Below are 57,492 nucleotides of genomic sequence, written 5' to 3'. Positions count from 1 at the left end.
CGGCCAGCGTGAGGTGGATCAGCGCCGCCGCCGCCGCACCCTGACCCATCCGGCTGAAGGCGCGCGGCGACCCCATCTCGTCGGTGATCAGATCGGCCATCTCGTCGACGTGGCCGGCATAGATCGCGGCGAGCTCTTCGACCTTGGCCATCCGTTCGGCGTGGGCCATGCGTGGCCACGGGCCGTGATCGAAAGCCTGTCGCGCGGCGGCCACCGCGGCGTCGAGGTCCTCGGGTCCCGCCACCTGTACGTGCCCGACCGGCTCCTCGGTATGCGGCGAAATCACGGCGAGCTGTTGCGGATTGGCGGGCTTGCGCCACTGCCCTCCGATGAACAGTTCGGCGTAGGTCCGATGGTCGGATTTTTCTGTCATCGGGGCACTTCCTTGGGCCGGGGATGAGGTCGTGGCCGTAACTTCGCTATTGACGCTAACATAGCAAAGAATAAGGATAGCGCCGTGGCAAGGAAGCCGAAATGAACACCGATTGGCGCCGTTACCCGTATCAGTTGGTGCCCGGTGACAGCCAGCTGGATTTCCCCGAGGCCGAGGGTGAACATCCCGACCAGGAGTCCGACACGTGGTTCATCGCCGGGCAACTGCAGGCCGTCGAGACTGACCGGTCGTTCGCGTTCCTGACCATCTTCAACAAGAACCAACCCGGGGGAACGGTCGTCGCCGACTTCTACACGATGGCGCTGTTCGACCTGGATACCGGTGACTACGGCACTTACACCGATTACGACATGCCGCCGAAAAACATGGAACCGGGCGCGCAGCGCAAAATGACCATGGCCGCAGGCTATCTCGACATCAGCTATCAGAGCAGTGCCGGTACCGCGTCGTGGATGACGTGCCGCGACGGCGACGGTGGGTTGCTGCCGTACACGTATCGCGTCAGCCTGGTGGGGCAGGATCACCAGGGCCGGTCCATGCGGCTGGATTTGGTCGTCACCCCGACGCGCGCGCCGACACCGGTCGGGGCGTCCACCTACAACGGCAAGATCGTCTGTTTCGGCCAGGACGACACGTACTCGTATTTCCAGACCGGCATGTCGATGACCGGAACGTTGCGCTGGGGGGAGACGGTCGAGGAGGTCTCCGGTAGCGCCGGACATGTCGACCGGCAGTGGTTCCCCAAGTACGCGGGCGGCGGCGGATCCGGGGGAGACCCGCGGGCCCGCTCGCACGAATGGCGCACGATCAATTTCGACAACGGCGTCGACCTGAGTATATGGCGGCAGTTCGACCGCACGAACGGCAATGCGCTGCAACCATTTACCGGTGTGACGACGAGTCACCCCGACCCTGCCATCGCGCCGGAGTGTGCCGAGGACGTGGAGGTTACCGTCAGCAGCTACGTGCGATGGCCGGAAACCGTGCGGCCGTTGGTGCGTCCGCCGGCCCTGGCCCGGTACCTGCCCGATCGGCACCGAATTACTTGTGCCACTTTGCAACTCGATCTCATCGGCGAGCCGCTGGTGCCGGCTCCGGCGCACGGTTTGCCGATCGAATACATGGAAGGCCCGTACCGTTACCAGGGCACGCTGTGGGGTAAGCCGGTAAGCGGCTTCGCGTTCAACGAGCGTTCGTTCGCGCTGTACCGGGACTGGGAGCTGGTCGAGGTGCTGGCCACCACCGTCGCCGCCGTCGATCCGGGCTTGCAGTCGATGGTCGACGAGCTGGTGCCGTTGGTTGCGGCGGGCCGTCGCGTCGCGGCGGCCGAACTGCTGGCCGGTGCTCTTCCTGCCCAAAACGACATGCTTGCAACGCTTCTCGATGATCTGATCGCGGTGTTGTCCGAGGTCCAGTCAGCCGAGGGCAGCTGATGCGGCTTCGAGGGCTTTGGCCCACGCGATGTGGCGATGCTGCAGTCCCGGCTCGTTGCGGCCGAACACCAAGTGGTCGCGTGCGCCCGAGTTGAGATTGGCCTGCAACCCCTCAACCAGCTTGTAGTCCTCGTCGCGCACCGTCGCGTGCGCGTACTCGAACACGGCTTGAGCGCCGGCCGCCACGGATTCTTCGGAAATGTCCAGCGGCGTTGAGTTTTGGTGCACGGTGATCGACCTGTCGGGCTCGTCGCCCGGGTAGATCCGGAAGAGCTCGCCGTTGGCGATCGTCACCGAGATCACGATGTTGGGGAACAACGCATAGATCACCACCATGTTGTGGAACGGGTCCCATTGCTCCTCGGGAACATTCTCCAGCTCCAGAATCGCGTTGAGCGGGAAGATCAACCGGTGGTGCGGCCCATACGAATCGAACACCGTGCAGTTGCTGCGCGCGATTGTGGCGAAGGTGTCCCGGTGCACGGTGGCGAAGTGGTAGTTCTCCGCGAAGGTGTCGACGGCCAACTTCCAGTTGATCGGCGCGTCGAGGACCTTCTCGCCCAACGGAGACCACCGGCCGATGCCCCACGAGTCGAGCTCGTCGGCCAGCGGTCCCAGGTGCGCGGCGACGTCCAGGGTGGCGTCTTTTTCCAGCGCCACCCAGAGGAACCCGGCGAATTCGGCGGCGGGGAGTTCGGTCAGCGAATCGGACTTGACCGTCGTATCCGGGAAACCCTCGCGGCCCGGCACGCCGACCAGCTTGCCGGTGTTGTCGTAAGTCCAGGCGTGGTAGGGACAGCTGAACCGCTTCGCGGCGCCACACCCCGTCACGACCGGTGATTGGCGGTGCAGGCAGACATTCTCGAAGGCGCGGACCGACCCGTCGGACGTCCGCGTCAGCAGGATCGATCTGCCCATCACGGTCTTGGTGCAGTAGGCGCCGGGTGCGGGCAGCTCGCTGATGTAGCCGACCAGCTGCGGGCTGGCCAGTAGCAACGCCCGTTCACTGAGGTGTCGCTCATGTGATGTGTAATCGCCGGCGTCGACGGTATGTGGCCGCGGGGCCAGGTCGGTGGTCTTGTCGCGGGCCAACTTCAAAGCCCGTCGGGTCAGGTCGATGAGCTGGTCACGGTCCATCGGTTGCCCCCTGTGATTGCTGCACTCTCCGACGTTAACTTTATAAACTTAGTATTGACAACAACGATTGGGCCTGGGCCTGGATTGCCGCGGACTAAACCCGCGACGCACAGAAGTGACACTAATGTTATGTATGTGGCTGATGTGTCTGATGGGGTTTGTCACGTACCCTGTCCGATGTGTCGATTTCGCGTCGTGACGTGCTCAAATTCGCTGCCGCGACCCCGGCCTTGGTGGGCATGGGTGTTGCGGCGTCGTCGTTGAGCACGCCGACGGCTTCGGCATCGCTGGGCACTTTGCTCGACTACGCCGCGGGTGTGATCCCGGCCAGTGAGATCCGCGCGGCCGGCGCCGTGGGGTCGATCCGCTACGTCTCGGACCGGCGGCCGGGTGGCAACTGGATGCTGGGCAAGCCGATCCAGCTCTCCGAAGCGCGTGACCTGCACAGCAGCGGGCTCAAGATTGTCTCCTGCTATCAGTACGGCAAGGGCAGCTCCGCCGACTGGTTGGGCGGCGCCAATGCCGGGCTGCAGCACGCCAAGCGGGGGATGGAGCTACACGAAGCGGCCGGCGGACCCCCCGACGCGCCGATTTACGCATCGATCGACGACGACCCGTCCTATGAGCAGTACAAAAGCCAGATCGCTCCGTACCTGCGCTCCTGGGAGTCGGTGATCGGACACCAGCGGACGGGCGTTTACGCCAACTCCAAGACCATCGACTGGGCGCTGCATGACGGCCTGGGCTGCTGCTTCTGGCAGCACAACTGGGGCTCGCCCAAGGGCTATGCCCATCCGGCGGCCAATTTGCACCAGGTCGAGATCGATAAGCGCAGCGTGGGCGGCGTCGGGGTGGACGTCAACGAGATCCTCAAGCCGCAATTCGGGCAGTGGGCCTAGCAATCGCTCGGCGTCGCGAATACTTCTGACCCTTTAGCCCATCCGGCCGCGCTTTCGCAACTCGACTCCAGCAAACACTTGTTCGCCGTTCGTCGTGTCGTGCGAACGCCGCCGAGTGCGAGACGCCGCGGCCGTGGCGGCGCGAAGGGCGGCACGCACTGCGAATTCTTAACATAACGATTTGGTAACAATGACGCCTTGAACAGCGCAGTTATAGCTACTCGACCGTAACCACCTGCATGCAGGACGTTTGTTCTGGATACCCGGAAGGCCGGTTAATCCGGGTGTTACCCACGACACGGTTACCCGTGCGTAGAACTCATCAGTAACCGATCAGCGCAGAAAAACGACCCGAATCCTTATGACACTCTTAGTACAGCCGATGCAGTCCGCCGCGCCGCTAGGTCGACATCAGTGGCCCGCCGACAACACACCGGTCAGCCGCTATTAGGGCTGCGATTCAAAGCGGAATCGACCTAGAGCCGGCTGGGGCCCGGCCCGCCGGGACTATCAGCAGGCCGAACGAACCGATACGTGAAGACGCATACAGGGAGATATACAAGGTGACGATCCACGAGCACGACCGGGTGTCCGCTGACCGCGACGGGAATGGCCCGCACAACACCCATGCTCTGGTCGACCGTCTCGCGGCCGGCGAGCCGTACGCTGTTGCGTTCGGTGGGCAGGGCAGCGCCTGGCTCGAAACCCTGGAAGAGCTGGTGTCGTCGGCGGGCATCGAGACCGATATCGCCACGCTGGTCGGCGAAGCGGAGCTGCTGCTCGAGCCGGTGGCCAAGGAGCTGGTCGTGGTGCGTCCGATCGGCTTCGAGCCGCTGCAGTGGGTGCGTGCGCTGGCGGCCGAGGACCCGACGCCGGCGGACAAGCACCTGACGTCGGCCGCGGTGTCGATGCCCGGCGTGCTGCTCAGCCAGATCGCCGCCGGGCGTGCCCTGGCGCGACAGGGCATGGACTGGACCGCGACCCCGCCGGTCGCCGTAGCCGGCCACTCGCAGGGCGTACTCGCCGTCGAGGCGTTCAAGGCCGAGGGAGCTCGCGACGTCGAGCTGCTGGCGCTGGCCCAGCTGATCGGCGCGGCCGGAACGCTGGTGGCCCGTCGCCGCGGCATCTCCGTGCTCGGCGACCGCCCGCCGATGGTGTCGGTCACGAACGCCGACCCGGAGCGCATCGTCGCGCTGCTCGACGAGTTCTCGCAAGACGTTCGCACCGTGTTGCCCCCGGTGCTGTCCATCCGCAACGGCCGGCGCTCGGTCGTCATCACCGGCACGCCGGAGCAACTCTCCCGCTTCGAGCTGTACTGCCAGCAGATCTCCGAGAAAGAAGAAGCCGACCGCAAGAACAAGCTGCGTGGCGGCGACGTCTTCGCGCCGACCTTCGACCCGGTTCAGGTCGAGGTGGGCTTCCACACCCCACGGCTGGCCGACGGCATCGACATCGTCGGCGGCTGGGCCGAGAAGGTCGGCCTGGACGTCGAGCTGGCCCGGCGCCTGACCGATGCCATCCTGGTGAGCGGCGTCGACTGGGTGGAAGAGATCACCGCGGTGCACAACGCGGGCGCGCGCTGGATTCTCGACCTGGGTCCCGGCGACATCCTGACCCGACTCACCGCACCGGTGATCCGCGGCCTCGGCGTCGGCATCGTGCCCGCCGCCACCCGCGGCGGGCAGCGCAACCTGTTCACCGTCGGCGCCACCCCCGAGGTGGCACGGCCCTGGTCGAGCTACGCGCCGACCGTCGTGACCCTGCCTGACGGCCGCGTCAAGCTCTCGACGAAGTTCACCCGGCTGACCGGGCGCTCGCCGATCCTGCTGGCCGGCATGACCCCGACCACGGTCGACGCCAAGATCGTCGCCGCCGCGGCCAACGCCGGACACTGGGCCGAGCTGGCCGGTGGTGGGCAGGTCACCGAGGAGATCTTCGCCGCGCGCATCGAGGAACTGTCCGGCTTGCTCGACACCGGCCGCACCTACCAGTTCAACACCCTCTTCCTCGACCCCTACCTGTGGAAGCTTCAGGTCGGCGGTAAGCGCTTGGTGCAGAAGGCCCGTCAGGCCGGCGCCGCGATCGACGGCCTGGTGATCAGCGCCGGCATCCCGGACCTGGAGGAAGCCGTCGCACTGATCGACGAGCTCAACGACGTCGGCATCAGCCACGTCGTGTTCAAGCCGGGCACCATCGAGCAGATTCGCTCGGTCATCCGCATCGCGACCGAGGCGCCCACCAAATCGGTGATCGTGCACATCGAGGGCGGGCGCGCCGGCGGCCACCATTCGTGGGAAGACCTCGACGACCTGCTGCTGGCGACCTACTCGGAGCTGCGTTCGCGCTCCAACATCACCGTGTGCGTCGGCGGCGGCATCGGCACGCCCGAGCGGGCCGCCGAGTACCTGTCCGGGCGGTGGTCGCAGTCGTACGGTTTCCCGTCGATGCCGATCGACGGCATCCTGGTCGGCACCGCGGCGATGGCCACCCTCGAGGCGACCACGTCACCGTCGGTCAAGCAGATGCTGGTCGAGACCACCGGCACCGACCAGTGGATCGGCGCCGGAAAAGCGCAGGGCGGCATGGCTTCCAGCCGCAGCCAGCTCGGCGCGGACATCCACGAGATCGACAACTCCGCCTCGCGGTGCGGCCGGCTACTCGACGAGGTCGCCGGTGACGCGGACGCCGTCGCGCAGCGCCGCGACGAGATCATCGCCGCGATGGCCGGCACCGCCAAGCCGTACTTCGGCGATGTCCGGGAAATGACCTACCTGCAGTGGCTGCAGCGCTACGTCGAGCTCGCCATCGGTGCGGGCAACTCGACCGCCGACACCGCTACACCCGGCAGCCCGTGGCTGGCCGACACCTGGCGCGACCGTTTCCAGCAGATGCTGCAGCGCGCCGAGGCCCGGTTGCACTCCCAGGACCACGGCCCCATCACGACGCTGTTCGAATCGGACGAACGGGGGGCGGCGCTGCTGGAGAACCCGCAGGCGGCGATCGCCGCGCTGCTCGCGAGCTACCCCGACGCCGAAACCGTGCTGCTGCACCCGGCCGACGTGCCGTTCTTCGTCACGCTGTGCAAGACGCTGGGCAAGCCGGTCAACTTCGTGCCGGTCATCGACAAGGACGTGCGGCGCTGGTGGCGCAGCGACTCGCTGTGGCAGGCGCACGACGCCCGCTACGACGCCGACCAGGTGTGCATCATCCCCGGCACCGCCGCCGTCGCCGGCATCACCCGGGTCGACGAGCCCGTCGGCGAACTGCTCGACCGTTTCGAGCAGGCCGCGATCGACGACGTGCTGGCCGCCGGCGGCGAGGCGAAACCCGTCCGCTCGCGCCGGCTGGGCCGCCCGGATGTGACCGGGGCGCTGGCCGTCGTGCTCGACGCCCCCGACGTGCTGTGGGCGGGGCGCACCGCCACCAACCCGGTCCACCGCATCGCCGATCCGGCCGACTGGCTGGTCCACGAAGGTCAGCGCGCCACGCACTCGTCGACCGGGGCTCGCCTGCAGGTCCAGTCCGAGGAGCGCGTCGTCCTGAGCGTCCCGGTGTCCGGCGTCTGGATCGACATCCCATTCACGTTGCACGCCAACACCATTGACGGCGGTGCACCGGTGGTCTCCGCCGACGACGCCACCGCCGCGATGCGCGCCGTCCTGGCGATCGCCGCCGGTGTTGACGGGCCGGAATTCCTCCCGACGGTCACCGAGGGGACCGCGACCGTGACGGTGGATTGGGACCCCGAGCGCGTCGCCGACCACACCGGGGTCACGGCCACCTTCGGCGAGCGCCTGGCACCCAGCCTCACCACCGTGCCCGACGCGCTGGTCGGCCTGTGCTGGCCCGCGGTCTTCGCCACGATCGGTTCCGCGGTCACCGGGGCCGGCGTGCCGGTCGTCGAGGGCCTGCTGAGCCTGGTCCACCTCGACCACGCCGCTCATGTGGTCGGCAAGCTGCCCGCGCAACCGGCCCAATTGACCGTTACCGCAACGGCTTCGGCGGCAATCGACACCGACATGGGCCGAGTTGTCCCGGTTTCGGTGACGGTGGCCGCCCCCGACGGTACGACGATCGCGACCCTGCAGGAGCGATTCGCGATTCTCGGGCGTACCGGTCCGGCCGAACTCACCGACCCGTCCCGGGCCGGTGGTGCGGTGTCGAAGAACACCACCGACACCCCGCGCCGTCGCCGCCGCGACGTCACCATGACCGCACCGGTCGATATGCGTCCGTTCGCCGTGGTGTCCGGTGACCACAACCCGATCCACACCGACCGGGCCGCCGCACTGCTGGCCGGCCTGGAATCGCCCATCGTGCACGGCATGTGGCTGTCGGCCGCCGCGCAGCACACGGTGACCGCCACCGACGGCCAAGCCCGCCCGCCGGCCCGCCTGATCGGCTGGACCGCGCGCTTCCTGGGCATGGTGCGTCCGGGCGACGAGGTCGACTTCCGGGTCGATCGCGTCGGAATCGACCAGGGCGCAGAGGTTTTGGAGGTCACGGCCAAGGTCGGAACCGACCTGGTGATGTCGGCGACCGCGCGACTGGCCGCACCGAAGACCGTCTACGCGTTCCCCGGCCAGGGCATCCAGCACAAGGGCATGGGCATGGAGGTCCGCGCCCGGTCCAAGGCCGCGCGCAAGGTCTGGGACGACGCGGACAAGTTCACCCGCGACACCCTGGGCTTCTCGGTGCTGCACGTGGTGCGCGACAACCCGACCAGCCTGATCGCCAGCGGCGTGCACTACCACCACCCCGACGGCGTGCTGTACCTGACGCAGTTCACTCAGGTCGCGATGGCGACGGTGGCGGCCGCCCAGGTCGCGGAGATGCGCGAGCAGGGCGCATTCGTCGAGGGTGCCATCGCCTGCGGTCACTCGGTCGGTGAATACACCGCGCTGGCCTGCGTTTTGGGCGTCTACGAGCTGGAAGCCTTGCTGGAGACCGTGTTCCACCGCGGGTCGAACATGCACGACATCGTGCCGCGCGACGAGATGGGCCGCTCCAACTACCGGTTGGCCGCGATCCGCCCCTCGCAGATCGACTTGCCCGACGACCAGGTCACCGACTTCGTCGCCGAAATCGCCGAGCGCACCGGGGAATTCCTGGAGATCGTGAACTTCAACCTGCGCGGCTCGCAGTACGCGATCGCCGGCACGGTCCGCGGCCTCGAGGCACTCGAGGAAGCCGTGGAGAAGCGTCGCGAGATCAGCGGCGGCAAGCGGTCTTTCATCTTGGTGCCGGGCATCGACGTGCCGTTCCACTCGCGGGTGCTGCGGGTCGGCGTTGCCGACTTCCGCCGCTCGCTGGAGCGGGTCATGCCCCGTGACCAGGACCCCGAGCTGGTCATCGGGCGCTACATCCCGAACCTGGTGCCGCGGCCGTTCACGCTGGATCGCGACTTCATCCAGGAGATCCGGGACCTGGTGCCGGCCGAACCGCTCGATGAGATCCTGGCCGACTACGACACCTGGCTGGCCGAGCGGCCGCGTGAGATGGCCCGCACGGTGTTCATCGAGCTGTTGGCGTGGCAGTTCGCCAGCCCGGTGCGCTGGATCGAAACCCAGGACCTGCTCTTCATCGAGGAGGCCGCCGGCGGCTTGGGCGTGGAGCGGTTCGTCGAGATCGGCGTGAAATCCGCGCCGACCGTCGCCGGACTGGCCACCAACACCCTCAAGTTGCCCGAATATGCCCACAGCACGGTCGAAGTGCTCAACGCCGAGCGCGACGCCGCGGTGCTGTTCGCCAACGACACCGACCCCGAGCCGGAGGCCGAGGCTGAAGAAGCCGTTGATTCCGGCGCTGCCGCGTCGGACGGCGCGCCGCAAGTGGCGGCACCGGCAGCCGCGCCCACCGCGCCCTCGGGTGCTCCGCGACCGGACGACATCACGTTCGACGCGGCCGACGCCACTTTGGCGCTGATCGCGCTGTCGGCGAAGATGCGCATCGACCAGATCGAGCAGCTGGACTCCATCGAGTCCATCACCGACGGTGCGTCGTCGCGACGCAACCAGCTGCTGGTCGACCTTGGTTCGGAGTTGAACCTCGGGGCCATCGACGGTGCCGCCGAGGCCGACCTGGCCGGGCTGCGGTCGCAGGTCACCAAGCTGGCGCGTACCTACAAGCCGTACGGCCCAGTGCTTTCCGACGCGATCAACGACCAGCTGCGCACGATTCTCGGGCCGTCCGGCAAGCGGCCGGCCGCGATCATCGAGCGGGTCACCAAGACCTGGGAGCTCGGCGAGGGCTGGGCCAAGCACGTCGTCGTCGAGGTCGCGCTGGGAACCCGCGAGGGCACCAGCGTCCGCGGCGGAGCCATGGGGCACCTGCACGAGGGTGCGCTGGCCGACGCTGCTGCTGTCGACAAGGTCATCGACGCCGCGGTCGCTGCGGTCGCTGCGCGCCAAGGTGTTTCGGTGTCGCTGCCCTCGGCGGGCGGTGGCGGGGGAGCGACGATCGACGCCGCCGCACTGTCGGAGTTCACCGACCAGATCACCGGCCGCGACGGCGTACTCGCTTCGGCGGCCCGCCTGGTGCTGGGCCAGCTGGGTCTCGACGACACCGTCAGCGCTTCCCCGGTGGCCACCGACGCCGAGCTGATCGACCTGGTCACCGCCGAATTGGGTTCGGAATGGCCACGTTTGGTGGCGCCGGCGTTCGAGGCCAAGAAGGCCGTCGTGTTCGACGACCGCTGGGCCAGTGCCCGCGAGGACCTGGTCAAGCTATGGCTGACCGACGAGGGTGACATCGATGCCGATTGGGTGAACCTCTCGCAGCGGTTCGAGGGCGCCGGCCATGTCGTCGCCACCCAGGCGACGTGGTGGCAGGGCAAGGCCCTGGCGGCGGGCCGCGCAATCCACGCCTCACTGTTCGGCCGCATCGCCGCGGGTGCCGAGAACCCGGACCCCGGTCACTACAGCAGCGAAGTCGCGGTCGTCACCGGTGCGTCGAAGGGTTCGATCGCCGCGTCGGTCGTGGCGCGTCTGCTCGACGGCGGTGCCACCGTGATCGCGACGACGTCCAAGCTGGACGATGACCGGCTCGCGTTCTATCGCAACCTCTACCGCGACCACGCCCGGTTCGGCGCGACGCTGTGGGTGGTCGCGGCCAACATGGCCTCCTACTCCGACATCGACGCCCTGGTTGAATGGGTCGGTACCGAGCAGAGTGAAAGCCTTGGGCCGCAGTCGATCCACATCAAGGACGCCCAGACCCCGACGCTGCTGTTCCCGTTCGCGGCACCGCGGGTGGCCGGCGACCTGTCGGAGGCCGGTTCGCGGTCCGAGATGGAGATGAAGGTGCTGCTGTGGGCCGTACAGCGGCTGATCGCCGGCCTGTCCAAGATCGGCGCCGAGCGCGACATCGCGTCACGGCTGCATGTCGTGCTGCCGGGCTCGCCCAACCGCGGAATGTTCGGCGGTGACGGCGCCTACGGCGAGGCCAAGTCCGCGCTGGACGCCCTGGTGAGCCGCTGGCACGCGGAATCCTCGTGGGCCGCGCGAGTCAGCTTGGCGCACGCGCTGATTGGCTGGACCCGCGGCACCGGGCTGATGGGTCACAACGACGCCATCGTCACCGCCGTCGAGGAGGCCGGTGTCACCACCTACTCCACCGACGAGATGGCCGGGATGTTGCTGGCGCTGTGCGATGTGGAGTCGAAGGTGGCCGCGGCCGGCAAGCCGATCGAGGCGGACCTGACCGGCGGTCTCGGCGACGTCGAAATCGACATGGCGGAGTTGGCCGCCAAGGCCCGCGAGGAGATGTCCTCGGAGGCAGTCGAAGACGACCAGCCGGCAGCGGGCACCATCGCCGCGCTGCCGTCCCCGCCGCGCGGATTCACCCCGGCGCCGCCGCCGGAATGGGCCGACCTTGATCTCGACCCGGCCGACCTCGTGGTGATCGTCGGCGGCGCCGAACTCGGCCCGTACGGATCGTCGCGCACCCGCTTCGAGATGGAGGTCGACAACGAGCTGTCGGCCGCGGGTGTCCTCGAGCTGGCCTGGACCACCGGGTTGATCCGCTGGGAGGACGACCCCCAACCGGGTTGGTATGACACGGCTTCCGGTGACCTGATCGACGAGGCCGACCTGATCGAGCGCTACCACGACATCGTCGTCGAGCGCTGCGGCATCCGGGAGTTCGTCGACGACGGCTCGATCGACCCGGACCACGCGTCGCCGCTGCTGGTGTCGGTGTTCCTGGACAAGGACTTCGCGTTCGTCGTCTCGTCGGAGGCCGACGCCCGCGCGTTCGCCGAATTCGACCCCGAGCACACGGTGATCCGGCCGGTGCCCGAGTCGAGCGACTGGCAGGTTATCCGCAAGGCCGGCACCGAGATTCGGGTGCCGCGCAAGAACAAGCTGTCGCGCGTCGTCGGCGGCCAGGTCCCGACGGGCTTCGACCCGACCGTGTGGGGCATCAGCGCGGACATGGCCAGTTCCATCGACCGCCTTGCGGTGTGGAACATCGTCGCCACCGTCGACGCGTTCCTGTCCGCCGGATTCAGTCCGGCCGAAGTGATGCGCTATGTGCACCCGAGCCTGGTGGCCAACACCATGGGCACCGGCATGGGTGGCGGCAGCTCGATGCAGACGATGTACCACGGAAACCTGTTGGGCCGTAACAAGCCGAACGACATCTTCCAGGAAGTGCTGCCGAACATCGTTGCCGCGCACGTGGTTCAGTCCTACATCGGCAGTTACGGCTCGATGATTCACCCGGTCGCCGCGTGCGCGACGGCCGCGGTGTCGGTCGAGGAGGGCGTCGACAAGATCAAGCTGGGCAAGGCCGAGATGGTCGTGGCCGGCGGTATCGACGACCTGACGCTGGAAGGCATCATCGGCTTCGGAGACATGGCGGCCACCGCCAGCACCGAGATGATGCGCGACCGCGGCATCACGGACTCGAAGTTCTCGCGGCCCAACGACCGTCGGCGGCTCGGCTTCGTCGAGGCCCAGGGTGGCGGCACCATCCTGCTGGCGCGCGGTGACCTGGCGCTGAAGATGGGTCTGCCGGTGCTCGCGGTGGTGGGCTTCGCGCAGTCCTTCGGCGACGGCGTGCACACCTCCATCCCGGCCCCCGGCCTGGGTGCGCTCGGTGCGGGCCGCGGCGGCAAGGAGTCGCCGCTGGCACGAGAACTGGCCAAGTTGGGTGTTGGCGCCGACGACATCGCGGTGATCTCCAAGCACGACACGTCGACGCTGGCCAACGATCCCAACGAGACCGAGCTGCACGAGCGCCTCGCCGACTCGCTGGGACGCTCGCAGGGTGCTCCGCTGTTCGTCGTGTCGCAGAAGAGCCTCACCGGGCACGCCAAGGGTGGTGCCGCGGTCTTCCAGATGATGGGGCTGTGCCAGATGCTGCGCGACGGAGTGATCCCACCGAACCGCAGCCTGGACTGCGTCGACGACGAGCTGTCCGGATCGGCCCACTTCGTCTGGGTGCGCGACACCTTGCGCCTCGGCGGGAAGTTCCCGCTCAAGGCCGGCATGCTGACCAGCCTCGGGTTCGGTCACGTGTCCGGGCTGGTCGCGCTGGTGCACCCGCAGGCGTTCATCGCGACGCTGGACCCCAGCGAACGCGAGGACTACCAGCGGCGGGCGGACGCGCGCCTGCTGGCCGGTCAGCGCCGGTTGGTGTCGGCCATCGCCGGCGGCGAACCGATGTACCAGCGGCCGCCGGACCGTCGTTTCGACCACAGCGCGCCGGAGAAGCGCCAGGAGGCATCGATGCTGCTGAACCCGGTCGCGCGACTGGGCGATGACGAGGCCTATGAGGTGCCTGCCGGATGACTTTGGCGATCGGTTAACCTGGCCAGCCATGGGCATTGTCGGTGTGGGGATCGATCTCGTCTCCATTCCGGATTTCGCCGACCAGGTTGACCAACCGGGAACGGTGTTCTCCGAGACATTTACGCCGGGTGAGCGTCGCGACGCCTCCGACAAGAGTTCGTCGGCGGCGCGTCACCTGGCGGCACGATGGGCCGCGAAGGAAGCCGTGATCAAGGCGTGGTCCGGTTCGCGGTTCTCCCAGCGGCCGATCCTGCGCGAGGACATCCACCGCGACATCGAAGTCGTCACCGACATGTGGGGACGGCCGCGGGTGCGGTTGACCGGAGACATCGCCACGCATCTGGCCGACGTCACGATCCATGTGTCGCTGACTCACGAAGGGGATACCGCGGCCGCGGTCGCGATTCTCGAAACGCAGTGACTAGCCTCGAAACCATGAGCGATCTGGTTGAGCGCGTCCGTGACGTCCTACCGTCGGTGCGCCGCGATCTCGAGGACCTGGTCCGGATCGAATCGGTATGGGCCGATCCGGGCCGTCGCGACGAGGTGCATCGCAGCGCGCAGGCAGTGGCGGATCTGTTGTCCCAGGCCGGTTTTGGCGACGTGCGCATCGTCAGCGAGGGCGGCGCCCCGGCCGTCATCGCCCAGCATCCCGCACCCGTCGGCGCGCCTACCGTGCTGCTGTACGCCCACCACGACGTGCAGCCCGAGGGCGACCGCGACCAGTGGGCGTCGCCACCGTTCGAGCCCACCGAGCGCGACGGACGGTTGTATGGGCGCGGCAGCGCCGACGACAAGGCCGGTATCGCAACGCATTTGGCCGCATTCCGGGCGCACGGCGGTCAACCGCCGGTCGGCGTGACGGTCTTCGTCGAAGGCGAAGAGGAATCCGGCTCGCCGTCGTTGGGGCGCCTGCTCGCCGCGCACAAGGACGCGTTGGCCGCCGACGTGATCGTCATCGCCGACTCGGACAACTGGAGCACCGAAACCCCGGCGCTGACAGTCACGCTCCGCGGCCTGGTCGACTGCGTGGTCGAGGTCGCGACCCTCGACCACGGCCTGCACTCGGGTATTTGGGGCGGCGTGGTGCCCGACGCGCTGAGCGTGCTGGTCCGACTGCTGGCCAGCCTGCACGACGACGACGGAAACGTGGCCGTCGCGGGCTTGCACGAAAGCACCGCCGCAGCGGTGGATTACCCGCCCGAGCGGGTGCGCGCCGACTCCGGTCTGCTGGAGGGGGTTTCCGAGATCGGCTCGGGTTCGGCGCCGCAGCGGCTATGGGCCAAGCCCGCGATCAGCGTGATCGGCATCGACACCACGCCGATCGACAAGGCGTCGAACACGCTGATCCCGCGGGCGCGCGCCAAGATCAGCATGCGGGTCGCCCCCGGCGGCGACGCGGCCGCACATCTGGACGCGTTGATCGCGCACCTGCAACAGCACACCCCGTGGGGCGCCCAGCTCAGCGTCACCCGCGGCGACATCGGTGAGCCGTACGCCATCGATGCCAGCGGCAGCGTCTACGACGCGGCGCGAGCAGCGTTCCGGCAGGCGTGGGGTGTCGACGCGATCGACATGGGCATGGGCGGCTCGATCCCGTTCATCGCCGAGTTCGCCGAGGCTTTCCCACAGGCGAAAATCCTGGTGACCGGGGTGGAAGACCCAGCGACGCAGGCTCATAGCATCAACGAGAGCCTGCACTTGGGCGTGCTGGAACGCGCGGCCATCGCCGAGGCCCTGCTGTTGGCGAATCTGGCTTAGCTCGACGCCACTGTTAGTCGTCGGCGATCCCCGGTGCGCTGAGCGCCGCGACGGTGTCTTCCCGTTGCAGCACCGAGCGCGCGGCGACCGCGAATTGGTTGAGTTTGGCGATGACGGTTTGCCCTTCCGGCTGGTGCCCCCAGATGCTGATGCCCTGGTGCGTGGTGGGGTTCCAGGTGGACTCGTCGACGACGATCGGGTTCCAACCGACCTCCCACTCGAATCCCGACGGCGTCACCGCGTAGTAGGACAGCTCCTTGTCGTTGGTGTGCTGGCCGACCGACAGCGCGATGCCGAAGCCCAGTTCCTTGACGCGCCGATAGGAAGCGACCATGTCGTCGAGTGTGGCGACCTGGATGTTGACGTGCTGGACTCGGGTGCGAATCGGGTTGAGCGGCAAAGCGTTTACCGCCGCGATTGCCACGGAATGGTGTCGTTCGTTGACCCGGAGGAATCGGATCTTGAACTTCATTCCGCTGATCGTTTCGTCGATGTAGTCCGAAAGCCGCGCGTCGAACACGTGGTTGTAGTAGCCGCGTACTTGGTGTGGCTTCTTGGTCGTGAGGGCCACGTGGCCCATTCCGCCTGCGCCGGTGACGAATCCGTTCCCCGGTATGTCCAGGGACAGCGGCGCGGTACGGGCGGTGGTGTAGATCTCCTGTGCGAGTCCGTTCGGACCAGGGAACCGCAGGAAGCGCTCGACACCGCGCAGCTTCTCTTCTTCTTCGGTGCCCTCGACGCTGGGCACCCCGTGGTCGGCGATGCGACGGCCGATCTCGTCGAACGTCGAGTGGCCGTCGAGCTGCCAGCCCAGCGCGACGACATCCTCGGCCGGCCCCCGTCGTAGCAGCACGCGACATTCGTTGTCGTCGAGGCGGAATCGGACGGTGTCGGGGGCCAGCTCGTCGAGGTGCATGCCGATCGCGTCGCGGCCGAAGCGTTTCCAGTCGCTGACCTTGTTGGTCTCGATCACGACATAACCCAGATGCACGTTGCCGAACACCGAAGATGATTGTGTGGCAGACATATTGAGTGTTAGCCCTTCAGAAAGGCGGTGGTGACCGCGTTGAACAGTGCGGCGCGCTCCCACTGCACCCAGTGCCCGGTGCGCGCTGCGAGTAGGACGTCGGCGTTGGGCATCCGGTCGGCCAGCATCGCGGCGCCACTGGGTTTGTTGACCTTGTCGTCGCGTCCCCAGACGATCAGCGTCGGCGTCGAGAGGCTGCCGAGTCTGCGGTCGCGGGTGAAGTCCATCCGCCACAGGGTGCGCAAACCGGACGGGCGCTGCAGGGGCGGGTTGGCAACGACCTCGGGATCGATCGACGCCTGGTAACGGGACTCGATCAGCGCGTCGGGCACCGCATCCGCGTCATAGACCAGGTAGGAGCGAATGAACGTGCGCAGCTTCTGCAGGCTTGGTCCGTCGCCGCCGTAGTAACCCAGCAAATTTTTCAGACCGGCGCTGGGCAGTCCGCGGGTGGTTCCGACGCCACCCGGACCCATCAGCACGAGCTTGTCGACGCGGTCCGGGGTGTCCAGCGCCAGCCGCAGCGCGCACGCACCGCCGTAGGAATTGCCGACCAGATGCGCGCGTTTGATGCCGAGCTCGTCGAGCATGCCGCGGATATGAACGGCGAGGTATCCGAACGGATCTCGCCGGTCGACGCCCTTGCTGGAGCGGCCGTAACCCGGCATGTCCGGAACCAGCACGCGGAACTGCGCGGCGAGGGCGTCGACGTTGCGGGCGTAGTTCGACATGCCCGACGCGCCCGGGCCGCCCCCGTGCAGCAGGACGACGGCAGGGCCGGTGCCGCTCTCGGCGACGAAGATCTCTTTGCCGTTGACGCGTACGGTGTGTTCGGTGATGGTGCCGATACTCATTGTGTTCCTTAAGGTTTGAGGCCGGCCGGCGGCGGGGGCAGAGGTTGGCGGTCACTGGCGCCCGCGTAGATGAAACCGTCGGGCCGAACGGCCACCACCGAGGCGCCCTTCTTGCCGAGCCAGGCGATCAGCGACCCGTCAGTGTCGACGACGCAGTCCGCGCGAGGAGCGGTTCCGGGCGGGGCGACCTGCAGGACGGGTACGTCCGCCGCCCGCCAGTCCAGCCATTGGGCCGCGCGCCCGGTGTGCAGTACGGTCCAGCGGCCGCCGAGCATGTCATCGAGGCGCACGTTGTCGCCCTTTTCATCGAGGACGCACGGTTGTGGGATGAGCCAGCCGACCGCCCCGTTTCCGTTGCGCGCCAACAAACCGTCGTGATAGCGCGCGTCGGGCAGCCAGCGGTGATCGCGCAACCAGGTGGTGAAATACGGCACCCTGCTGGCGGTGCGGAGCACGTGATTGCGCATCGCCGCCCGGAACCGATTGCGCTGGATGATGAGGTTGCCGGTCTTGACCGCGCGGTTGGTCACCTCTTTCACATGGGGTAGGCGCTCGGCCTGGTAGGTGTCGAGAACGGACTCCGGCAGCGACCCGTGCAGCACCGCCCCCAGCTTCCAGCACAGGTTCGCCACATCGCGCACGCCCGCGCACATACCTTGGCCGATCCACGGGGGCATCGCGTGCGCCGCGTCTCCGGCCAGAAAGATCCGGCCCGCTCGCCACCGGTCGGCGAAGCGGACATGGTGGCTGTAGCAAGCGAAGCCGAGGATCTGCACGTTCTCCGGCGATATTCCCTGGCGGCTCAACACCTTCCAGATCGCCTCCTCCGACAGCAGATCGCGTTCGTCTTCCTCGTCGCGTACCGGGAACTCCCAGCGGTGGTGTCCCAGCGGGGTGGGGCAGTCGACGGTGGGCCGATCGGGATTGCAGTGGAAGCGAAGCCGGTCGTGGCCGGGCCATTCCCGGAGCACTTTGGTGTCGATGACGATCCAGCGCTCGGCATAGGTCCGGCCGCTGAACCCGACACCCAGCTGGGCACGGGTGGCGCTTGACCCGCCGTCGGCGGCGATCACGTAGGAGGCCCGCACGCGGCGGAACCCGTCAACCGAGAGGTCGGCCAGCAGCAATTCGACGCCGTCTTCCTGCGGGATGAGCCGCAGGCATTCGTGGTTGAGCAGGACGGACACGTTGGGGAAGCGGTCGACCCCATCGCGCAGCACCTTCTCCAGCGCGGGTTGATAGATGAACTGCTGCGGCGGGTGGCCGTTGCCCCGCGAGACGGGCAGCAGCCTGACGAACGGCACTCCGTTGGCGTCGACGAACGCTGCCCCGGAGCCGGGTTGCATGTCGGCGTTGAGGCGATCGGCGAGCCCGATCTGTTGCCAGATGCGGACAACTTCCTCGTCGGTCGAGATGGCCCGCGCACGGGCATAGATGTCGGGGTCGCGTTCCACCACCACGACATTGAGACCCAGTTGGCCTAACAGGTTCGCCGCGGTGCAGCCCACCGGTCCGTAGCCGACGATCGCCACGTCATAGGTTTTTTGGTCAGCCATGTCGACCCTCTTCGCCGATTGTTAATGTAGCGATCCATACAGTAAGCTTTTGTAGCGTGACCGTCAACACCCCCGAGGAGGCACCGTGACGGAAGGCCCCGGCGCAGCCGAACCGCGCGCCCGCAGACGCACCCGCAGCAACGGGGAGCAGTCGCGCGAGCGCATCCTCGATGCGGCGACCGAGGTCGCCACCGAACGCGGCTACGAGGGCACGACGATCTCGCTGGTCAGCAAGAAAAGCGGCCTGCCCCCGACGTCCATCTACTGGCACTTCGCCGACAAGGACGATCTGATAGCCGCGGTCATCGAGCGCAGTTTCGGCCGGTGGCTCGCCGCGCTGGACCTCCCGGGCGGCGCCATGGTCCGGGCGCGGGTGGTCGAACTCGGGACGCAGGTGGCCAAGGCGCTGTTGGATGCGCCCGACTTCATCCGCCTGGGACTGATGCTCGCGCTGGAGCGGCGCCCGATCGAGCCGCGCGCCCGCGCGATGTTTCTCGAAGTGCGCGACCGGGCGTTTGCCCGGTTCGAGACGATGGTGCGCGACGTCGCGCCCGAACTCGACGAGGAGAGCGTGCGACTGCTGACCACTTACGCGATCGCCGGTGCCGACGGGCTGTTTATCGCCAAGGAGATCGGCGGCGACTCGGTGGATCTGCTCAAGCTGTTCGAACTGCACGCCCGCCTGGTCTTCGAGTCGGCGACTCAGCTGTTGGGATCCGGGGACCTCAGATGACCGATGTGTTTGCTGCGGACCCGCAGCTGGAGGCGGCGGCCCAGCGGTTGTACGCCGCACAGGTGAGCGGTGACCCGATTCCGCCGCTGACCGAGTCGTACCCCAATTTTGATGTGGCTCAGGCCTATTCGGTTCAGCGGTGTAATCTGGCTCGTCACGTCGGTGCGGGTGCGCGGCTGCGCGGCCACAAGATCGGGCTGACCTCGGCCCCCATGCAAAGCCTGCTGGGCGTCAATGAGCCCGACTTCGGCTACGTCCTGGACACGATGATGGTGGCCGATGGGACGACGGTGCCCAGGGGTGATTTCTGCGCACCGCGGGTGGAGCCCGAGGTGGCATTCCTGCTGCGGGCGCCGTTGCGCGGTCCGGGGGTGACGGCCGGCGAGGTGCTGGCGGCCACCGAAGCGGTGGCCGCGGCGCTGGAAGTTGTCGACAGCCGCATCGCCGATTGGCGGATCAGCCTGGCGGACACCGTCGCCGACAACGCCAGCTCGGGCGCGGTGGTGCTGGGCAGCTGGGTGCCGATCTCGGACGCGCCGCGGCTGCCCGACACCACCGCGGCGCTGTACCTCAACGATGCGCTCGTCGAAACCGGGCAGGGCACCGCCGTGATGGGGGACCCGGGCCGTGGCCGTCGCGTGGCTGGCCAACGCCCTGTCGGAGTACGGAACCGCGATCGAGGCGGGGCAATTCGTGATGTCCGGCTCCTACACCACCGCCGCGTTCGTGCACGCCGGCGATCGGGCATCGGCGACGATCATCGGCCTCGGCACCGTCGGCCTCAGTTTCGCGTAGACCGAAAGGAAACCCCATGGCCAGTCCGGCATTTCCCGTGGCGATCATCGGTTCGGGCAACATCGGCACCGACCTCATGCTCAAGATCCTGCGCAGCGACGGACCGCTGAGCATGGCGGCGATGATCGGCATCGACCCGGCCTCGGAAGGACTGGCGCGGGCGAAACAACTTGGCGTGCCGACGTCCTCCGACGGTGTTGACGGGTTGCTCGCCCTTCCCGGCTTCGACCAGATTCGGTTGGTCTTCGACGCCACGTCCGCCGAGGCTCACCTCAGGCACTGGGAGGCGTTGCGCCACAATGGGGTACGCGTGCTCGACCTCACCCCGGCGGCCGTCGGCCCGTTCTGTGTTCCGGTGGTCAATCTCGAAGACCACATCGATTCACCGAACCTCAACATGGTGACGTGCGGCGGGCAGGCGACGGTGCCGATCGTCGCCGCGGTGAACCAGGTGGCACCAGTGTCCTACGCCGAGATCGTGTCGTCGATCTCGTCACGGTCGGCCGGGCCCGGTACCCGCGCGAACATCGACGAGTTCACCGAGACCACCGCCACCGCATTGCAAGTGGTCGGCGGCGCCCAGCGGGGCAAAGCGGTCATCGTCCTCAACCCGGCCGATCCGCCGATCCTGATGCGCAACACCGTGTACTGCCTGGTCGAGGGTGATTGCGACCAGGTCGCCATCGAGGCGTCCATCGCCGCGATGATCGAGCGGGTCCAGCGCTACGTGCCCGGCTACCGACTCAAGCAGCCGGTGCAGTTCGAGACCTTCGGTCCCGACAACCCGCTCTCCATTCCCGAGACCGGAAAGTTCATCGGCACCAGGATCACCAGCCTGCTCCAGGTGACCGGCGCTGCCGACTATCTGCCCGCCTATGCCGGAAACCTCGACATCATGACCTCCGCGGCGCTGGCCACCGCGAAAAGCATTGCGGCACAAACGATGGCAAAGGCGGGTGTGTGACCATGAATACGACCGAGCAGCTCTACATCAGTGACGTCACCCTGCGTGACGGAATGCACGCGGTGCGCCACCAATACACGCTGCGACAGGCCGCCGACATCGCTGCGGCGCTCGACGCCGCGGGGGTGGACTCGATCGAGGTCGCCCACGGCGACGGGCTCGGCGGGTCCAGCTGTGTCTACGGGTTTGGTGCACACACGGATCTGGAGTGGATCGAGGCGGTCGCCGCCGTGGTGCACCGCGCCAAGGTCGCGACGCTGGTACTGCCGGGAATCGGCACCATCCGGGACCTCGCCGCGGCACACCGGGCGGGCGCCGGCGTGGTGCGGGTTGCCACCCACTGCACCGAGGCCGACATTTCGGCACACCACATCTCGGCCGCCCGCGACCTGGGCATGGACACCGTCGGCTTCTTGATGATGAGCCACCTGACCACTCCGCAGGCGCTGGCCGAGCAGGCCGCGCTGATGGAGAGCTACGGCGCCGGCTGCGTGTACGTCGTCGACTCCGGCGGCGCCATGACCATGCGCGACGTCGCCGAGCGCGTCGACGCGGTGCGCCAAAGGCTCTGCGCGGAAACCGAAGTCGGTATCCACGCTCACCACAACCTGTCGCTCGGCGTGGCGAATTCCATGGTGGCCGTCGAGCATGGGTGCCGCCGCGTCGACGCGTCGCTGGCCGGCATGGGCGCCGGTGCGGGCAACGCCCCGCTGGAGGTCTTCATCGCGGCCGCGACCCGGATGAATTGGCAGCACGGCTGCGATCTCAACGCCCTCGAGGATGCCGCCGACGACCTGGTCCGCCCCCTTCAGCAGCGTCCCGTGCGCGTCGATCGCGAGACGCTCACCCTCGGCTATGCCGGGGTGTACTCCAGCTTCCTGCGCCATGCGGAGGCCGCGGCCGAGCGGTTCGGGGTGGACGCACGCGCGCTGCTCGTCGAGGCCGGGCGTCGCGGCATGGTCGGCGGCCAGGAGGACATGCTGGTCGACATCGCCCTGGATCTGTCGGACGCGGCGGCGCATTGACCGTCGTCGCAACAGCTTTCGGCACCCTCACGCATCGTCCAGGATGGGAAAGAGCAGTTCCCGAGCCAGCAGCTGCAGGGCCGCTGCGAGCGGGATCGCCACCAGCGCTCCCACGACGCCCAACCACGCCGCGCCCAGCAGCACGGCGACCACGGTGACGCCGGCCGGCACGCGCACGGCGCGGCCGATGATTTTGGGGGTCAACAGGTAATCCTCACCAAGCCGGAAGCCCATGTAGAAGGCGACCGTCGCGATGGCGACCGGGATGGAGACGCTGAGCGCCACCGCGGTGACGATGAATCCGCCGACCGTTGAGCCGTAGGGGAAGAGGTCCAAGATGGCCACGACCACGCCCAGCAGGACCGCGTAGGGGACATCGAGAAGCAGACACCACACGAACGTCGCGAACCCCGCGATGATCGACGTCAGCACGTTCCCGAAGAGATATGCGCCGAACTTGGCCACCACCGCGTCGCCGATCAGGATCGCGCGCGGACGCCGGGAGTTGGGCATCAGCCGGTAGAAGCCGGTGCGGATGCGACGCATATCGGCCAGGAAGTAGACGGTGAGCATGGCCACGATGCCGACGTGGGACACGACCCCGAACACCTGCGACCCGGTGTGCACGATCCCCGCGACGGTGAAGCGGCCGGACCCGTTGGCCAGCTCGGTGATGCGCTGCTGCAGGTGGACGCGCTCGTCGATCCGGCCGATCAGCGACGAACGGTCGTGGGCGTGCTGCAGGTAATGCGGCAGTTGCTCGGCGAGCTGGCGTGCCTCCTGCACGAGCGGGGGAATAGTGGCGGCCAAGGTCCCGGCAATCAGGGCGAACACCAGGGTCACCACGACGGCCACCGCCGCCCAGCGCGGCACCTTGCGGTTGACCAGCCACGACACGGCGGTCTCGAGTCCGAGCGCGAAAAACATCGCGACGCCGATCAATACCAACACCGACGACATCGCGCCGAGCACGCGGACCGCGCCGTAGGTCACGGCCACGCCGGCCGATGCGGTCAATCCGACGACGAACGGGGAGCGCCGGTCGAATCGTTCGCCGCGCTGGCCGAATTGGTGTTCGTGGGAACGCAATCGCTCGGCGCGCTGTTCGGCGTCGGCGATCGGTCCCTCGTCGTCACTGTGCGGCTGTCCGACCAAGGGGTGATGACCTCGATCGCCGAGGTGGGCCGGTGGCTCTGCGTTGCCACCACCACGTGCACCCCGCGGGCGCGGATCGGTCCCGCGTCCATGATCACCGCTCATGTCGCCGGAGTCTGTAGCCGTGGCCGGTGATTCACAAGGGGACTTGTGCCCTAGGTCGGGCATTCACGCCAAGCGCACGGTATAGACGTCACCCGTCTTGGCGCCAAGACACGATGTTGTTGTTACCCGTCTTGTTGATCGTTGGGGACCCGGAACGGTAAGTGATCGCGTTGTCGTCGCCGAAAGCACTGATGATGTCGGCGCTGTCGACGGTGACGTGATTCGCGCTTCCGGAGACGTCAAGCCTGCGACAGTGGCCGGTGACGGTATAGGTGTTGTTGTCACCTTCCAGCCTGAGGTTTCCGCCGTTGCAGTCGATCGTGTCCTTAGCTCCGCCATTGATCATCGTGAGATTTCCGTGCACGGTGGTGCCGGAGTAATGGCTGACGAGGGCCGCGATCGCGAACACCGCCGCGAACGCGCCCACCAACACCACCCGACCACGGGGGGTGTTCGCCAGCCTCGCGACGTCCCCAACCCACCGGAGGACTACCCGGCCGCTGCTTGACGTTCCGGACGAATGCGGAGCGCCCCCGGACGGCTGCCCCGCGCCGCGCTCCAGGTCGCGTATGTATTCCTCTGGGTCTCGCTTCTCTGGGTCTTCTTCCGGGGCCATGACTCGATATTCCGCTCTGCAATTCGGTTTTGGTGTGATTACGCCGGGTCGCGGTATTTCACGGCCAGGGGAACCCGGGTGCCGGCGGTGGTACGTCGGCCGGGTTGGCCTCCTCGAAGTGATACACCGGGCCGGACGGGCCGTTGGTCACGGTGACGGCGAACCAGTGGCACACACTCAAGTCGAATCCCGGCGGTATCGGAACGGTGTATCCCCATTTCTGACCGGGGCAGTAATGCCAATAAGACGGCCCAGCCTGGGCAGGTGCGGCCAGGCCCAGGCCGGCCACGGCTACACCGCCAGAGATCAGCGCGCCCGCAACGATCCGGCCGAAAGCCCGAGGTGTATTCATCGATAGTCCCTTTGATGTCAATTGCGCCGTCCGTCAGGTGATCCATTACCGAAATTCTGGCGATCGCCGGCGGCTACCGATCCCAATCGAAATCCAGAATGGCTTTGTAGACGGACCGTCTCGTCGCATACTGCTTTCTACAGGCAGCCACTCGTCCGCAGGAGAGGCCACGGTGACTACGGAAGACACCCGGACCGGCAAGGCAGCGAAGGCCGGCAAGCCCCACCGTTACCACTTTGATCGCCACACCCCGGAGTACCGCGAGCGGTTCACCGCGATCACCGAGGAGATGCACGCCACCTGCCCGCTGGCGTGGACGGACACCTATGACGGGCATTGGGTGGCCGCGGGCAGCCGGGAAGTCTTCGAGCTCGCCCGATGCCCGCACGTGTCCAACGACCACGACGTGACCGGCGACGGCACCGGCTATAAGGGCATCACGATTCCGACGCTCCCGCAGGGCACCGGCGTCCGTGGCGGCATGCTGGAGATGGACGAACCCGAACACTCCCGCTACCGCAGCATCCTCAACCCCTACCTGTCGCCGGCGGCCGTCAAGCGCTGGAAGCCGTTTGTCGACGAGATCGTGCGGGCGAGCATCGACGAGAAAATCGAAGGAGGGCGGATCGACTTCGTCGACGATCTCGCGAACGTCGTGCCCGCCGTCTTGACCCTGGCGATGATGGGCGTTCCGCTGAAGAAGTGGCAGCTCTATTGCGAGCCGGCCCACGCCAATGTTTACACCCCCGCCGATTCCCCGGACGCCCCAAGGGTTTTGGAGCAGACGATGGCGATGGGCATGGACCTGTTCAACCACCTCCTGGAGATCCGCGAGAACCCGCGCCCCGGCCTGGTGGATGCGTTGGCAAGGCTTCAGATCGACGGTGAACCCGCCCCCGACAGCGAGCTGCTCGGAATGCTCGGCTTGATCATCGGCGGAGGGTTCGACACAACGACCGCGCTGACCGCGCACGCGCTCGAATGGCTAGGCGAAAATCCCGAACAGCGCGCACTGCTCCGGGAAGAATCCGAAACGCTGCTCGACTCGGCGACCGAGGAGTTCCTGCGGTACTTCACGCCCGCGCCGGGGGACGGTCGCACGATCGCCGCCGATCTGGAAATAGCGGGCACACATTTCAAGGAGGGCGATCGCCTGTGGTTGTCCTGGGCGATGGCCAACCGCGACCCCGCGGTGTTTCCGGAGCCGAATCGGTTGGACCTCGGCCGTAAGAACAACCGGCACTTCAGCTTCGGCCTCGGCATCCACCGCTGCATCGGCTCCAACGTCGCGCGCGTCGTGTTCAAGTCGATGCTCACGGCGGTGCTCGACCGGATGCCCGACTACCGCTGCGACCCCGAGGGCACCGTGCACTATCCGACCATCGGCGTGATTCAGGGCATGCAGCATCTGCCGGCCACCTTCACCCCCGGAAGGCGGCTGGGGCCGGGGCTCGACGAGACGCTGCAGAAGCTGCAGCGGGTCTGCGACGACCAGGGATGCGCGCGGCCCATCACCGAGCACACGGCGGCAGCCGTCATCGGCTAGACGGACAGGTCGCGACGCAGCTTGGCGACGTGGCCGGTGGCCTTGACGTTGTACTGCGCGATCGCGATCTTGCCCTTGTCGTCGACGACGAACGTCGAACGGATGACTCCGGTGACGGTCTTGCCGTACATCTGCTTCTCGCCGTAGGCGCCGTAGGCCGTCAGCACCTTGCGCTCGGGATCGGACAGCAGCGGGAACGTCAGCCCCTCGGCGTCGCGGAACTTGGCCAGCTTCTCCGGCTTGTCGGGGGAGATCCCGACGACGTCGAGGCCGGCCTCGTTGAGCTCGGCCAGGCTGTCGCGGAAGTCGCAGGCCTGCTTGGTGCACCCCGGCGTGGAAGCGGCCGGGTAGAAGTACACAACGACCCGGCGGCCCTTGTAGTCGGCCAGCGATACTTTGTTGCCGTCGGCGTCGGGCAGGCTGAAGGCGGGCGCTTTATCGCCCGGCGCCAGCCGCGTGGTCTCGGTCAACGTGGGTCCTTTCTGTTCCCGGCGCGCTGGGGTCAAGGCCAGCTGATCTAGGGTAGTTCCTCAGGTGCACCACGCCGACGAGGACTTGGAGGACAGGACCGTGGCCGACCGGGACCCCGAAGCCATCAAGCAGGAGATCGACCTCGCCCGCGACCAGCTCGCGGCGACCGTCGACTCACTCGCCGAGCGTGCCAACCCTCGCCGCCTGGCCGACGACCTCAAGATCCGGGTGATCGGATTCGTCACCAAGCCCGCGGTTGCCGCTTCACTGGCGGGCGTCGGGGCGCTGGTCGTCATCGTGGTGGTACGCCGGGTCAGGAATCGCTGACCGCGGCTGAGGCCACCGCGGCCGTTGATTGCGATCAGCGGGATCCGATTGGGTAGGGCGGGCGATCCTTATCGTGGCGCAACGTCACGTCCTTAGCCGGAAAGCACCTGCGTAACAGTACCTTTCAACGCTCGATCCTGCCTTTGGGTAACCGCGCGACCCTTGGTTGCCGTGGGCGACACCACAACCCGTCGCGTGGACAGCGCGGCCTGCCTATGGCAGCGTCGGGCTGGCGAAAGGACGATCACGGTGGCGACTGGCACGGTGCGAATAGTAGACGGCCACAAGCGTTTTGGGTCCGACAGCCATGCACTTGCCAGTATCGACCTGACCATCGACGACGGCGATTTTCTCGCGATCCTGGGACGAAGCGGCAGCGGCAAGTCCACCTTGCTCCGGGTGATCGCCGGCCTGGAGACGCTCACATCGGGAATCGTCGAATGGTCTTCGGGCAACGGGGTAACGCGCCCGCACACCGGGGTCGTATTTCAGCAGCCCCTGCTGATGCCGTGGCTGACGGCCGGCGAAAACGTGGTGTTCGCCGGACGATTCGCCGCCAACCGCAAGTCGTTTGAACCCGAGTACGCCCGCGAACTGCTAAGACGTTTCGACCTGCAGCGGGTGGCGCATCAATACCCTGACCAGCTCTCCGGCGGACAGGCTCAGCGAGTGTCGATCATCCGGGCCGTTGCCACCCGGCCGCGGCTGTTGCTGCTGGACGAGCCGTTCAGTGCCCTGGACCCCGCCATCCGCGGCGACTTGCAGACCTGGTTGGCCGACCTCGCCGCCGAATTGGGCATCACCGTCGTCCTGGTCACCCATGACGTCGACGAGGCGCTGCAGTTGGCCAGCCGCATCGTGCTGCTCGGTGCGGACGGGCGGATCCGCCGGGAATGGCGGCCGGACAGCGGCAACGAGGAACTCCGAGAAGAGATCCTGAGCCATTACCGGGTGACCGACTGATGAGCCCTGCGCTGCTCTCCCGGCGCTCGCTGCTGGCCGGGACGGTCGGCCTGGCCGCGGCGGGGGGCGTGGCCGGATTGGTTGATCTCGCCCGTGCCGCGGCCGTCGACCGGACCAACACCAGCGGTCAACTGCGGATTGGTTACCTGCCCATCACCGACGCCGCGCCGCTGCTGATCGCGCACGCCGCCGGGCTCTATCAGCCGGGTGTGGTCAGTGCGGCCAAGCCGGTGCTGTTCCGCAGCTGGGCGTCGCTGGCCGAGGCGTTCGTCACCCGCCAGGTCGATGCCGTGCACATGCTGATGCCGACCGCGTTGCAGCTGCGCTTCTTGCTGGGCAGCGCGGTGCGCGTGCTGAGCTGGAACCACACCAACGGCTCGGCGTTGACCGTCGCACCGAACATCACCGAAGTCGGGCAGCTGGCCGGAACGCAAGTGGCGATCCCGTTTTGGTGGTCGATCCACAACATCATCCTGCAAGAGCTGCTGCGCGCCCACGACCTGGTGCCGGTGGTGCGCCGAAGTGCCTCGCGCAGTGCCCGGACCGTCGAGCTGATCGTGATGAGCCCGTCAGACATGGTGCCGGCCTTGGCCAACCGATCGATCGGGGGCTACGTGGTGGCCGACCCGTTCAACGCTATGGCCCAGGTGCGCAAGATCGGGCGAATCCACACATTCCTCGGTGACGTGTGGCGCGATCACGCCTGCTGCGTGGTGCTGGCCCACCAGGATCTGATCGACAACCGGCCGCAGGCGGCGGCGTCACTGGTCAACTCGATTGTGCTTGCGCAGCAACGTATTAACGCCGACCGGCCCGCTGCGGCCACTGCGCTGTCGACCGGGGCCTATCTGCCCCAGCCGATACCGGCCATCAAGACCGCACTGACGTACCGCGCCCAGGACTACCATTTCGCCCATCCGGACTGGCAGCCGCAGCGGTTGGGTTTCCAGCCGTTCCCGTTCCCGAGTTTCACGCGGCGGCTGGTCGAGGCCATGCACGACACCGTGGTCGACGGCGACCGGCAATTTCTCAACCGGCTGGATCCCGCCACCGCCCATGCTCAGCTTGTCGACGACAGCTTCGTGCGAACCGCGCTGACCGCCCACGGCGGCCCGCAAAGCTTTGGTCTCCCAACTGATCTGACCCGCGTCGAACAGGTGCAGCCGCTATGACCACCGAAGAGATCCGCTCCGTCGACTCATCGGGTGAAGCCGCGTTGTCCGCGCCCGAGACAACGCCCGGGTGGTCGCCGCTACGGCGTTGGTGGCCGCCGGTGCTGGCGATCGCGGTGGCGGTGGGCATTTGGTGGCTGGGCACTGCCGTGCTGGCCGGCCCGCAATCGCTGTTGCACCAGACCACACCCGGCCGGGTGGCCACGTCGCTGGCCGAGCTCTACAACCGCGGCGTGCTGCTGTCCGACGCCGGGGTCAGCCTGTGGCGCCTGCTGGTCGGATTGCTGGTGGCCGCCGTCATCGGACTTCCCGCCGGATTGCTGATCGGGCTCAACGACGTCGCCGACCGCGCTACGCGTCCGGTCGTGCAGTTTCTGCGGATGATCTCGCCGCTGTCCTGGGCGCCAATATCGGTGGCAATCTTCGGAATCGGCAACCAGCCGGTCATTTTCCTGATTGCCGCGGCCGCGGTGTGGCCGATCCTGATCAACACCGCAGCCGGCGTGCACGCCGTGGACCCGGGGTATCTGCAGGTGGCCAAATCCTTCGGGGCGACCCGAACCGAGCGGCTGACGGTTGTGGTGTTGCCCGCCATCCGGGGCCATCTGCAAACGGGCTTCCGGGTAGCGCTGGGCATCGCGTGGGTGGTGCTGGTGCCGGCCGAAATGCTGGGTGTGCGTTCGGGTCTGGGCTACCAGATCCTCAACGCCCGCGACCAGCTGGCCTACGGCCAGGTGGTCGCGGTGATCGTGGTCATCGGCTTGATCGGATACGTGCTGGATCTCGGTGCGCGACGGCTGTTGTCGTCGCCACGCTAGGCGGTGTCGGATGCCGCGCTGTGCTGCACGTGCACCGGCAGGTCGTCGGCCCACGGCTGGGTGGTGACCATGTCGTCGACGTCGATGTAGCCTCGCTCGAATTCTCCCGTCGCCGCATCGACCAACCGGTATTCCTGCCGCTGTCGCTGGATCGGCTGTGCGTCCAGAATCACCACCCGCACGTCGCCGGGCTCGAAGCCGCAGCGCTGCTGTAGCGCCTCGATCAGGCACTCGTTGTGCATATGGCCGTCGCCGAAGTTCCACCCGAGCACCATCGAGCACAGCACCTCGCCCTCGCACAGGTTGTAGTCGTCCTCGTCGTAACCGGCCAGCGCGCGGTGCACCAGCGTCAGCAGTGCCCGCCCGTGGGTGTTCATCCCGCGGAACGCCAGCGCCAGGTGCAAGGGGATCAGCGTCTCCTCCTTGCTGCCGTACAGCCGCTCGAGTTGCAGGTGCTGCATCGGACCCAGCGCACGGGAGCCGGTGCGGAACTTGTCGTCCACCGCGGGCTTGACGCACCACACGGTGGTGTCCCAGTTGCCGGCGTAGTAGCGCATGCCGGGCAGGAAGGAAACCTTGCGGGGGAAGAGGTTTCCCACCACGACGACCGTCGTGATGACCGCGAACAGCACGACGGGCCACGGGCTGGTCAGGTCCGACAGACCGATTTGTGCGTGGGCCACGAACAGCCACAGCACCCCGAAGATCATGAACACGTTCCACTCGAGCGGTACCCCCATCGGAAACGCCAGCAGGATGTTCAGGTGAAACACGATCATCACGAATGCGGCGATCGCGGTCGGCCAGCCGCCATGAGAGAAGAGCAGCGCCAGAGGCACCAAACCCTCGATCGCCGTTGAGAAGTGCGCGATGAAACCCGACAACGCGCTGGGCCTCAGGTCGTCCGGATAGTGCTTGAACAGCGAGCGTTTGAGCACGCCCGAGGGCAGGAACGGGTTGTTGGCCAGCATCGTCGAGATCACAAACGGGAAGTGTCTGGTGAGTTTCGAGGTGGCTGCGCCTAACCAGATCACCATGAAGACGAGCTTGGCTCCGATGACGATGTCGGCCCCGACGAACAGGAACGCCAGCGCAAGCGGCCCGTACACCTCGGCGCGGGCAGCCAGGAAGATCACCTTGTCGCGCAGGCTGATTGCGGCCAACACCGCGAGGATCGCGATGGTGTGCCACCGCGGCAGCACACCAATTGCCGTGCCCAGAGCCGGAATTGGGCCGGAACCGTCGGACACCAGTGCCATCCCCAGCAATACCAGCAACGCGCCGTAGAGCGTCGCGTCGACCGGGGTCCGGTCGATGCCTTTGGTGAGCGGCACTCGCGTCGGCCAGGGGGGCAACCGGATGGTGCCGGGCCGCAGCCAGTAGAGGATCGACCCCATCGGCGGGAAGTAACGCCCGGCCAGCGGCCCGAAACAACAACCCAGACCGACGACTTCGAACAGCATGGTGAACAGCACGGCCTTCTGGAACACGATCGGCTCCGACCACCACGTACTGACCTCGCCGAAGCCGCCGATGCCCGTGGTGCACCATCCGAAGAACCAGCCGCCGAGGATGTAGAGCGCGATCTTCACGCCGTACATCACATGCATGATCAGCGGAGTGCCGAAACCGTTCTCGGCGACGTGGCGCTGCATCGGGATGATCCGCTCGGCGCGGGGCAGCTTGCTCCATTCGGGAACGTCGACGACGGGCAGGTTTGGCTGGATGAACCCCATGGAGGCTCCTTCGACGCAGCTCGTTGACCAGGGGTGCCAATCGTGCGCCAGGCACCGAGAAAAAACTACTCCGAGCAACCACAGGTTGGAACACACCTTTCCCGGGCCGGCAAGTCCACATGTGCCTGTCCGGCGGTCGCGGAGATCGCCATCGTCACGATGACTTGGCAGGTAGGCTCCCCAAAGCAGTTACGGCGCCGGTGGTCTCACTGGCCTACCACCCAGGAGTAGCAATGGAGTCGCGGTCCACGCCGCGGCCGGCTCCGATCCGGAGCCGGTGTGACGCCGATACGAGACTTGAAGTGCGCCGTCAGGGTTTCGAACCCCGGACCCGCTGATTAAGAGTCAGCTGCTCTACCAACTGAGCTAACGGCGCTTGGTCGACCACGACCGCGTTGCGACTTTAACAGGCATCCCGTCGCGGAACGAAATCGTCGGACCTCCCAGTGTAGAGGCTCTGAGTCGCGTGTTTTGCGGGCTTCGGGCTGCTGACTTAGAGTCACGGGGCTGTTGTTCAAGATCGCTGGTCGGGACAAACCAGCTGAGTTGCCCTGAGCACGGGGCGTAACCCATTAGAATATTCGCAAGTATTCTCCGGTCAGCGGTGACCAGAACATAACCGAGGAATGTGGAAGGTCACTTGATGACGGCTTTGCGCAGACACCGACCATGGCTGGTTATCGCCATGGTCATGTTTGCCGTGGTCGGCGTCGCCTGTAGCGGCAACCACGCCGCCGCGCCGCCGAAGATCATCTTCGACAAGGGCACGCCGTTTGCCGACCTGCTGGTCCCCAAGCTGACCTCCTCGGTGTCGGACGGCGCCGTCGGCGTCACCGTCGACGCGCCGGTCACGGTCAACGTTGCCGACGGTGTGCTGGCGTCGGTCACGATGGTCAACGACAACGGCCGGGCGATCAATGGTCAACTCAGTCCGGATGGACTGCGCTGGTCCACCACCGAGCAGCTCGGCTACAACCGGCACTACACGCTCAACGTCAAGGCGACCGGGCTCGGCGGCGCGGCGAGTCGCCAGATGAGCTTTTCGACCAGTTCGCCCGCACACCTGACGATGCCGTACGTCGCGCCGGGCGATGGCGAGGTCGTCGGCATCGGTGAGCCGGTGGCGATTCGGTTCGACGAGAACATCGCCGACCGCGCCGCCGCGCAGAAGGCGATCAAAATCACCACCAACCCGCCCGTCGAGGGCGCGTTCTACTGGCTGAACAATCGCGAAGTGCGTTGGCGCCCAGAGCATTTCTGGAAGTCGGGAACCGCGGTCGACGTCGCGGTCAACACCTACGGCGTCGATCTGGGCGACGGGATGTTCGGCGAGGACAACGTCAAGACCCACTTCACGATCGGCGACGAGGTCATCTCGACCGCCGACGACAACACCAAGATGGTGACCGTCCGAGTCAACGGTGAGGTCGTCAAAACGATGCCGACGTCGATGGGCAAGGACAGCACCCCGACCGCCAACGGCTTCTACATCATCGGCGGCCGCTACAAGCACATCATCATGGACTCGTCGACCTACGGCGTTCCGGTCAACTCGCCCAACGGATATCGCACCGAAGTCGACTGGGCCACGCAGATGTCCTACAGCGGCGTCTTCGTCCACTCCGCGCCGTGGTCGGTCGGTGCGCAGGGCCACACCAACACCAGCCACGGCTGCCTGAACGTCAGCCCGAGCAACGCCGAGTGGTTCTACGACCACAGCAAGAGCGGGGACATCGTCGAGGTCGTCAACACGGTCGGGCCGACGCTGCCCGGTACCGAGGGCCTGGGCGACTGGAACATCCCCTGGCCGCAGTGGAAAGCCGGCAACGCCAACACCTGACGCGGCTAGTCCGTGGGTTTGAGGCCGAGGTTGCCGGCGTGCTCGAGCCGTTGGTCGACGATCGCTTTGATCGCGTCCTGGGTGGTCGAATTTCCGGTGATGGCGCGCAGGAAATCCTGCCGGCGCAGCCGCCACAGCGTGCCCGCCTGCAGGCATCGCACCGTGGCGGTGCGCGGCACGTCGAACAGCAGGGCGATCTCGCCGAAGTGGTCACCATCGCGCAGCGTTCGCACCGGCTGATCGTCGACAACGGCTTCGAAGACGCCGGAACCGATCAGGAACATGTCGTCGGCGGACTCACCCTGCCGGACAACGACATCGCCGTCGGCGGTATGGGTGGCGATCAACGACGACGCAAGCTGGTCGGCGGCCGCGACCGACAACGGCCGAAAAGCCGCCACGCTCCTGATGGCGTCCAATTCCTCGCGCTGCGCCGGCGCGCGCCGTTCCACCCGCAGCACGCGCAACAGGCCGTAGGTCGCACCCAGCAGCGCCAAACCCGCTGCGACACGCAGCGTTGCGCGCACTCCGATCGCGGCGTTCACCTCTGCCGCGCACAACCCGGCCACGCCGACGACCGAGACGGCGATCACCGCGTTGATTCCGGCGAGCAGGTCCAGCGACCGGCCGGTCGCGCTGCGCTGTAGCAGGGTGCGCCCGCACACGATCTGGTAGGCGATCCCGATGCCGAAGGCGCTCAGCAGGGGGATCGCCAGAGCCTCCGCCGAAGTCACCGCGAGGGCCAACAAGACCGCCACGCACGCCAGAAACCCGAAGACCATCGGCAGCGACATCGAATGACGGCCGAGCGAGAGACTTGCGATACCACCGACCAGTCCGCCGATACCGACCGCCCCGATCAGCACCGGGGTCCCCGACGCGCCGATATGCAACAGGTCACTCGCGATGCTGGCGACGACGCTTTGCGCGGTACCGGTCAGCGATGCGGTGACGGCCATGACGGCGACCACGACCCTGGCGTTCGTTGAACTGCGCAGCACGGCGACGCCACCGGCGAGTTCGTGGACCATTCGGGAACCCTCGTTGCGCACCCGGGTGTCGACTCCGCGAATGGTGAAAAGCGGCCACGCTCCCAGCGCGCAGAAAACCACGATGGTCACCAGCGCGGCGGCAGGACCGGAGGATCCCAAGGCGATCGCGGCCACACCCGCGCCCACCAGCACCCCGGAGGTCTCGAGCAGCGCGGAAACGGCATTTGCGGCGACCAGCTGGGCCGGTGAGTCGGCCAACCAAGGCAGCAGGGCGTCGTACAGCGCCTTCGGGGCCGACTGGGTGAACCCCTCCAGCGCGATCACCAGAAACAGCAGTGCGCTCACGGTGTGATATCCCAACAGCGGAATCACAAGCGCCACTGCGACTCCGCGGGCGACGATCGAGCCGGCCAGGACGCGCTCGCGCCGGAACCGGCCCGCCAGGGCGGCATACACCGGAGCGCTGATCGCCCCGGTGATCTGGCGAACGATCAAAAACCAGCCGGGCCCCACCGGGCCCAGCAGGTCGAAGGTGACCACCAACATCGTCGATACCCAGGCCACATGGGCGACGACGCCGGCGGCGATCGATGATTCCGCTCTGGCGATATTGGCATTGGAAAGGGCATTGCGAAACGCAGCCCACCGACTTGCTCGTGCCGGAGCCTCGGCCATTCGGTCAGCATATCTTTCGGCCGACCCGTCCGCTCGAGATTCGCGGCGCGGTGTTAATTAGTTGCGACGCAATGGATTACAACCAAAGCGCTAAGCGCAGGTGAAGAGCGGGTCGCACACGAGGGTGGCCGTGCACCCCGATACTGCCGGGGCCGTGAACGCGAGGACCAGGGCGAGGACGACCTTGTACTTCAGACCAGACATGACCACTCCGAACCTATGCAATGGGCTGATAGTACGCCATAAAAGGCCGGGAAAGGCGGGCGCTGGCAAATGCCGGCCCCGGCCGATGTAGGGATTTGCCGCCGGCAGCCAACAAGACTGGCCCGCATCGCAAGGTCATTGCGCCACAATGCAATAGGTCGCGAGCCGGCATCGGAATGGGCGCCCGACGAGTGGCGGTTTCGCTGCCGCCGAGCTTGCGATCGGCCTGAAGAAGCAAAAAGGTCAGAGGGCGGAAATGCCCTCTGACCCTGTGGGGTGAGTGACGGGACTCGAACCCGCGACATTCAGGATCACAACCTGACGCTCTACCAGCTGAACTACACCCACCACGACCGCTTGCGAGAAGCGGCGACTGTCGATACTAGCGGTTCGGTGGCTCGACGGCCGAATCAATTGTCGGTTCCGCGCCGTCGGTGCCCTGCAGCTCGGCGGCCACCGCGGCGATTTCGCTGGTAGAAGGCCCGGGAAGGGGTACGAAGGCGGTGCGGCGGTAGAACTGCAGCTCGCGGATCGACTCGCGGATGTCGGCCAGCGCCCGGTGGGCCAGCCCCTTGGCCGGCTGGCCGTAGTACACGCGGGGGTACCAGCGGCGGCACAGTTCCTTGATCGAGCTGACGTCGATCATCCGGTAATGCAGAAACGAGTCCAGGGCCGGCATATCGCGAGCGATGAAGGAACGATCGGTGGCGATCGAATTGCCCGCCAGCGGCGCCGTCTTGGCCGTCTTGACGTGCTTGCCGACGTATTCGAGCACCATCGCCTCGGCCGTGGCCAGGTCGACGGTCGAGGCCCGCACCTCGTTGATCAGCCCCGATCGGGTGTGCATGTCGGTGACCACGTCGATCATCGACGAGAGGGCGGCGTCATCGGCGTGGATCACCACGTCGATCCCGTCACCGAGAATGTTGAGATCGGCGTCGGTGACCAGGGCCGCGATTTCTATCAACTTGTCCGCGCCCACGTCCAGCCCGGTCATCTCGCAGTCGATCCACACCAATTCGTCGCGCACAGCGCCCAGCGTATTCCCACGTGAGCCCTGCCCCCGTTGCCCCCTGGCAAGTAGTGTTGGGCGTTGCATTTTTCTCCCGAGAGGGGCGCGGCGCGATGACCACAGAATCGGCGGCCGGCCGGATCGCCGGCGGCTACGCCGTCGAAGGCCAGGCATTGGAGTTGGGCACCGTCGTCATCGACGGCACCGCGGACCCGAGCGCGCAGATCCGCATCCCGTTGGCCACCGTCAACCGCCATGGTCTGGTGGCGGGGGCGACCGGGACCGGTAAGACCAAGACGCTGCAGCTGATCGCCGAACAGCTCAGCGCTGCCGGGGTTCCGGTGTTGATGGCCGACGTGAAGGGCGACCTGTCGGGACTGTCGCGGCCGGGGGAGGCCAACGACAAGACCGCGGCGCGCGCCAAAGACACCGGCGACAATTGGGTGGCGACCGGCTTCCCGGTGGAGTTCTTGTCGTTGGGCACCGAGGGGCTCGGCGTGCCGATCCGCGCGACCGTCGCCAGTTTCGGCCCGGTGTTGTTGTCAAAAGTGTTGGGGCTCAACGCTACTCAGGAGTCGACCCTCGGCCTGATTTTCCACTGGGCAAAAGAGAACAACCGCCCGCTGATCACCCTGGATCAACTTCGCAACGCGATCAGTCACCTGACCAGCGACGAGGGCAAGGCCGACCTGAAATCTCTGGGCGGGGTGTCGTCCACGACGGCCGGCGTCATTCTGCGCTCCCTGGTCAACCTCGAAGGCGAGGGTGGCGACACCTTCTTCGGCGAGCCGAAGCTCGATCCGCACGACCTGCTGCGCGTCGACAACCAGAACCACGGCACCATCTCGCTGCTCGAGTTCAGCGGTCAGTCATTGCGCCCGGTGATCTTCTCCACCTTCTTGATGTGGTTACTCGCCGACCTGTTCAAGGAACTGCCCGAGGTCGGTGACATTGACAAGCCCAAGCTGGTGTTCTTTTTCGACGAGGCGCATCTGTTGTTCACCGACGCGTCCAAAGCGTTCCTCGACCAGGTCGAGCAGACCGTCAAGCTGATCCGCTCCAAGGGCGTCGGGGTCTTCTTCTGCACTCAGTTGCCCACCGATCTGCCCAACGACGTGCTGTCCCAGTTGGGTGCGCGAATTCAGCACGCCCTGCGCGCCTTCACCCCCGATGACCAGAAGGCACTGTCCAAGACCGTACGCACCTATCCCAAAACCGATGTCTACGACCTGGAGTCGGCGTTGACGTCGCTGGGTATCGGTGAAGCCGTCGTCACGGTGCTGTCCGAGAAGGGCGCTCCGACGCCGGTCGCCTGGACGCGCATGCGGGTTCCGCGGTCGCTGATGGGCGCCATCGACGCCGATGAGATCGCCAAGGCCGCGAAAGACAGCCCGCTGCAAGCAAAGTACGGCCAGACGGTTCAGCAGCCGCCGGAACCACAAGTGCGCCAATCGGTTCCGTCGTCGTCAACGGAGGCTTCTCCTCCGCAAGTCCCGCCGGTGTCGTATCCGGACCCCTACGACATCCCGCCGATGCCCGCGCCGGCGGAGCCTAAGGGGCCGGCCCGGTGGGAGGAAGTGCTGCAGAATCCGACCGTGAAAAGCGGCATCAACACCGCGATACGCGAAGTAGTGAAGAACCTCTTCGGCACCGGCCGGCGCCGCAGATAGCCCTCAGCGCACGCGAGCGTAAGCAGGCTGCGAAATTACGCCCGGATTGTCGCAGTGGGCTTACGCTCGTGGATTCGAGTTACCCGCCCCGCCCGCTCAGACTCCCGCCGGTCTGGCCGCGAGCCTAACGCCACTGCGAATTAGTCAGCGGATTTTCGCAGCCAGGTTAGGCTCGCGAACGGTTAGGCTCAGCCGCCGCCGAGCTTCTTGTAGAACGCGCCGGCGATCGGAGCGACGATCGCGCGGGGGGCATATCCGCTGCCGACCGACATCGCCTTGGAGGTCAGGCCCGGAACGACGCGCATCTTGTTGCGCTCCAACGCATCCAGCGAGAGCTGGGCGGTGTGCTCGGTCGAGATCCACAGGAAGTCGGGCACCAGCCGTTCGACCAGTGACCGCTCGGCGTCCTGAGGCAGATCGGTGCGCACCGGGCCCGGCGCCAGCAGCGTGACGTGCACACCCGAGCGCCGCAGTTCGCCGCGCAACGACTCGCTGAAGGTGTTGACGAAGGCCTTCGAGGCGGCATAGGTCGCGTTGTAAGGAATCGGCGAATTGCCCGCCGCTGAACCGGAAATCAAGATGCCGCCCGCGCCGCGCTCGACCATCACCGGCAGTACCGCCAACGTGAGGTCATGCACCGCTACGGCATTCAGTTGCACCTGAGCCTTTTCGCCCGCCGGGTCGAGGCCGCAGAGCGGACCGAACGTTCCGGTGCCCGCGTTGGCACACAGGATGGAGATGTTGCGCGTCGCCAATTCGTCGCACAGTTTGGCCCGTTCCACCGGGTCGGCGAGGTCAGCGGGCCGCACTTCCACGGTGACGCCGTACTTCTCGGCTAGCCGAGCGGCAAGGTCGTTGAGTTTGTCCTCGCGTCGCGCGGTGACGATCAGGTGGTGCCCGCGCGCGGCCAATTCCGTGGCCAGCGCTTCGCCGATGTTTTGCGAAGCTCCGGTGACGACGGCGCGCGCATCGGGGCTGGGAGCGGGTACTGGCATGGGCCAATCGTAGACAGCGGCCACATCCGTGCGACAGCGGCTGCAACCGGGCCGCAACCGTGCGCGGCGGCTTCTCGGCTTAACAAATAGAGTGCCGGGCATGGGGCAGCCGGAACCGGGGGTGGGCGAGGTCGCGCGATCTCGGGTGGTGGCGTGGGCGCTGTGGGACTGCGGGTCAACGGGTCTGAACGCGATCGTGGCGACATTCGTCTTCTCCGTCTACCTGACCAGCAGCGTGGGCGAGGGGCTGCCCGGCAGGACCACACCGGAGAGCTGGCTGGGCCGCGCGGGGGCACTCGCCGGGGTGACGGTCGCGCTGCTGGCGCCACTGGTCGGTGTGTGGGTGGAGTCGCCGCATCGCCGGCGCGTGGCACTGAGCGTGTTGACCGGCCTGGCGGTGACGCTGACCTGCTCGATGTTCCTGATCCACGACCGGCCCGCCTATCTGTGGGCCGGGCTGGTGCTGCTGGGCGCGACGGCGGCCTGCGGTGACCTGGCCAGCGTCCCGTACAACGCGATGTTGCGGCAGCTCTCGACCCCGCGGACGGCGGGCCGCATCTCCGGTCTGGGCTGGGCGTCGGGCTACCTCGGCAGCGTGCTGCTGCTATTGCTGATCTACACCGGCTTCATCGCCGGCTCCGGCTCCGGGCCCAATGCCGTGCGGGGGCTGCTCCGGGTGCCCGTGGCCGACGGGCTCTACGTCCGGGAGGCCATGCTGGCCGCCGCGGCCTGGCTGGCGCTGCTGGGGCTGCCGTTGCTCCTGGTCGCGCACCGGCTGCCCGACAGCGGGGAGGTGTACCAGCCGACGACCATGCTGGGCGGCTACCGCAAGCTGTGGACCGAGATCTCCGCGGAATGGCGCCGGGACCGCAATCTGGTCTACTTTCTGGGCGCCAGCGCGCTCTTCCGTGACGGGCTTGCGGCGATTTTTGCCTTCGGTGCCGTGCTGGGGGTCAACGTGTACGGCATCTCGCAGGCCAACGTGCTGATCTTCGGGGTGGCGGCCAGCGTCGTCGCCGCCGTCGGCGCCGTCGCGGGGGGATTTGTCGATCACCGGATCGGGTCCAAGCCGGTCATCGTCGCGTCGCTGGTCGCGATCGTCGCCTCGGCGCTCACCATGATGGTGCTCTCCGGTCCGGTGGCCTTCTGGGTGTGCGGCCTGACGCTGTGCCTGTTCATCGGGCCGTCGCAGTCCTCAGCGCGTGCGCTGTTGCTGCAGATGGCGCACAACGGCAGGGAAGGCGTCGCGTTCGGCCTGTACACGATGACGGGCCGGGCCGTCGCGTTCGTGGCGCCCTGGCTGTTCTCGGTGTTTGTCGACGTCTTCGGCGCGGTGCGCGCCGGGCTGGGCGGGATATCGCTGGTGCTGATCGCCGGACTGATCGCGATGATCGCGGTCCGGGTTCCGCCGCGCCACACCGCGGTGGCCGAACCGGTCGAACAGACCTAGCGTCCGGCGGCGTCGCAGACGGTGATGCCGGCCCCGAGGCGCTGGCGCACCTGAACGCCGTCCACGGTTACCGAGCAGGTGACGTTATGGCCGATGTTGATGATCGTGACGCTGGCCGGATGCGCGGCCGACTGCGACAGACTGACCTGCTTGGTCCACGGCAGCGAGACGTTGAACTCGGTCTGGATGACGTCGCCGGTGTCCCAGTAGGTGATGCTGATGGCCCGGCCCTCGCCGCTGACGGTGTAGACCACGTTTTGCATCGCACCCGGAGTGGGCGCCGGTCCGGCCGAGCCGCTGGGCGGCGGCACCGGCAGCAGCGTCTGCAGCGGCGGCGAAGCCCGGGTCGACGTGCGAGGCGTCGGGCTTTGCGCACTCGACGTGGGCATGGCGGGCAACGGTGGCACGGCGGTCTGGGTCTTCAGCGCGCCATTGGTCAGGACCAGCGCGATCAACAGCGCGACCACCAACAACACCGCGGCGCCGGCGCCGATCAACAACCAGCGCGGCGATCGCGGGCCTTCCGGCGGCGGGGGCGGGTCGCCCCCGGGAGGCATCCCGCCCGGCGGCTGGTCCTGGTCCTGCTGCCAGTACGCCGGCAGGCGTCGGGTCGTGTTGGTCTCGTTCACGCTCGGCGCCCACTGCGGCGCATACCCACCGTAGGCAGGCGCGTACGGCGCTTGGTCGGCGTAGGCCGGATCAGCGAGCGGCGCGTTTCGCGGGCCAATCGGCCCGGTCGGTTCGGATCCCGCCTGAGGGGGACCAAACCGGTCGGGTCGACGTGGATCGTTCATGTCCACCTCACAGATTGCAGGGTACCTAAGCCGAGCGGCTGGGCGTGGAATCTCTCGATGACGCCAATCAGCCGACGTGGCCCCCGGCCGCCAGCGCGGCGATCGTCATGGCCCGCATGACGGCGCGCGACCGCGTTCCGCGGGCCGGCTTCTCCGCGGTTTTGATGCTGTGCGGCGTCGAGTTCAGCAAGCCGAACACCGCGTGCGCCGCCAGCCGCGCATCGGCTTCGGCCAGCGCGGGGTCCAGCTCGCGCAGCACGCCGACCCATACCTCTACATACTGCCGCTGCGCCTTGCGCACCTGGCGCTGCGCGGCCGCGGGCAGGTGTGCCAGGTCGCGATCCTGGATGCGGATCAGGTCGGGCTCGCCGAATGCGAAGTCGAGGTGAAAATCGATCAGCCCTTCCAGCGCGCGGGCCGCGTCGGTGCTGCGGGCGGTCACTTCGCGTGCCCCGGCGAGCAGTCGGGCGCTGATGCCGACCAGCAACTCGACCAGCATCGACTCCTTGTTGGGGAAGTGGCGGTAAATCGCCGGGCCGCTGACCCCGGTGGCGGCGCCGATGTCTTCCAGACGCACCGCAAGAAATCCGCGCTCGGCAAAGAGTCGCTCGGCAGCGGCCAGGAGTTGCAGCCGCCGGTCGGATTTCAACTGGCTGCGTCGATTTGGCGCTTCGCATTGACCGGGCGGGGTGTCCGGGGTGGACGCTGTCATGACGGACCTCCCGCGTACATCCGGAAGTTTCGGTTAATCGTCGCTAACGTAGCACGAGTTATTGGTGATTAACTCAGTGTTCGCAGGTACCCCGACACCTCGGTGACGTCAGCCACCGGCAGCCTCTGGTCGATCAGGCCGAGCTGGCGCAGCACCGCGGCCCGGTCCCAGTAGAGCCGTTCGCTTTCCATCGGATCTGCGCGCGATTTCTGTTGCAGCGTCAAGGTGGCTGTCCCTGGACGGGGTAGCACACCCGGTGGTATTCTCGGCGCCGAGTTAATGATCATTAACTGAAAGTCGCGTGACGGCGAGGAGGCCTGTCGTGACTGTGTCGGTTACGACCGCACCGTCGTTCGCCGACGAGCACCGTCGGCTGGTCGATGAGTTGAACACCAAACTGGCGGCCGCGGCGTTGGGCGGCAATGAGCGTGCGCGGGAACGTCACGTCAGTCGTGGCAAGTTGCTGCCGCGCGAACGAGTGGACCGGCTACTCGATCCCGGTAGCCCCTTTCTCGAGCTGACCCCGTTGGCCGCCAACGGGATGTACGACGACGAATCCCCCGGGGCCGGGATCATCACCGGCATCGGGCGGGTGTCGGAGCGCGAGTGTGTCATCGTCGCCAACGACGCGACCGTCAAGGGCGGCACCTACTACCCGATCACCGTCAAGAAGCACCTGCGCGCTCAGGAAGTCGCGTTGCAGAATCGACTGCCGTGCATCTACCTGGTCGACTCCGGCGGCGCCTTTTTGCCCCGTCAAGACGAGGTGTTCCCCGACCGCGAGCATTTCGGGCGCATCTTCTACAACCAGGCGACGATGAGCGCGAAGGAAATTCCGCAGGTCGCCGCGGTGCTCGGTTCGTGCACGGCGGGCGGCGCCTACGTGCCGGCGATGAGCGACGAGGCGGTCATCGTCCGCGAGCAGGGCACGATCTTCCTCGGCGGCCCGCCATTGGTGAAAGCCGCTACCGGAGAAATCGTTTCGGCCGAAGACCTCGGCGGCGGCGACCTGCATTCGCGGGTCTCCGGAGTCACCGACCATCTCGCCGACGACGACGAGCATGCGCTGCGCATCGTGCGCGCGATCGCGGCCACGTTCGGCCCGCGCCAGCCTAGCCCGTGGGAGGTGTTGCCCACGGTCGAGTCCAAACACGCGCAGACCGAGCTTTACGACGTCGTCCCGCCGGATCCGCGGGTGCCCTACGACGTGCACGAGGTGATCCTGCGGCTGGTCGACGGCAGCGAATTCAGCGAATTCAAGGCGAAATACGGCAAGACGCTGGTGACCGGATTCGCGCGAATCCACGGCCACCCGGTCGGGATCATCGCCAACAATGGGGTGTTGTTCAGCGAATCCGCGCTCAAGGGAGCGCATTTCATCGAGCTGTGCGACAAGCGCAAGATTCCGCTGCTGTTCCTGCAGAACATCGCCGGCTTCATGGTGGGCCGCGACTACGAGGCCGGCGGCATCGCCAAGCACGGCGCCAAGATGGTCACCGCGGTGGCTTGTGCCCGGGTGCCCAAACTGACCGTCGTGATCGGCGGATCCTATGGCGCGGGCAACTATTCGATGTGCGGGCGGGCGTATTCGCCCCGTTTTCTCTGGATGTGGCCCAACGCCCGGATCTCGGTGATGGGTGGCGAGCAGGCGGCCTCCGTGCTGGCCACGGTGCGCGGCGAACAGCTCAGCGCGTCAGGTAAGCCGTGGACGCCAGACGACGAAGAAACATTCAAGGCGCCGATCCGTGTCCAGTACGAGGACCAGGGCAACCCGTACTACTCGACGGCCCGGCTCTGGGACGATGGCATCATCGACCCAGCCGATACGAGAATGTATGTCGGGCTTGCCCTTTCGGTGTGCGCGCAGGCGCCACTGGAACCGGTCTCCTACGGCGTCTTCCGGATGTGAGTGCAGTGTTCGACACCGTCTTAGTGGCCAACCGCGGCGAGATCGCGGTGCGGGTGATCCGGACCTTGCGTCGGCTCGGCATCCGGTCGGTGGCCGTCTACAGCGATCCCGATGCGCAGGCGCGGCACGTGCAAGAAGCCGATGCGGCGGTGCGGCTGGGGCCGGCGCCGGCGCGCGAAAGCTACCTCGACATCGGCAAGGTGCTCGATGCCGCGGCCCGCACCGGCGCTCGGGCGATCCACCCGGGTTATGGATTCCTTTCCGAGAACGCTCATTTCGCTGCCGCGTGCGAGCGCGCCGAGGTGGTGTTCCTGGGGCCGCCGGCCCGTGCGATCGAGGTGATGGGCGACAAGATCACCGCCAAGAACGCGGTCGCCGCTTTCGACGTTCCGGTGGTGCCCGGGGTGGCGAAATCGGGACTGACCGACGACGAGCTGGTCGCCGCGGCTGCCGAGATCGGCTATCCGGTGTTGATCAAGCCGTCGGCCGGTGGCGGAGGTAAGGGCATGCGGCTGGTGGAAGACCCGGCCCGGCTGCCCGAGGCGCTGGTCGGCGCGCGCCGGGAGGCCGCGTCGTCGTTCGGCGACGACACGCTCTTCCTGGAGCGATTCGTGTTGCGGCCCAGGCATATCGAGGTGCAGGTTCTCGCCGACGGCCATGGCAACGTGGTGCATCTCGGCGAACGGGAATGCAGCCTGCAGCGGCGTCATCAGAAGGTCATCGAAGAGGCGCCCTCGCCGTTGCTGGATTCGCAGACCCGCGCGCGGATCGGGACCGCGGCCTGCAACACCGCCCGCAGCGTCGACTACATCGGAGCCGGCACGGTTGAGTTCATCGTCTCTGCCGAGCAACCCGACGAGTTCTTCTTCATGGAGATGAACACCCGGCTGCAGGTCGAACACCCGGTCACCGAGGCGATCACCGGGCTCGATCTGGTCGAGTGGCAGCTGCGGGTGGGCGCCGGCGAAAAGCTCACCTTCGGCCAGGAGGACATCGAGCTGAACGGACACGCGATCGAGGCGCGGGTGTACGCCGAGGATCCCGGCCGCGGCTTCCTGCCCACCGGCGGGCGGGTGCACGACGTCTTCGAGCCGTCGGGACCCGCTGTGCGAGTGGATTCTTCGCTGCTACCCGGCACGGTGGTCGGCAGCGACTACGACCCGATGCTGAGCAAAGTGATCGCTCACGGCAACGATCGCGCCAAGGCGCTGGCCGAACTCGACCGGGCGCTGGCGCGGACGACGATTCTGGGCGTGCAGACCAATATCGAATTCCTGCGCTTCCTGCTGGCCGACGACCGGGTGCAAGCCGGCGACCTGGACACCGCACTGCTCGAGGAACGGCTGCCGGACTTCGCGCCGCTGCCGGCGCCCGACGACGTGCTCGCGGCCGGTGGTCTCTACCGCCAGTGGGTACTGGCCCAACGCGCGCGGGACAATGTGTGGGCGCAGCCCTCGGGTTGGCGTGTTGGCGCCGAGGCCGCCCCCGTGCGCACCGCGATGCACACGGCGCTGCGTACCGAGACGGTCTCGGTGTCCGGTCTGCCGAGTGCCGCCACGGTACAGGTCGGTGACGGCGAAACCCATTCGGCCAGTGTGGAAGTCGAGCGCCGCAGCATGAGTGCGACGCTGGACGGGCTGCGCCGCGAGTACCGGTGGGCCGAGGCCGACCGGCATCTGTGGATCGCCGACGAGCGTGGCACCTGGCATCTGCGCGAGGCGCAGGAAACCAAGATTCACCGCGCGTCCGACACCCGGCAGGCGGAGGTGCTCAGCCCCATGCCCGGCAGTGTGATCGCCGTGCAGGTCGACTCCGGCGCCGCGGTGTCCGAAGGCGACGTGGTGGTGGTCGTCGAGGCGATGAAGATGGAACACTCGTTGGCCGCACCGGTTTCGGGACGCGTCGAGCTGCTGGTGTCGGTCGGCGATCAGGTGACGGTTGACCAGGTGCTGGCCCGCCTGGTCCCAGACTCCGAAGAGAAAAAGGATTGAAAGATCATGACGACAACGATTACCGCGGGGACCTTACCCAAGGAATACGAAGACCTTCGCGCCACCGTCGCCGACTTCGCGCGGACCGTGGTTGCTCCCGTGTCGGCCAAACACGATGAGGAGCACAGCTTTCCGTACGAGGTCGTCGCCAAGATGGGGGAGATGGGCCTGTTCGGGCTGCCGTTTCCCGAAGAGTACGGCGGGATGGGCGGCGACTACTTCGCGCTCTCGCTCGCACTCGAGGAACTCGGCAAGGTCGACCAATCGGTGGCGATCACGCTGGAGGCCGGGGTGGGCCTTGGGGCCATGCCCATCTTTCGATTCGGCACTGACGACCAGAAGCAAAAGTGGCTACCCGACCTGGTGGCCGGCCGCGCGCTGGCCGGTTTCGGGCTGACCGAGCCCGGCGCGGGTTCGGACGCGGGGGGTACTCGCACCACAGCCAAACTCGACGACGGCGAGTGGGTGATCAACGGCTCCAAGCAGTTCATCACGAATTCGGGTACCGACATCACCTCGCTGGTCACCGTCACCGCAGTCACCGGCACGCTTGCCGACGACAAGAAGGAGATCTCGACGATCATCGTGCCCAACGGCACACCGGGATTCACCGTCGAACCGTTCTACAGCAAGGTCGGCTGGAACGCCTCAGACACCCATCCGCTGACTTTCGAAGACGCTCGCGTTCCGGAAGAGAATCTGCTGGGCGCCCGCGGCCGGGGGTACGCCGGCTTCCTGTCGATCCTCGACGAAGGCCGAATCGCGATCGCCGCACTGGCCACCGGTGCGGCGCAGGGCTGTGTCGACGAGAGCGTCAAGTACTCCAAGGAGCGACAGTCGTTCGGCCAGCCGATCGGCTCCTATCAGGCGATCAGCTTCAAAATCGCCCGGATGGAGGCGCGTGCCCACGTCGCCCGCACGGCCTATTACGATGCGGCTGCAAAGATGTTGGCGGGCAAGCCATTTAAAAAGGAGGCGGCGATCGCCAAGATGATCGCGTCGGAGGCCGCAATGGACAACGCGCGCGACGCAACCCAGATTCACGGCGGATACGGCTTCATGAACGAATATCCCGTGGCGCGTCACTACCGCGACAGCAAGATCCTCGAGATCGGTGAGGGCACCACCGAGGTGCAACTCATGCTCATCGCGCGATCGCTGGGGCTGTCGTGAGCTTGCCGGACCGAGTGGGCAAGTCGGTTGTCCAGCGCGGCTTGTGGTTTGAGGAATTCGAGATCGGCACCACCTACCTGCACCGCCCCGGACGTACCGTCACCGAGGCGGACAATGTGCTGTTCACCACGCTGACCATGAACACCCAGCCGCTGCACCTCGACGCGGCATGGGCCGCCGAGCAACCCGGCTTTCGCGGTGAGCGGCTGGTGAACTCGATGTTCACCCTGTCGACACTGGTGGGCCTGTCGGTCACTCAGCTGACGCTGGGCACCATCGTGGCCAACCTCGGCTTCTCGGAGGTGTCGTTCCCTAAACCGCTCTTCCACGGCGACACCTTGTACGCCGAAACCGTGTGCACCGACAAGCGTGAATCGAAGAGCCGCCCGGGCGAGGGCATCGTGAGCCTCGAACACACCGGACGTAATCAGGACGGCGACGTGGTCGCTCGCGCTGTCCGCAAGACCCTGGTGCAAAAGCGACCAGCCGACGAGGAGCCTCGATGAATCTAGCCGCAGCCGGCCCCGGGTGGCTGTTCTGCCCGGCCGACCGTCCGGAGCGTTTCGCCAAGGCTGCCGCGGCGGCCGACGTGGTGATCCTCGACCTCGAGGACGGCGTGGCGCAGGCCGACAAGCCGGCCGCCCGCAAGGCGTTGCAGGACACCCCGCTGGACCCCGAGCGCACCGTGGTGCGGATCAACGCCGCCGACACCGACGAACACTCTCGCGATCTCGAGGCCCTGAAGCCGACGCCGTATACGACGGTGATGCTGTCCAAGACCGAATCGGCGGAACAGGTGACCGCGCTGGCGCCACTCGAGGTGATCGCGCTGCTGGAAACCCCACGTGGTGCGGTGTTCGCCAGAGAGATCGCCGCGGCGCCGGGCACGGTGGCGCTGATGTGGGGTGCCGAGGATCTGGTCGCTGCGCTGGGCGGCAGCTCCAGTCGCACGGCCGACGGCACCTACCGCGATGTCGCCCGTCACGTGCGGTCGACGGCGTTGCTGACGGCGTCGGCGTTCGGGCTGGCCGTGCTCGACGCGGTGCACCTGGACATCGGCGACCTAGACGGCTTACGCGCCGAGGCACAAGACGCGGTGGCGCTGGGCTTCGCCGGAACCGTGTGCATTCACCCGACGCAGATTCCGGTGGTGCGCAAGGCCTTTCGGCCCACTGAAGAGAAGCTGGACTGGGCGCGCCGGGTCTTGGCGGCGGCGCGCGGCGAGCGCGGGGTGTTCGCTTTCGAAGGGCAGATGGTCGATTCGCCGGTGCTCAAGCACGCGGCGGCCCTGGTCCGGCGAGCCGGAGATTCCGCCTAGCCGGCACTCACGGGTGCGGCGGTACCGGGCACCAGAACAAGCCGCAATTGAAATTCGGCTGCTTGGACGGCGGTGGCGGCGGGTACGTCGGCGGATGCTCGGTGTCCCAGCACTGGTTCCAATACTTGTTCTCGCCCCACGCCGGATTCCACGGTTGGTTGGGGCACCAATACACCTGCGGCGCGGGACTCGGCTGTGCCTGAGCAGTTCCCGCGGCCAAGCCGAATCCGGCCGCCGCGACACCGCTGCTCAGCAATGCCGCCGCGACGATCCGGTTCCGAGTGGCGATCATGGGGATAGTTCACAACACGCGGTGCGCTACCGATCCCAAACTCAACGGCCGTTGCTACATCGTCACCGGATCACCGGCATCTCACTCCCCGTCGACGCGGGCTACATCGTCAAATAGGGCGCTGACGGAATGCGGGGGCCTCAACATGTGTCGCCCGTGTAACGGCGTTGTTTCCGCTGTTGTCAAGATCTTTGGCCGTAGGGAACTCGCTAATGCGGCACCTTCGGTGTCTTAACGAGATTGCAAAAGAGCAGAAACATTCGCGAACGCCGAGCCGGCAAATCTGTCGTAATCTTTGATCCAGCACATGTCAGTTGCTTGCTGCATTAAGTTTAGGTCCACGGAAGGAACGAATGATGACCATCGCGCGGGGCTTCGCCGCAATCGCTATTTGCGCCGGTTTCGCTGTCGGTTCAGCCGGCACAGCGTGGGCTGACACACCGACCATGAGTGGCAGCTACACCGAGACCGTGACGACGCCAGGCGGCCACAGCATAGACAACAGCTGGACGATCAACTCTTGCGGAAATGGATGCCTCTGGATCAAGGCCGGGCTCGGGGCCAGCCAGGCAACGTTGGTCGATGGTCAATGGGTCATGGACACGATGAGCAACGTCAATTGCGTGGGCGGTGGTTACACCCTCTACGGCACGACCACTCACACAGTGTGGGATCCCAACACGCTGACCGGCACGGCCGCACACACCTACGTGACGGGAGCCTGCGGCAACCCGCCCGGGTACACGCAGGTCGACCAGATCGCGATCAAGTCGGCTTCCTGACATTTCGACGCTCAGATCCCCTGAAACCCTTGGGTTTCAGGGGATCTGAGCTATCACCGCACGATGCACCCGGGGGACGCCCGCGATCAGGGGGTTGCCTGCCGCGCGGATAGCTGCTGTCTAAGGCAAGCTAACTAATTGCGCCGTTCAAACCGACGGCTCCCGCGCAACGACACCGTGGAGTGTTATGGGCAACCAGTACTTTCCGTTGGTCATCGCGGTGGTCATGCTCGCCCTCGGGCTGACCCTGACCGTGGACGACTTCAAGCGGGCCGCCACGATGCGGCGACCGCTGGCGGTGGCGCTGATCTGCCAGTCCCTGCTGCTGCCGAGTCTGTGCCTGCTGATCGCCGAAGCCTTCCATCTGGAGCCACATCTGGCGGTCGGCCTGATGCTGATGGCCGCCACGCCCGGCGGGACGATGGCGAATATCGTCAGTCACCTGTTCAACGGGGACCTGGCGCTCAACCTGACCCTGGCCGCGATCAACGCCGCGCTGTCGATCGTGGCCCTTCCGGCCATCCTGGCCGCATCGATGACCTGGTTTCTCGGCGAGGGACGCTTCATCCCGCTACAGCTGGACAAGTTCGTCACGGTGTTCGCGCTGGTGCTCATCCCCACCGCGATCGGTATTGCGATACGCCACCGCTTCCCCGAGCTGGCGCGTCGATTGAAAACGCCTGTCAAGGTCGTCGCGGTACTGCTGCTGATCGTCGCGATCGGCGGGGCGATCGCCCAAGGCGAGACGACGCTGTTGCACAACTTCGGTGTGGTGAGCGCGGCGGTCGTGTCCTTCTGCGCGGTCAGCCTCACCGTCGGCTATCTGGTGCCGCGGTTGATGCGCCTGGGTCCGCCGCAGGCCATTGCGATCAGCCTGGAGATCGGTCTGCACAACACCGTGGTGGCCCTCGGCGTGGCGCTCAGCCCGCAACTGCTCAACAGCGTCGAAATGGCAACGCCGGTGGCGATTTACGGCGCTCTCTCGCCGCTGATGGCCCTGACGTTCATCGGGGCGGTACGCCTGCTGGACCCCGCGTTTCGCGTGAAGGCGCAGCCCGAGACCCTCGCGAGCGAACCCGCGGCTTAAGACTTACCTACGCTGGGCAGCGGCGAGCCGGTCGGCGAACTCCGGCGACTGGATCGACGACACCTGCGGCCCCAGTTCGGTGCGCATCGCGAATTCGTGGTCGTCGTTGTCCAGCGATCCCGGACTAGCAGTGGCACGCATGCTGGCCTTGGTCGCCAGCACCACCTGGCGCGGAGCGGACGCGGGCCCGGCGGCAAGCTTCAATGCCGCAGCGACGGGATCGTCGGCGACGCTGAGCGCCAACCCGTGCCGCACGGCGGATTCGGCGTCGAAGCGCATGCCGAACAGCAGGGCCGCGCGGGCGACTTGCGGGCCCACCGCCCGCTGCAGCATCCAGGTCGCACCGCCGCCGGGGTGCAACCCCAGCTTCTGGAATCGGGGATCGAACAGGGCGCCGGGCCCGGCGATGCGCACGTCGGCGGCCAGGGCCAGGTTCAGGCCCGCACCGACCGCGGGGCCGTTCACCGCGGCGATGGTCGGCAGCGTGCAACTGCTCAGGGCCATGAAGCCGTCATACAGCTGCTGCAGTCCCGATTCCGCGGCTCCGGCGCCCGCGGCGCCCAGGGCACCCAGGTCCGCGCCGGCGCAAAACGCCTTGCCCGCCCCGGTGACCACGATCGCGTGCACCTCCGGATCGGCTTCGGCCCGCTCGACCGCGGCGCGCAGCTGGGCTGAGCTCTCGCCGGTCAGCGCGTTGCGCCGGTCGGGGTCGTTGACGGTGATCAGTGCGACGCGATTGGCCACGCTGAACAGGACGGAATCGGACTGGGCCATCGGGGCACCTCCGGTCGGCGACGTCATCGGCGAGCTAAAGGGTACTTGGGGCCGCCGCTTCAAGAATTCGTAGAGGATCCCGCAAGCCTGGCTGCCGATCCTGGAAACACCAGTGAGCGGCACCACGACGAGGGGGTATCCATGAGCACTACGACGATCATCAGCACCAAATCCCAGGCGATCCGCTGGGCGGTCTTCGCGGCGATAGTGCTGGGTTTACTCGCGCTCGGTCTCGGTGTCGCACACGCCAACCCGCCGCTGCACGATCAGCAGTGTTCCCTGCGGTACGCGACGATGCGCGACGCGGACGGACACATGATGCAGTGCGAGCGGATGGCGAACGGGAATCACGGACTGGTGTGGCAGTACACCCCGGGGTCGTGATCGTCGCTAATCTGGCCGGGTGAGCGGCAACCAGGTGCCCGGTGGGGTGGTGCACAAGCTGCCCGCGGATCTGCGCGAGGCATTGACCGCGAACTCGACCGCACTAGCGGCGTGGCGCGACATCACGCCCCTGGCGCGCAACGAGTTCATCTGCTGGGTCGAGGACGCCAAGCAACAGGCGACCCGGGAGCGCCGCATTCGCCGTACCCAGGAGGAGCTGGAAGAAGGCCAGCGCCGACCCTGCTGCTGGCCGGGCTGCAAGCACCGCGAACGCACCGGCCGACCATAATCTTGAAACTGGCTGTCCGCCAACGGCTTTGCCTATTGCGGTCAGAAGTTGGCGAAACAGCTGTCCTGGCTGCCGCCACCGGCCGGAATAGTGGCGTTGTTCGTCGAGAAACTCGCCTCGACACCGCTATCGGTCACCTTGACGTTGTCGGCGTGTATGCCCAACGGGTAGTTGTTGGCTTTCGAAGTGAGCTCGTCCAGGCTCTTCTGCACGCTATCGGTCGACATCGTGGAGCCCAGTGCGGTCAGGCTGACCACCTGTAGCGATAACCCGTTGTTCACGATCTGCGGTTTGACCGTGGCACTGTCCAGCAGGCCTTTCAGCGAGACGGTGCCATCACCGGGGTTGGTGGTCACCTCGCCCGTGACAAGGCTGCCAATCGTCGGGATGGCGTCCTGGATCGACTGCTTGATGCCATCTGTGGACCAGGTGATGGTGCCCTTCAAGGACTCGATCGTGCCCGCGGAGTTGTTCGCCTGGTTCAGCCGGATATTGCGGATGTCGATGCTCACCTTCATGCCCTTGACGCTGCGGACCTGGTTACCCGCGGTCTGGACGGCGATGTCGGGGTAGTGCTTGGTGAGGTATTGCCAGAGCACCGGCGGCGCGGTGGCGAAGGAGACAGCTGCGCTGTCTTGGACCTCGCATTGCACCGCGTTTGCCACCCTGCTGCTGGCCTCGTGCCGGGCATACAACTCGCCGCCGATCAGGGCGGCGGCCACCACGCCGAGGATCGCGGCAAGAGACCACTTCCGCCTGCGCGGCAACCCCCGCCTCTTGGCCGGCGGTGCGTCTTCTGGCGGCGTGAATGTGGGCAGTCTGGTGGTGGCAGCTTCCTGCTGGGGTGGCGGAGCGGGCTGAGGGGGCGGCGGGCCGGGTTGTTGCGCCCGGACATTCGGCGGAAGCCCCGGCGGTTGCGGCGGCCGCCCCTGCGGCGGCGGGCCCGGTGGCCGCGGTGGCCCACCCCGTGGGGGCTGACCCTGAGTTGGTGGCAGCGGCCGCGCGGCGTGCACGGTGGGTGGATCTTGCGGAACGTCGCGCAGGGGGATGCGGCGAGTTTCTGATTCCGACGGCGGGCCGGGAACCTGAGGCCGCTGGGGCGCCGGTCGATTGGCGGGTCCGCCCGGTATGGGCGGACGAGCCCGTTCCGGCGGTTCGCCGCCCGAGGGTCCTCGCGGAGTCGTCACCAGCGCGATTGTGCCTCATCGGCGACGCGAAGGGAAAGGCGCGGTGTCAGAGCTGGTGTGCCACGAAAGTCGCGGCCTGACTGGGCATTCCGGACTGCGCGTACGACAGGTGCGCTGGCGAGAACAGTTCGTCGTGTGTCGGTAGCGCCAGCGCCCCGCCCGGCGTGCACACCGGGTCGCCGGCAGCGCACAGGTCAACGGCCTTCGCGCCGTACCAGGGGCTGACCTCGCTGACCGGCGCTCCGAGGTACCGGTCCGAGGGATTGCCGAACAAGGCGAGCGCCGCAACGTGGTCGGCCTGGTCGGCCGTCAGGATGTCGGGGATCAAGCCGGCAATCGGTGCGCGGGCGATGGTGGCCTCGTCGATCGCCATGGCACCCAGGGAATATCCGCCGAGCACGAGCTTGGTGCCGGGACAGGTCGCGACCATCGACTGAACGTGAGCGTGTACATCGCTGCCGCCGGCGGATGCCGACGGAGCGAAATCCTCGCCGGCGGGGTAGTTGACGGCATACACCCGGAGGGACCGGCCGCCGACCTGCGGGCGCAGTGCATCGATGAACTGCTGGCCGACCACGCCGACACCGGGTGCCTCGTTGGTGGCGCGTGCGAAGGTCACTTCGATGTCGGGGCAGGTGACGGCGGATGCGGGGGCGATCACCTGGGGTGCGTTCAGCGCGGCCCAGGTCGTCACCATTGCGGCACCCAGCGCGTAAGCGAACCGGCGTGCGTTCACGTTCCCATGCTGACACATCGCGGACGCGCTTCGGGGCGCGGTAATCGAGCGGCTGGTCGACTCCCTGCGGGCGTCTTAGGTCAACGCGATCGGGTCGAGACCGAAATCGGTTCGTACGGCCTCGACAAAGTCACTGACGGCCGCGCTCGAGGCCTGGTTCCAGTTATTCGACGGTGCGCCGACCTCGGAGATAAGGGCCGCAAAAAGCGTGAGGATCGCGGCGTATTGGGCTTTTTGCAGAATGTCGTTGGGCATTATCAACTTCATTTCCGCCATAACGCTGTTCAAGTCAACCATTGAAGGCGTCGCGACGAGTGCCGCGCGGAACGTGGGGGCCGCAATTTGCTCAGCGATGGAGGGAGTCGGTTCCGTTGCGTGCGAGAGCAGCTCGAGGGCGGGAGACGCTGTGGCCGTGGCCGCGCCGCCGGTTCCCTGCTCGACGAGGTGCTTGACCTCTTGATTGGACGACACCAGCTCATCGAATTCCGCAGATAATCCCTTGAACTTCGACGAACTAACCTCGCCCTGCACGATGTCCAAAGTTTTCACGAAGCGAACCGACACATCGCGCATCAAAGAGTCGTGCTGCCGCTTGGTCTCCAGGGTTTCGCCTCGGTGAAACGCGGCTTTGGATGACATGAACGTCGTAAAGCCGCCAACGCCGGCGCCAAGCAACGTCGCAAGCGAAGTGAGTACAGCTTGATCCATGTGCATATGCGAATCCTATCCCTTGAGAATTTTAGCTCGACGCCATTGGGTCCAAACCGAAATCGCTTCGTACCGCGTCGATAAAGTCCGCGACGGCTGCACTCGAGACCTGGCTCCAGTTGCTGGTCGGTGTATCGGCTTCGGAAACATGGGCCGCAAAAAGCGTTGCGATCGCGGCGTATTGAGCTTTTAGCAAAACATCGCGAGGCATTATGAACTTCATTTCGGTCATCAGGCTGTTCAGATCAGCCATTTGAGGTGCCGCGCCCAGCGCCGCGCTGAAGGTGGCGGTTGCGATTTGGTCAAGTGTGGTAGTCGATTCCGCTGCGCCCGCGAGGAGTTTGAGCGCCTGATCGGCGGTTGGCGCGGCCGCGCCGGCTTGTACCTGCCCGAAGAGGTTTCTGACAGCGTCATTTGCCGACACTAATTCGTCAAGGCCGGCGGATAAATTCAACGTCGACAACGAACTAATCCCGGCCTGTACCATATCCAAGCTTTTCGCGAATCGAAGCGACGCATCGCGCACCAAAGCTTCATGCTGAATTTTGGTTACGACAGTTTCGCCGCGATAAAATGTGGGTTTGGTGTTGACGAATGCGGTGAGGCCGCCGCCGCCCCCGGCGCCCAATAGCGTCGCACCCGAAGTCAGCGCAACCCGATCGGTGTGCACGAACGGCTGCCAGCCCACCTGGTCCCCGAGGGCCAGGTCCGGCGCAGCCCCCGCAGGCTGGTGCACGTCCGTCACGAATTGCATCGGATCCCCCAGGGGGGCCGCCGGCATCGCCGGCACCACGCCGCCGCCCGCACCCCCGGGAACTACGAGCGGCCCAGTTATCCCCGGTACGGCCTGTGGCGGCGCCAACGCCGGTGCCGCCTGCAGCACCGCCTGTGGCTGAGCGGCCGGCACTGACTGCGGCTGGACCCCCGGGACCTGCTCCGCGGGCGCCGCCGTCGTCCCGGACGTCGTCCCCGACGTCGTCCCCGATGACGACGTTGTCCCAGCCGTCGATGAGGACGTCGTCGCCGACGTCGATGTCGCCGGGGCTGTTGATGTTGTGGTCGCCGCCGGGGCCGCCGCGGCCGGCGTCGCGGTGGTTGCCGGTGTCACCGGCGCGACCGGGGTGATGGTGCCAGAGGTGACGGTAACTGTGGCGCCCTGAAGGCCACCGGTCAGCGAACCGCTGGGGCCGAGGGTGACCGTGGAACCGGGGCCGACGGTGACGGAGCCGGAGGAGACGGTGATGTTGGTGCCGATGAAGCGGGGGAAGGACGCAGATTCGAAGGGCCCGAGGATGATCGGCTTGAACTCGGGGTAGGTGAGAACGGCGCCGTCGGCGCCGGCGGTGACCGAACCTTGGGTGGCGGTGAAGGTCGAGCCCGGGCCGATCGTGACGGTGCCCTCGTTGACGACGACCGTCGCGCCCTCGGAGCCGGCGGTGTTGGCGGCGCCGGGCCCGATGGTGGTCGGGCTGGTCTCGTGGGTGCCGTCGCCGCAGTGATTCCACCAGTTCCCGCCCCGGCCGCCGCGTTGGGCCTGCGCGCGAGCCTGGTCGAGCTGACGGTCGGACTTAGTGGTCTGTGGCGGCTCGTCGAACGGTTGCAGCGTGCCGGCGGATTCGGCGGCTGCGGCGTAGCCGTACATCGCGGCGGCGTCCTGAGCCCACATCGCCATGTACTGGGCTTCGCAGGCCGCGATCGCCGGGGTGTTCTGCCCGAAAAAGTTGGTCGCGATCAACGCCATCAGCAGCGTACGGTTGGCCGCGATCACCGGCGGGGGCACCGTCATCGCGTACGCGGCTTCGTAGGAAGCCACCGCCGCATACGCCCGCGCCGAGGTTTGCGCGGCCTGGGCGGCAGTGGCGTGTAGCCACGCCAGGTAAGGGGCGGCTGCCGCGGCCATCCGCATCGACGACGGGCCAAACCAGGTCAGGGTCAGACCCGAGACCGCCGAAGACCAGCCGCCGGCAGTCGACTCCAATTGCCCGGCCACCACGTCCCAGCTCGCGGCGGCAGCGAGCAGCGGCCCCGAACCGGGGCCCGTGTACATCAGGCCGGAGTTTATCTCCGGCGGCAAAAGAGCAAAATCCGGCATGTCATTCGCTTTGAGGGGTTAAGCGCGCTGATTTGTCAGCAGGAGCGTACTCGGGAATCTTGCAATTTATAGCGGCTCAGAGAAACCGCGAGTAACAGAATTGTTAACGCTTAAGGTCGGTCGCGAACCGTGCCGCCGGCGCGTGAAAACGACGCGGTTGCTGGCTCTTTCGTGGCCATGTGCCTTTGCCGTCCTCCTGGCTTCAGGCCCGCCGCGCCCGCGAGTGCAGGCCAAGCATCGCCCACCTGCACATTGCGGTCCAGCACTCAGATTTTTTGCCCGAATACCCGGTTCTCAACGACCGCTGCGCGCGTCCGAGCATTGGCTGGCAGCAAACCGTCGACGGTCAGGCGACCAGGCTATCCGCGACCCTCCGAAACATCTTGGCGATGGCCGGTCCGTCCGGCAGCGGCGCTTGCTTCTCCAGGTGGGTCGCGGCACCCCTCAGCTGGTCGGCGGTGTCGAACACCTCGAGAAGTCTGCTGCGTACGGCACCTCGGTGCGGCGGGAGGCTCAGGGCCTGCGCTATTTCCTGAGGGGATCCGATCAGGTGAATCCGTTTGGAACCGATTTCATGCAGCACGTAGATGTCGCCGAGGAGTTGGAACTCGTAGGCGAAAGCGTCAAAAGTCACTGACCAAGTCCTGTCGACTTCGTGACCGCGTGAACCGGCAGACGCTGGTGGTGCGGTCGCGGAATAGGTGCGCCCCCGAACCGGCGCCGAGAAGTTATTCGTCGCCGCGGGCCCGGCGGACGGGTGCGGATCGGCTGCAAAATGTCGACCTGAGCGCCG

The 57,492-nt window shown here is 66.8% G+C and carries 48 protein-coding genes, 2 tRNA genes and 1 pseudogene (1 of these 51 only partly in view); 26 read left to right on the top strand and 25 right to left on the bottom strand.

Annotated elements, in window-relative coordinates:
* On the bottom strand, window positions 1–373 hold the start of the coding sequence (locus AC5Y5O_RS15475; RefSeq protein WP_096289437.1) for an aldehyde dehydrogenase. Its footprint begins 1,100 nt before the window's first position; only the first 373 of its 1,473 coding nucleotides appear in the window; its start codon is at window positions 371–373; its stop codon lies beyond the left edge, outside the window.
* Between the two features lie 101 nt (window positions 374–474).
* On the opposite strand from AC5Y5O_RS15475, the gene AC5Y5O_RS15470 reads away from it, so the two are divergent.
* Complete coding sequence (locus AC5Y5O_RS15470; protein ID WP_096289436.1) at window positions 475–1,827, top strand: lipocalin-like domain-containing protein; 1,353 nt, start codon at window positions 475–477, stop codon at window positions 1,825–1,827.
* Here the strand turns inward: AC5Y5O_RS15470 and AC5Y5O_RS15465 are convergent.
* Window positions 1,810–2,964 carry an aromatic ring-hydroxylating oxygenase subunit alpha gene (locus AC5Y5O_RS15465; protein ID WP_500025675.1) on the bottom strand — a complete coding sequence of 385 codons (1,155 nt, stop codon included), beginning with the start codon at window positions 2,962–2,964 and terminating at the stop codon, window positions 1,810–1,812. The genes AC5Y5O_RS15470 and AC5Y5O_RS15465 overlap by 18 nt on opposite strands.
* Before the next feature lie 179 nt (window positions 2,965–3,143).
* Here AC5Y5O_RS15465 and AC5Y5O_RS15460 point away from each other — a divergent pair, with 179 nt between their 5' ends.
* From AC5Y5O_RS15460 to AC5Y5O_RS15445, 4 genes are all read left to right on the top strand, one after another.
* Window positions 3,144–3,863 (top strand): DUF1906 domain-containing protein, encoded by a 720-nt coding sequence (locus AC5Y5O_RS15460; protein WP_096289434.1) that lies wholly within the window; start codon window positions 3,144–3,146, stop codon window positions 3,861–3,863.
* A gap of 563 nt (window positions 3,864–4,426) precedes the next feature.
* The gene (locus tag AC5Y5O_RS15455) at window positions 4,427–13,657 is read left to right on the top strand and encodes a fatty acid synthase subunit beta domain-containing protein (RefSeq protein WP_500025674.1); all 9,231 of its coding nucleotides are present in this window, start codon (window positions 4,427–4,429) and stop codon (window positions 13,655–13,657) included.
* A 28-nt stretch (window positions 13,658–13,685) separates the two neighbouring features.
* The gene (acpS, locus tag AC5Y5O_RS15450) at window positions 13,686–14,078 is read left to right on the top strand and encodes a holo-ACP synthase AcpS (protein WP_096289432.1); all 393 of its coding nucleotides are present in this window, start codon (window positions 13,686–13,688) and stop codon (window positions 14,076–14,078) included.
* Between the two features lie 14 nt (window positions 14,079–14,092).
* The gene (locus tag AC5Y5O_RS15445; protein WP_096289431.1) at window positions 14,093–15,418 is read left to right on the top strand and encodes a dipeptidase; all 1,326 of its coding nucleotides are present in this window, start codon (window positions 14,093–14,095) and stop codon (window positions 15,416–15,418) included.
* 13 nt (window positions 15,419–15,431) lie between these two features.
* Here AC5Y5O_RS15445 and AC5Y5O_RS15440 read toward each other — a convergent pair whose 3' ends face one another.
* From AC5Y5O_RS15440 to AC5Y5O_RS15430, 3 genes are read right to left on the bottom strand one after another with little or no spacing between them, the layout of a single operon-like run.
* Window positions 15,432–16,445, bottom strand: a complete 1,014-nt coding sequence (locus tag AC5Y5O_RS15440; RefSeq protein ID WP_096289430.1) for a VOC family protein — start codon at window positions 16,443–16,445, stop codon at window positions 15,432–15,434.
* A gap of 8 nt (window positions 16,446–16,453) precedes the next feature.
* Window positions 16,454–17,299 carry an alpha/beta fold hydrolase gene (locus AC5Y5O_RS15435; protein ID WP_096289429.1) on the bottom strand — a complete coding sequence of 282 codons (846 nt, stop codon included), beginning with the start codon at window positions 17,297–17,299 and terminating at the stop codon, window positions 16,454–16,456.
* A gap of 8 nt (window positions 17,300–17,307) precedes the next feature.
* Complete coding sequence (locus AC5Y5O_RS15430; protein ID WP_096289428.1) at window positions 17,308–18,855, bottom strand: bifunctional 3-(3-hydroxy-phenyl)propionate/3-hydroxycinnamic acid hydroxylase; 1,548 nt, start codon at window positions 18,853–18,855, stop codon at window positions 17,308–17,310.
* A gap of 85 nt (window positions 18,856–18,940) precedes the next feature.
* Here AC5Y5O_RS15430 and AC5Y5O_RS15425 point away from each other — a divergent pair, with 85 nt between their 5' ends.
* From AC5Y5O_RS15425 to dmpG, 4 genes are read left to right on the top strand one after another with little or no spacing between them, the layout of a single operon-like run.
* Window positions 18,941–19,588 (top strand): TetR/AcrR family transcriptional regulator, encoded by a 648-nt coding sequence (locus AC5Y5O_RS15425; RefSeq protein WP_096289427.1) that lies wholly within the window; start codon window positions 18,941–18,943, stop codon window positions 19,586–19,588.
* Entirely contained in the window at window positions 19,585–20,493 is a 909-nt protein-coding gene (locus AC5Y5O_RS15420) for a 2-keto-4-pentenoate hydratase (RefSeq protein WP_500025673.1), read from the top strand. Before AC5Y5O_RS15425 ends, AC5Y5O_RS15420 begins: the two co-directional genes overlap by 4 nt.
* A complete protein-coding gene (locus AC5Y5O_RS15415; RefSeq protein WP_165796441.1) occupies window positions 20,400–21,347 on the top strand; it encodes an acetaldehyde dehydrogenase (acetylating) in 948 nt (315 codons plus the stop codon). Before AC5Y5O_RS15420 ends, AC5Y5O_RS15415 begins: the two co-directional genes overlap by 94 nt.
* A gap of 2 nt (window positions 21,348–21,349) precedes the next feature.
* Window positions 21,350–22,372: a 4-hydroxy-2-oxovalerate aldolase gene (dmpG, locus tag AC5Y5O_RS15410; RefSeq protein WP_096289425.1), complete on the top strand. Its 1,023-nt coding sequence runs from the start codon at window positions 21,350–21,352 to the stop codon at window positions 22,370–22,372.
* 27 nt (window positions 22,373–22,399) lie between these two features.
* On the opposite strand, the gene AC5Y5O_RS15405 is transcribed toward dmpG, so the two are convergent.
* From AC5Y5O_RS15405 to AC5Y5O_RS15395, 3 genes are all read right to left on the bottom strand, one after another.
* Complete coding sequence (locus tag AC5Y5O_RS15405; RefSeq protein WP_096289424.1) at window positions 22,400–23,632, bottom strand: AI-2E family transporter; 1,233 nt, start codon at window positions 23,630–23,632, stop codon at window positions 22,400–22,402.
* An 88-nt stretch (window positions 23,633–23,720) separates the two neighbouring features.
* On the bottom strand, window positions 23,721–24,059 hold the full coding sequence (locus tag AC5Y5O_RS15400) for a DUF3060 domain-containing protein (RefSeq protein WP_165796440.1): 339 nt from the start codon (window positions 24,057–24,059) through the stop codon (window positions 23,721–23,723).
* Window positions 24,060–24,306: 247 nt separating this feature from the next.
* Entirely contained in the window at window positions 24,307–24,600 is a 294-nt protein-coding gene (locus AC5Y5O_RS15395) for a hypothetical protein (RefSeq protein WP_096289422.1), read from the bottom strand.
* A gap of 172 nt (window positions 24,601–24,772) precedes the next feature.
* Here AC5Y5O_RS15395 and AC5Y5O_RS15390 point away from each other — a divergent pair, with 172 nt between their 5' ends.
* A complete protein-coding gene (locus AC5Y5O_RS15390) occupies window positions 24,773–26,146 on the top strand; it encodes a cytochrome P450 (protein ID WP_096289421.1) in 1,374 nt (457 codons plus the stop codon).
* Here the strand turns inward: AC5Y5O_RS15390 and bcp are convergent.
* Window positions 26,143–26,616, bottom strand: coding sequence for a thioredoxin-dependent thiol peroxidase (gene bcp / locus AC5Y5O_RS15385; protein ID WP_096289420.1), 474 nt, complete (start codon window positions 26,614–26,616; stop codon window positions 26,143–26,145). The genes AC5Y5O_RS15390 and bcp overlap by 4 nt on opposite strands.
* Window positions 26,617–26,716: 100 nt before the next feature.
* On the opposite strand from bcp, the gene AC5Y5O_RS15380 reads away from it, so the two are divergent.
* The 4 genes from AC5Y5O_RS15380 to AC5Y5O_RS15365 all read left to right on the top strand — a co-directional run bounded on the left by AC5Y5O_RS15380 (window position 26,717) and on the right by AC5Y5O_RS15365 (window position 29,897).
* Entirely contained in the window at window positions 26,717–26,944 is a 228-nt protein-coding gene (locus tag AC5Y5O_RS15380) for a DUF3618 domain-containing protein (RefSeq protein WP_096291277.1), read from the top strand.
* 249 nt (window positions 26,945–27,193) lie between these two features.
* Complete coding sequence (locus AC5Y5O_RS15375; RefSeq protein WP_096289419.1) at window positions 27,194–27,907, top strand: ABC transporter ATP-binding protein; 714 nt, start codon at window positions 27,194–27,196, stop codon at window positions 27,905–27,907.
* Window positions 27,907–29,079, top strand: a complete 1,173-nt coding sequence (locus AC5Y5O_RS15370) for an ABC transporter substrate-binding protein (RefSeq protein ID WP_096289418.1) — start codon at window positions 27,907–27,909, stop codon at window positions 29,077–29,079. Before AC5Y5O_RS15375 ends, AC5Y5O_RS15370 begins: the two co-directional genes overlap by 1 nt.
* Complete coding sequence (locus AC5Y5O_RS15365; protein WP_096289417.1) at window positions 29,076–29,897, top strand: ABC transporter permease; 822 nt, start codon at window positions 29,076–29,078, stop codon at window positions 29,895–29,897. Before AC5Y5O_RS15370 ends, AC5Y5O_RS15365 begins: the two co-directional genes overlap by 4 nt.
* Here the strand turns inward: AC5Y5O_RS15365 and AC5Y5O_RS15360 are convergent.
* Together AC5Y5O_RS15360 and AC5Y5O_RS15355 are read right to left on the bottom strand one after the other, a co-directional pair.
* Window positions 29,894–31,633, bottom strand: a complete 1,740-nt coding sequence (locus tag AC5Y5O_RS15360) for a DUF3556 domain-containing protein (RefSeq protein WP_096289416.1) — start codon at window positions 31,631–31,633, stop codon at window positions 29,894–29,896. The two genes, AC5Y5O_RS15365 and AC5Y5O_RS15360, sit on opposite strands and share 4 nt — an antisense overlap.
* 303 nt (window positions 31,634–31,936) lie before the next feature.
* A tRNA-Lys gene (locus AC5Y5O_RS15355) sits at window positions 31,937–32,009 on the bottom strand.
* Window positions 32,010–32,276: 267 nt separating this feature from the next.
* On the opposite strand from AC5Y5O_RS15355, the gene AC5Y5O_RS15350 reads away from it, so the two are divergent.
* On the top strand, window positions 32,277–33,473 hold the full coding sequence (locus tag AC5Y5O_RS15350; RefSeq protein ID WP_165796439.1) for a L,D-transpeptidase: 1,197 nt from the start codon (window positions 32,277–32,279) through the stop codon (window positions 33,471–33,473).
* A 5-nt stretch (window positions 33,474–33,478) separates the two neighbouring features.
* Here AC5Y5O_RS15350 and AC5Y5O_RS15345 read toward each other — a convergent pair whose 3' ends face one another.
* The 3 genes from AC5Y5O_RS15345 to orn all read right to left on the bottom strand — a co-directional run bounded on the left by AC5Y5O_RS15345 (window position 33,479) and on the right by orn (window position 36,374).
* A complete protein-coding gene (locus tag AC5Y5O_RS15345; protein ID WP_500025672.1) occupies window positions 33,479–35,140 on the bottom strand; it encodes a cyclic nucleotide-binding domain-containing protein in 1,662 nt (553 codons plus the stop codon).
* A gap of 476 nt (window positions 35,141–35,616) precedes the next feature.
* A tRNA-His gene (locus AC5Y5O_RS15340) sits at window positions 35,617–35,692 on the bottom strand.
* A gap of 34 nt (window positions 35,693–35,726) precedes the next feature.
* Window positions 35,727–36,374 (bottom strand): oligoribonuclease, encoded by a 648-nt coding sequence (gene orn / locus AC5Y5O_RS15335; RefSeq protein WP_096289413.1) that lies wholly within the window; start codon window positions 36,372–36,374, stop codon window positions 35,727–35,729.
* Between the two features lie 95 nt (window positions 36,375–36,469).
* On the opposite strand from orn, the gene AC5Y5O_RS15330 reads away from it, so the two are divergent.
* Complete coding sequence (locus AC5Y5O_RS15330) at window positions 36,470–38,026, top strand: helicase HerA-like domain-containing protein (RefSeq protein WP_096289412.1); 1,557 nt, start codon at window positions 36,470–36,472, stop codon at window positions 38,024–38,026.
* Between the two features lie 188 nt (window positions 38,027–38,214).
* Here the strand turns inward: AC5Y5O_RS15330 and cmrA are convergent, their stop codons facing one another.
* On the bottom strand, window positions 38,215–39,021 hold the full coding sequence (gene cmrA, locus AC5Y5O_RS15325; protein WP_500025671.1) for a mycolate reductase: 807 nt from the start codon (window positions 39,019–39,021) through the stop codon (window positions 38,215–38,217).
* Between the two features lie 100 nt (window positions 39,022–39,121).
* Between cmrA and AC5Y5O_RS15320 the strand changes: the two genes are divergently transcribed.
* Window positions 39,122–40,471, top strand: coding sequence for an MFS transporter (locus AC5Y5O_RS15320; RefSeq protein ID WP_096289410.1), 1,350 nt, complete (start codon window positions 39,122–39,124; stop codon window positions 40,469–40,471).
* On the opposite strand, the gene AC5Y5O_RS15315 is transcribed toward AC5Y5O_RS15320, so the two are convergent.
* The 3 genes from AC5Y5O_RS15315 to AC5Y5O_RS15305 all read right to left on the bottom strand — a co-directional run bounded on the left by AC5Y5O_RS15315 (window position 40,468) and on the right by AC5Y5O_RS15305 (window position 42,201).
* Window positions 40,468–41,265, bottom strand: coding sequence for an MmpS family transport accessory protein (locus tag AC5Y5O_RS15315; RefSeq protein WP_096289409.1), 798 nt, complete (start codon window positions 41,263–41,265; stop codon window positions 40,468–40,470). The genes AC5Y5O_RS15320 and AC5Y5O_RS15315 overlap by 4 nt on opposite strands.
* A gap of 67 nt (window positions 41,266–41,332) precedes the next feature.
* Window positions 41,333–41,977 carry an SACE_7040 family transcriptional regulator gene (locus AC5Y5O_RS15310; RefSeq protein ID WP_096289408.1) on the bottom strand — a complete coding sequence of 215 codons (645 nt, stop codon included), beginning with the start codon at window positions 41,975–41,977 and terminating at the stop codon, window positions 41,333–41,335.
* Window positions 41,978–42,045: 68 nt separating this feature from the next.
* Window positions 42,046–42,201 (bottom strand): hypothetical protein, encoded by a 156-nt coding sequence (locus tag AC5Y5O_RS15305; RefSeq protein ID WP_500025670.1) that lies wholly within the window; start codon window positions 42,199–42,201, stop codon window positions 42,046–42,048.
* A gap of 98 nt (window positions 42,202–42,299) precedes the next feature.
* On the opposite strand from AC5Y5O_RS15305, the gene AC5Y5O_RS15300 reads away from it, so the two are divergent.
* The 5 genes from AC5Y5O_RS15300 to AC5Y5O_RS15280 are packed head-to-tail and all read left to right on the top strand — an operon-like array spanning window position 42,300 to window position 48,368.
* Window positions 42,300–43,886 carry a carboxyl transferase domain-containing protein gene (locus tag AC5Y5O_RS15300; protein WP_500025669.1) on the top strand — a complete coding sequence of 529 codons (1,587 nt, stop codon included), beginning with the start codon at window positions 42,300–42,302 and terminating at the stop codon, window positions 43,884–43,886.
* 5 nt (window positions 43,887–43,891) lie between these two features.
* A complete protein-coding gene (locus AC5Y5O_RS15295) occupies window positions 43,892–45,877 on the top strand; it encodes an acetyl/propionyl/methylcrotonyl-CoA carboxylase subunit alpha (RefSeq protein ID WP_500025668.1) in 1,986 nt (661 codons plus the stop codon).
* A 6-nt stretch (window positions 45,878–45,883) separates the two neighbouring features.
* Window positions 45,884–47,050 (top strand): acyl-CoA dehydrogenase family protein, encoded by a 1,167-nt coding sequence (locus AC5Y5O_RS15290; protein ID WP_500025667.1) that lies wholly within the window; start codon window positions 45,884–45,886, stop codon window positions 47,048–47,050.
* Entirely contained in the window at window positions 47,047–47,556 is a 510-nt protein-coding gene (locus AC5Y5O_RS15285; RefSeq protein WP_423790912.1) for a MaoC family dehydratase, read from the top strand. The genes AC5Y5O_RS15290 and AC5Y5O_RS15285 overlap by 4 nt, the downstream gene beginning before the upstream one ends.
* Window positions 47,553–48,368, top strand: coding sequence for an HpcH/HpaI aldolase/citrate lyase family protein (locus tag AC5Y5O_RS15280; protein ID WP_500025666.1), 816 nt, complete (start codon window positions 47,553–47,555; stop codon window positions 48,366–48,368). The genes AC5Y5O_RS15285 and AC5Y5O_RS15280 overlap by 4 nt, the downstream gene beginning before the upstream one ends.
* Window positions 48,369–48,375: 7 nt before the next feature.
* Here AC5Y5O_RS15280 and AC5Y5O_RS15275 read toward each other — a convergent pair whose 3' ends face one another.
* Entirely contained in the window at window positions 48,376–48,660 is a 285-nt protein-coding gene (locus AC5Y5O_RS15275) for an Mtp family mycobacterial-type pilin (RefSeq protein ID WP_096289403.1), read from the bottom strand.
* A gap of 446 nt (window positions 48,661–49,106) precedes the next feature.
* Here AC5Y5O_RS15275 and AC5Y5O_RS15270 point away from each other — a divergent pair, with 446 nt between their 5' ends.
* Together AC5Y5O_RS15270 and AC5Y5O_RS15265 are read left to right on the top strand one after the other, a co-directional pair.
* The gene (locus AC5Y5O_RS15270) at window positions 49,107–49,442 is read left to right on the top strand and encodes a hypothetical protein (RefSeq protein WP_133160874.1); all 336 of its coding nucleotides are present in this window, start codon (window positions 49,107–49,109) and stop codon (window positions 49,440–49,442) included.
* 187 nt (window positions 49,443–49,629) lie between these two features.
* Window positions 49,630–50,529: a bile acid:sodium symporter family protein gene (locus AC5Y5O_RS15265; RefSeq protein WP_096289399.1), complete on the top strand. Its 900-nt coding sequence runs from the start codon at window positions 49,630–49,632 to the stop codon at window positions 50,527–50,529.
* A 3-nt stretch (window positions 50,530–50,532) separates the two neighbouring features.
* Here AC5Y5O_RS15265 and AC5Y5O_RS15260 read toward each other — a convergent pair whose 3' ends face one another.
* Window positions 50,533–51,303, bottom strand: a complete 771-nt coding sequence (locus tag AC5Y5O_RS15260) for an enoyl-CoA hydratase (RefSeq protein ID WP_500025665.1) — start codon at window positions 51,301–51,303, stop codon at window positions 50,533–50,535.
* A 141-nt stretch (window positions 51,304–51,444) separates the two neighbouring features.
* On the opposite strand from AC5Y5O_RS15260, the gene AC5Y5O_RS15255 reads away from it, so the two are divergent.
* A complete protein-coding gene (locus tag AC5Y5O_RS15255) occupies window positions 51,445–51,687 on the top strand; it encodes a hypothetical protein (RefSeq protein WP_096289395.1) in 243 nt (80 codons plus the stop codon).
* A 19-nt stretch (window positions 51,688–51,706) separates the two neighbouring features.
* The gene (locus tag AC5Y5O_RS15250) at window positions 51,707–51,976 is read left to right on the top strand and encodes a YdeI/OmpD-associated family protein (RefSeq protein WP_096289393.1); all 270 of its coding nucleotides are present in this window, start codon (window positions 51,707–51,709) and stop codon (window positions 51,974–51,976) included.
* Between the two features lie 41 nt (window positions 51,977–52,017).
* On the opposite strand, the gene AC5Y5O_RS15245 is transcribed toward AC5Y5O_RS15250, so the two are convergent.
* The 5 genes and pseudogenes from AC5Y5O_RS15245 to AC5Y5O_RS15225 all read right to left on the bottom strand — a co-directional run bounded on the left by AC5Y5O_RS15245 (window position 52,018) and on the right by AC5Y5O_RS15225 (window position 57,333).
* Window positions 52,018–53,163, bottom strand: coding sequence for an LmeA family phospholipid-binding protein (locus tag AC5Y5O_RS15245; protein WP_500025664.1), 1,146 nt, complete (start codon window positions 53,161–53,163; stop codon window positions 52,018–52,020).
* Between the two features lie 46 nt (window positions 53,164–53,209).
* Window positions 53,210–53,899 (bottom strand): cutinase family protein, encoded by a 690-nt coding sequence (locus AC5Y5O_RS15240; RefSeq protein WP_500025663.1) that lies wholly within the window; start codon window positions 53,897–53,899, stop codon window positions 53,210–53,212.
* Between the two features lie 75 nt (window positions 53,900–53,974).
* Window positions 53,975–54,607: a hypothetical protein gene (locus AC5Y5O_RS15235; RefSeq protein ID WP_133160873.1), complete on the bottom strand. Its 633-nt coding sequence runs from the start codon at window positions 54,605–54,607 to the stop codon at window positions 53,975–53,977.
* 1,519 nt (window positions 54,608–56,126) lie between these two features.
* Window positions 56,127–56,699: pseudogene (locus tag AC5Y5O_RS15230) on the bottom strand (PPE family protein); the annotation flags it as partial.
* A 346-nt stretch (window positions 56,700–57,045) separates the two neighbouring features.
* Window positions 57,046–57,333: a hypothetical protein gene (locus AC5Y5O_RS15225; protein ID WP_096289383.1), complete on the bottom strand. Its 288-nt coding sequence runs from the start codon at window positions 57,331–57,333 to the stop codon at window positions 57,046–57,048.
* Window positions 57,334–57,492 lie beyond the last annotated feature (159 nt).

It is taken from the genome of Mycobacterium sp. NGS40 (assembly GCF_059812735.1).
This window is presented reverse-complemented; position numbering and strand designations above follow the sequence as displayed.

Excerpts from the sequence above, each read along its gene's own strand:
- AC5Y5O_RS15265 (WP_096289399.1), top strand. The coding sequence starts at position 49,630 with ATGGGCAACCAGTACTTTCCGTTGGTCATCGCGGTGGTCATGCTCGCC.
- AC5Y5O_RS15260 (WP_500025665.1), bottom strand. The coding sequence starts at position 51,303 with ATGGCCCAGTCCGATTCCGTCCTGTTCAGCGTGGCCAATCGCGTCGCA.
- AC5Y5O_RS15315 (WP_096289409.1), bottom strand. The coding sequence starts at position 41,265 with ATGAACGATCCACGTCGACCCGACCGGTTTGGTCCCCCTCAGGCGGGA.
- AC5Y5O_RS15280 (WP_500025666.1), top strand. The coding sequence starts at position 47,553 with ATGAATCTAGCCGCAGCCGGCCCCGGGTGGCTGTTCTGCCCGGCCGAC.
- AC5Y5O_RS15430 (WP_096289428.1), bottom strand. The coding sequence starts at position 18,855 with ATGGCTGACCAAAAAACCTATGACGTGGCGATCGTCGGCTACGGACCG.
- AC5Y5O_RS15435 (WP_096289429.1), bottom strand. The coding sequence starts at position 17,299 with ATGAGTATCGGCACCATCACCGAACACACCGTACGCGTCAACGGCAAA.
- cmrA (WP_500025671.1), bottom strand. The coding sequence starts at position 39,021 with ATGCCAGTACCCGCTCCCAGCCCCGATGCGCGCGCCGTCGTCACCGGA.
- AC5Y5O_RS15330 (WP_096289412.1), top strand. The coding sequence starts at position 36,470 with ATGACCACAGAATCGGCGGCCGGCCGGATCGCCGGCGGCTACGCCGTC.
- AC5Y5O_RS15275 (WP_096289403.1), bottom strand. The coding sequence starts at position 48,660 with ATGATCGCCACTCGGAACCGGATCGTCGCGGCGGCATTGCTGAGCAGC.
- AC5Y5O_RS15395 (WP_096289422.1), bottom strand. The coding sequence starts at position 24,600 with ATGAATACACCTCGGGCTTTCGGCCGGATCGTTGCGGGCGCGCTGATC.
- AC5Y5O_RS15235 (WP_133160873.1), bottom strand. The coding sequence starts at position 54,607 with ATGGATCAAGCTGTACTCACTTCGCTTGCGACGTTGCTTGGCGCCGGC.
- acpS (WP_096289432.1), top strand. The coding sequence starts at position 13,686 with ATGGGCATTGTCGGTGTGGGGATCGATCTCGTCTCCATTCCGGATTTC.
- AC5Y5O_RS15290 (WP_500025667.1), top strand. The coding sequence starts at position 45,884 with ATGACGACAACGATTACCGCGGGGACCTTACCCAAGGAATACGAAGAC.
- AC5Y5O_RS15370 (WP_096289418.1), top strand. The coding sequence starts at position 27,907 with ATGAGCCCTGCGCTGCTCTCCCGGCGCTCGCTGCTGGCCGGGACGGTC.
- AC5Y5O_RS15320 (WP_096289410.1), top strand. The coding sequence starts at position 39,122 with ATGGGGCAGCCGGAACCGGGGGTGGGCGAGGTCGCGCGATCTCGGGTG.
- AC5Y5O_RS15465 (WP_500025675.1), bottom strand. The coding sequence starts at position 2,964 with ATGGACCGTGACCAGCTCATCGACCTGACCCGACGGGCTTTGAAGTTG.
- AC5Y5O_RS15360 (WP_096289416.1), bottom strand. The coding sequence starts at position 31,633 with ATGGGGTTCATCCAGCCAAACCTGCCCGTCGTCGACGTTCCCGAATGG.
- AC5Y5O_RS15350 (WP_165796439.1), top strand. The coding sequence starts at position 32,277 with ATGACGGCTTTGCGCAGACACCGACCATGGCTGGTTATCGCCATGGTC.
- AC5Y5O_RS15365 (WP_096289417.1), top strand. The coding sequence starts at position 29,076 with ATGACCACCGAAGAGATCCGCTCCGTCGACTCATCGGGTGAAGCCGCG.
- AC5Y5O_RS15270 (WP_133160874.1), top strand. The coding sequence starts at position 49,107 with ATGAGTGGCAGCTACACCGAGACCGTGACGACGCCAGGCGGCCACAGC.
- AC5Y5O_RS15345 (WP_500025672.1), bottom strand. The coding sequence starts at position 35,140 with ATGGCCGAGGCTCCGGCACGAGCAAGTCGGTGGGCTGCGTTTCGCAAT.
- AC5Y5O_RS15415 (WP_165796441.1), top strand. The coding sequence starts at position 20,400 with ATGGCCAGTCCGGCATTTCCCGTGGCGATCATCGGTTCGGGCAACATC.
- AC5Y5O_RS15445 (WP_096289431.1), top strand. The coding sequence starts at position 14,093 with ATGAGCGATCTGGTTGAGCGCGTCCGTGACGTCCTACCGTCGGTGCGC.
- AC5Y5O_RS15405 (WP_096289424.1), bottom strand. The coding sequence starts at position 23,632 with ATGAGCGGTGATCATGGACGCGGGACCGATCCGCGCCCGCGGGGTGCA.
- AC5Y5O_RS15470 (WP_096289436.1), top strand. The coding sequence starts at position 475 with ATGAACACCGATTGGCGCCGTTACCCGTATCAGTTGGTGCCCGGTGAC.
- AC5Y5O_RS15310 (WP_096289408.1), bottom strand. The coding sequence starts at position 41,977 with ATGACAGCGTCCACCCCGGACACCCCGCCCGGTCAATGCGAAGCGCCA.
- AC5Y5O_RS15255 (WP_096289395.1), top strand. The coding sequence starts at position 51,445 with ATGAGCACTACGACGATCATCAGCACCAAATCCCAGGCGATCCGCTGG.
- AC5Y5O_RS15420 (WP_500025673.1), top strand. The coding sequence starts at position 19,585 with ATGACCGATGTGTTTGCTGCGGACCCGCAGCTGGAGGCGGCGGCCCAG.
- dmpG (WP_096289425.1), top strand. The coding sequence starts at position 21,350 with ATGAATACGACCGAGCAGCTCTACATCAGTGACGTCACCCTGCGTGAC.
- AC5Y5O_RS15440 (WP_096289430.1), bottom strand. The coding sequence starts at position 16,445 with ATGTCTGCCACACAATCATCTTCGGTGTTCGGCAACGTGCATCTGGGT.